This window comes from Faecalimonas umbilicata, from assembly GCF_042846195.1.
Lineage (GTDB): Bacteria > Bacillota > Clostridia > Lachnospirales > Lachnospiraceae > Faecalimonas > Faecalimonas umbilicata.
On sequence record NZ_AP031411.1, the window covers coordinates 2,710,563 to 2,768,233 of the forward strand.

The following is a 57,671-nucleotide window of genomic DNA, read 5'->3' on the forward strand; positions in this document are numbered from 1 at the left end:
CAATTCCTCATACCCAATGGGAATTTTTTCATATTTTGTTTTCATTGAAACTTTACAACTGATATCGTAATAGTACTGACTGTTCTCCCCGGCTCCTCTTCCACGTACCTCAAGCAGACCTGGAATTTTATTTTCCCTTAGCATATGCATTTGATAATCCTCTTCATAAATACCCTCCTCTTCGATAAGTAAGTATGTCTTGTCAAGATTTCTTTTAACCTCCGTCTTCATGGATTCCTGCCTTTCTCATATTTCTGATAAATTTCTCCGGCTCTGTCACAGCCGCACTCTGGCTCACAGAAATTTTCATTCTCCCTTTCCATGCAATCCCTTGTACAGTAATCTTTTGATCGGTCTCCTCAATCGTCAGATTCACTGCTGAAAATAACAGCATCCTTTTCCTTGCCGCAATTTCAAACGACTGCTCTGTCTCCGCAATAGTACAAGCTTCTGAACTTCTTTTTTTCTGGCTATGCACAACTGCCGCCTCATAGGCAGTTCCCATCAGAATATTTTTATCATGATAATAAAACACTCCTCTGATAACTAAAAAAAAGCTAAGAAAAAATACGGAACACGCAACCGCCGCCTCAATGGTCGCACTTGCTTTCATCCTCATAAAAAAACCACCCCCACATATGCTGCTGTAAGAAAAGGAACAAACGGAATCCTCGTATCCCTCCGGAATTTTTTCCAAACCAGACATCCCACTGCGGCAATACTGCTGAAAAAGAACGCAATGCATACCAAGGTGGCGGTATCCCAGATTCCGAGGTAAATTCCCAAAAGAGTGATGATCCATACATCTCCATAGCCGACAGCTTCTCTTGTGATCCAGCTTATTATCCCCAGAACTATTCCCGGAACAGCCCCCTGAAATAGCGGAAATAGATTCAGCCTGGTATTCCACAAACTGATCAAAAGAACTCCGAGACTTCCTGCCCACAGCAGCCACATCGGAAGACTCCTCTTTTTCAAATCTATCGCCGCACAGACTACTAAAAATAAAAAAATACTGATTGTTCCTACCGTCCGCATCTTGAACACGCTCCTCTTCCACCGACCTCTGACAGCTTCACTGCCCGGATATTTCTTTTTAGCCCACTGCACCCAAGGGAAGCATGATAACGATCCCCGGATGCTGTGTAATAAATCATCCCGGATGCAGACTTTGCCTTGCATTTTTCACATGGGTAATATTTCCCTTGATATTCGTTCCTGAGATCTGCAACATCGGATACGTTTCCTGCCCGAATTGCTAATTTCAAATGTGTACATTGATAACTTTTATGGTAGACTGTTCCTGTTTCTGTAATATACACATACCCTTGTTTTTCTATATAACTTCCCTGTTGATAACCATTCCATCCCTTGATCCTGACCCGTTCTGTCTGTGAAATCAAAGGAATCCCAAAAATTCTCACTGGTGGCTGAATTTTATATTCCACAACAATTTCGATGATTCCTGATCCCGGCCACACTCTTGACTTGTGACAGTCAATCCCTCCGGATTTACCAGCAATCATACTTTGGCTTAACCGTCTCTGCCCAATTGCTCCTACAATATCTGACTCTACTTTTGATGGAAGTAGCACTGGAGCAAGATAGATCCGCTCCGCCGCTTTTTTTGCCGCTGTATCGGCTCCCATTTTTACGCTGATCCTAGTCGCCTGCACTTCCAGTGAATAGATCAGCATCACTCCTGCCAAGAAAAATAAAGGAATCGTAAGTGTAGCTTCAACGGTAATCACCGCATGCAGTTTTCGTTCTTTTTTCTTGTACCTATCTCCTTTCTGAACAAAGAAGCTTTTCACCTTTTTGGAGATGAATGAAAATGCCCTTTCCAAGATTTGTAGTCTGTCCCGGTGAGCATGGGATATGAAAGAGTCTTTCTCCTTTCTTAATTTTATACTGTACTTTTGAATAAAAATTCGTTCTGAATTTGTGAGCCTTTTTGACGGAAAGGGCATTTGCATTCACCTCCTAGTATTATATTCTTTTCTTTTGTTACACAATCTGTTGCTTACTCATATCCGAAGTAGGTTGAAAACTGATAATTCACTCCTCTTCGAATCTTACACTTACTTTTTACCTGTAATTTTGTCACACAATGATCCACCTGAAAGGTCTCTTCGCCCGGCTTCTTTTTCATCTCCATCTCAATCAGATCAAGGGCGCGCATCGTACAGACTTGCTCTGATTTCAGGAAAAATAAAAACATCAGATATTCCTTATAGCGAAGTCCACCTTCGGCATCCATTCCTTCTTTTTGATCTTCTGCTGTCCCAAGCTTCAGAAGCCCTGAAAGCTGCAACTGCCACGTGTCATGAGTCTTGATCAGAGCAACTCGTTTTCCATCTAGAAGCGCTCGGATATCCATCACTGCTTCGCCAAATGCCCATGCAACGAGTATTGCCTGCTTGACAAGTCCGGTTAACACTGGAAGCGCGATCGCAGTAGACAATGATACTGCAAGTGTTTCTGCCTCTGCCTGTTTTCCCGCATCGGTCAGAAGATACAGATAATTGGCACCACTTCTCATCAACAGCAACTTCTTCACAACCACTTCTAAATTTTGCTGATCACTCTCTTTTCCTTCCAAAATATATTCCATTTCATAAGAAAGTGTATTTTCCTTCTTCTGATCCACTGCATTTCCAAAATGCTCCAGAAGATACTGACAGAAAAAGAGAGAAGAAATCTTACCTTGTGCATCACTTTTTGTCGGGAATCTTCCAATTCCTTTTTGTAAGTTACGATGAGACGGAAGTCCCCCTAACGATATTTGTTTCTGTGATAACTGTTCCGGATTTGAAACAACGATCTGTAAAAGATTTGATTTTTTGATATTAGAAATGTTTTCCAGCGGATTATTTTCCGAAGGAAGTTCACTTTCTCCTTCCTGAAGTTTTGAATCCAACTCTTGTGAGATATCACTCCCCTGTTCTTCATAAGATCCACTTTGCTGACTCTGCTCTTCCCATACCGCACAGTTTCCAGTCAGTTCCTCTACAAGATCAACACCCATTCTACTTTTCATATATCTGACTGCCTGCTCCTTGAAAGGTTGTCCATGATCATCTGTCAGAAGCTGTAGCTTTTCTGGTTCCTGCGTCATTCCCGCTGCCTCATAAAATTCCAGCCGGTTTACAATATTTTCAAAAGAAAATGTCCCGGTCTCATAGCCGGCCGCTATGCCAAAAATATCATATTCTGACAGAAGCTCTCTGTGATACTCTGCAAATACTGACTGCAGCGCTCGATCCATATCTGCTCTGCGATAGTTCTTTGCAGTCTGTACCGATGCACTCTCGATCACCGCCCCGATCAATCCAACCAACAACACAAAGACCAGACTGATAAAAGCTGTCATTTCTCCTCTCTTCATCTTCTCTGTCACTCCTTAAATCCCTGAGCTTTCACTCGTGATCTTCTGAAAGATTGAGTTTACCAGACTTGTCAGCTGTGACTTAAAAATAATTACAAGTCCGATCAACACGACAAGGATCAGTATCACTTCCACAACACCAATTCCTTTTTCATCTTTCAAACATGCAAAAAATTGTCGGATCCGCCACATAATTTCACCCCCTTTCCCGCAAAATGTTTCTCGAAATATCTCTGCTCCATCCCGTCCACTCTCCTCTTTTCTTTCTCTTTTTTAAAACTGCATAGACAAAAATGCCGGCACGATTACAATGACCAGAACCACTGTCAACATGAAAAACATCGGTGCCAGAAGCTTTGTCCCCACTTCTTCCCCTGCTTTTTTTGCCGCACGCTTTCGCTCCTCAAATGCATTGACTGCTTCCAGCCTAAGAAGATCTGCTAACCCTTTTGATCCTCTTTTCAGATTTTGGGAAAGCAAAGCTCCAAAGCGCATGTAACACACAGCCTCACACCGTTTTCCAAAATGCTCATAACATTCTTTCTCTGAACCCCCTGCCTGCATTTCTCTAAGCGTATATGCCATTTCCTCATATGCAAACCGCTCCTTTCCCATTATTTTCCCTTTTTCATAATCAGAAGAGATTTTCTGCCATGCAGCTTTTACTGTCATTCCGGCTCCAAGAAACAACACAAATTTGTTTAGAATTTCCGGATAATCTATCATCATCTGCTTTTTCTTCTTTTTCATTTCTTCCTTCTGCGTTTCTTTCTCCAGCAGAATCAGAAGAATACTTCCAACCAATCCAAGTCCTAAAATGACATATCCTCTGTTTTCCTCCGGACGTCGCCAGCTGACCGGTTTTCCCTCTAAAATCTCTGGTAATTCTACCTGTTTTTGTTCCGGATGTTCCTTTTCTTTCTCTGCAACCTGCCCTGCAAGCTGAGCTACGATCTTCTCATCGCCTTTTAATTTAGGTGGAAACAGGTTGGCGCTTCTCATATAGATCCGCTCCTCTTCTCCATATTTCAGTTTCCCTGTAATCTGAACGATTGTCCCCTCTTCTTTGAGCGCCTCTGTCTGCAACTCTCCGAGAACATTGATCACCTCATAGTTGTCTACTTCCCAGGAAACGGTAATCGGCATATCCAGAATCCTGGATGGGAAATGCAAATCTTTCCGCACCTCATCAAATGTCTTATTTTTGTCCAAAATAATGCCATCCAACTTTTTCATCGCTGTTTCAAATGCTTTCTCCAACTCCTTTCCATTGTACTGCCTCTCAGGAAGTTCTATCGTAATCGGAATCTCTCTTCCACCTGTCTTTGCGATCAACTTCTCTGTTCGCACTCCTTCCCCACAGTTATTTCGCTCCAGTCTTGCATGTTCTCCCATAAATTCCGCCTGTTGATCCACATAAAGCAGATACGCGGCAAGTGAATTCACACCGAGCAGCATCAGAAAAATATTTCTGCTGTTCTTTCTCATACACCATTCCGGAAGCTTTCTCTTTTGATACAAAATAACGGCGATTGCCAATGCTATAAATATTCCTATCGAAACAATCATCTCACACCTCGATTTCAATCATCCTTTTTCCCATATAAAATGCCCCTGCATAAACAGCCAGACAGACAGTCATAACAAAAATCCCAAGAAAATTTCTATAAAGTACCTCTACAAAATCCGGAAATGCTATCCTCATATAGAAAATAATTCCAAAGGGAACCACCGACATTACTTGAAATTCTAACTTTTTTGCTGACATTGTCATCTCAATCTCGCGTTTCACCTCAATTTTCTCACAGATTTGCTTTACCGCATTTCGGATCATCTCAATGCTGTCCCCTCCTGCTCTCTTTGCTGCCACAAAGACAGATACAAAATTCGAGACATCCTCCTGTCCTACCCTGTCTGCAAACTCTTTCCAGATCTGCTCCAAAGGTACATTCATATTGAGCTGATGAATCATATAAGTATATTCTCTCATGATCCGTGTATCTTTTTTATAGATCAATGACAGATCCTTTGCCGTCTCCTTCAGTGCATTTTCTGCCGAATATCCGACATTGAGCGCCGAGGACATCGACTGCAGACTCATTTTAAACTGAGCACAAAATTCCTGCTGCTGTTTCTTTATATATTGTTTTTCCCAAATACGAAGATAGATCACCAGAAATGGTGAGAACATCAGACCCCCTAAAAAGAAGTCATAAAATAGATATGCAATCCCTGATAACAACGCTAATCCTTTGAACGCTGCCTTTCCATAATCTGCCTTTTTAATATCCTGCTGCCAGTAGCTTTTCTTTCTTTTGTAATTCATGAACCCATTTTAGCCTCCCTTGCACCTTCCCATCTTTTCTTCCAGTCTCTTCAAATCGATACAGACTCTGTACCTTTATCTCCCCCTCTTCATAAGCAAGCACCTCTGAGATTTCCAACACCTTCCTGCTCTTATCGCGCAGTCTTCCCAGATGGACGACAAGATCAATTGCGGAAGCAATCTGTCTCTGTACTGCGCTCAATGGAAGATCCACACCCATAAGCACCATTGTTTCCAGTCTACTGAACATATCCTTTGTACTGTTGGCATGTCCCGTGCTGAGTGAGCCGTCGTGCCCGGTGTTCATCGCCTGCAGCATGTCAATCGCCTCACTTCCCCGGACCTCCCCGACAACAATCCGGTCAGGTCGCATGCGAAGCGCTGACTTGATCAGATCCCGGATTGAGATTTCACCAGTTCCCTCCACATTTGCATTACGAGCCTCAAGCCTTACAAGATTTTCAATTCCCCGAATCTGAAGTTCGGCATTATCCTCAATTGTGATGACACGCTCCCCAGCAGGTATATGCTGTGCAAGCGCATTTAGCATGGACGTCTTTCCTGATCCGGTCCCTCCACTGATAAAGATGTTATATCTTGCTTTCACTGCCTGCTCCAGAAAATCAGCCGCCTCCTCTGAGATTGCCTCAAACTTCCTCAAACGTTCCATCGTCATTGCCTCTTTCGGAAACTTTCTGATCGTCACAATCGGTCCGTTCAGCGCAATCGGAGCAAGTACGACATTGACACGGGAACCATCTGGAAGCCTTGCATCCACAATCGGATTTGCCTCATTCACAATTCGATTGGATCCTGCAACAATCTGCTGCACAACATCTTCCAACTTTTGTCTCGATGCAAACCGCTTCTCCAGTCTTGTCACAACTCCTGCTTTTTCCATAAAGATATGCTGCGCACCATTGATCATAATCTCCGTGATCTCCTCATCCTCGATCAAATCCTGAAGGATGTCCAGCTTTCGGAATGCATTAAACAACTCCTTCCCAAGCATATTCATCTCCTGAAGTGACATATAGTGTTCTCTTCGTTCTTCCGATAATACGGTATAGATCAACTCCATCAGCGCTTCGTCTTCTATCTCTCTGGACAGATCCAACTCCTCCATGATTTTCTGATATAAATGCTCTGTATCTCTCATAACAATTCCCTCACCTCCACAAAAATTGTTCTCTCAAGCACACAATCCAAACCCATTACAGTCAGATTGTGCCGATATTGCTCCAGTTTTCTCTGTGCCGTTTCCTCTTGCACAACTGGTGTATAAATGCATGAACACAATTCTAATATTCCATACGTTCCCCGAATTGCATCCCCGATATCAAGCACTACTGTCTCATAAATACTTTTCTCAGCAATCTCGGTCAAAAGTTGCTTCCACTCTTCTTCTGTGACCGATTTCAGATCCTGATACATTTCTATCGGTACCAGATAGTCAACTGCCTCCTCATGCTTCACCAATGTCTCCAGCCGGATCCCCATATTTTTACAGCCCTGCCTGAGATAATACAAAATTTCTGTAAGTCCTCCTGTCTCCTCTTCTCCCTCCTGTCTGCCGGCATATGCCTCCAAGTTCAGATAAAGTGTATTCCCTTTCTTTGCAAATTCTTTTGCAAGCTGCAGTGCATACTGTGTCTTTCCGATTCGATGTATCGGCGAGTAAACACCGATCACCTCCACATCTGCCTTCTGTATCCTCAGAATTGTCTCACTTCCCTCCTCCTCTGCACAGCAGCTTAGAATTTCTGCAATAATCTTCTCTCCACTTTGATATTTATAAATTGGATGATAGCAATCTGTTTCTTTACAATTCCGATCATCACACAACATAAATACCTGTTTAACATCCATCGTTTCTGTATCAGCATAAATATCATCCAGAAGCAGTAGGTCTACTCTATGTTCATTTATAAACTGTCTTAATTTCTCCAGATCTAAAAAGACCATCACTTGAAACAACAGTTCTCTTCTTCCCAAAATGTACTCCGACAGACCTCTTGCATACTCTGGCTCTTGTGTACAGATTGCAAGTATTTTTCCTTTCAATGCATCACTTCCATTTCTGTTTATGTATTTTAAAGTTTCCTTTTTGAATTTTTGTGTTTTGGATTTTTCCTTTTGAATTTGTAATGGAATCTGGCTGTACTTACTGCCAGCCTCTTTTGATATGTAATGGTCCCTTAACCATAGAATGATATTTCATTTAGAAATGTTCTGTTTGTATGTTGTATTATATCGACATCTTTTCCTTTTGTCTATATGCATTTTTAGATTTGACGCTTTTTGTGAAATACTCACAAGTTTTGGTAGAAAAGAATCCCGTAAAGTAAGCAGACCCCCGGCAATCCAAGGGTTCCCGATGTCAAAAGGGAAAGTCCATTCAGCCCCACCGCCACTGAAATTCCTCTGGATGCGAGGATTTCATTTGTAAAGAAAATAACTCCCAGACCAATGACTGCCCGGACAATAAAATTTACAACGATGCTTGAACGATTTTCATCCATCTTTTCCTTCTCCAGTTGTTCTTATCTCATATATATGGACTTGTCTGGGAGTTTATGCTCTCTTTATTTTTTGCTCTCGTTCCTATTTTGTTCCGAAAATACGATCTCCCGCATCCCCGAGTCCCGGAACGATATATCCATGATCATTTAATTTCTCATCTAAAGCCCCAATATAGACATCCACGTCCGGATGTGCTTCCTGAAGCTTCTTCACACCTTCCGGTGCCGCAATGATACACATAAAACGAATATTTTTCACACCTTTATCCTTCAGCATCTGAATCGCTGCAACGCAGGATCCTCCTGTCGCAAGCATCGGATCTACGACAAATACTTCTCTCTCCCCGCAGTCTGCCGGAAGCTTACAGTAATATTCTACCGGTTCCAATGTGTCCGGATCACGATAAAGTCCGATATGACCTACCTTTGCCGCCGGAATCATCGTAAGCATACCTTCTACCATTCCAAGACCAGCTCTTAAGATTGGCACAACAGCCAGTTTCTTTCCTGCCAGTTCCTTAACAGTTGTCCTACAGATTGGTGTCTCAATCTCGACATCCTGTAATTTCAGATCTCTTGTCGCCTCATAGCACATATACATTGCAATCTCGCTGATGATCTCTCTGAAATCTTTTGATCCGACTTCTTTTCTTCGGATAATTCCTACTTTATGCTGGATCAGCGGATGTTCCATTACCAGTACTTTTCCCATTGTTTTTCTCCTATTCTTCAATTAATGCAATACGTCTCTTATGTCTTTCATCTTCGGAAAACGGTGTGTTTAAAAATGTATCAACAATCTTCACACCAAGTCCCGGTCCTACCACACGTCCTCCTAAAGCGACAATATTCGTATCATTGTGTAATCTTGTCGCCTCTGCTGAAAAGCAGTCTGAACAGAGCGCACAGCGGATCCCTTTCATTTTGTTTGCTGCGATGGAAATTCCAATTCCTGTTCCGCAGATCAGAATCCCCTTCTCACATTCTCCGTCTATAATTGCCTGTCCTACTTTTTTGGCATAAATTGGATAATCCACAGATTCCCCGTCACATCCAAAATCTTTGTACTCCAGACCTTTTTCCTCTAAATATTTGATAATCTCCAGTTTCAATTCATATCCACCGTGATCACATCCGATTGCTATCATGCTTTTGTTACCTCCTCGTTCAGCTTTTGTGCCAGTTTCTCGATAAATTCTTTCATCATCTCGTATACACTACCATACTCCGTCAATGGCTGTCCATATGCAGATGGGATTTTCCTGTCATCATCTATATATTCTCCCAGTGTATATACATTTTTGATATTCTCATAATCTGCCACTGCACTCCATTTATGCCTGTCATCAATGGCAAGCACCAGTGTCTCCTCGTCAAGATCTTCCTCCGTAAACTGCCTTGACTTATAATCTGCGATCGACATGCCCTGACTCTTCATGATCGCTTCTGCCTTCTGATTGACCGGCTCCGGAAGTGGTACGACAAGTCCTCTTGACTCAATATCATACTCCTGCAAAAGTTCCTGATTTCTTAGAAGCTCTGCTGCCATCGGTCCTCTGCTGCTGTCTGTATTGCTCAGGAAAAGGATCCGTCTGTATTTTTGTAGTCTCGTGATCTCCTCTGCCCGAAGCATATGATGCCCCGCAGCTTTTTTGAGACGGTTCATAACCGCCGAGCCAATCCCATCCATCGCAAAAGCTTCACTGTAAATATAATCGACATCTTCCTCGTCAAACTCTCTGAGGACACGATACAGATTCTGAGCGATCGTATATTCATTTTCCCGTGTCCCGATATTTTTTACAATACCTCTTTTATACTTTTCTGCCGTCTCGTCTGTAGCAATGATTCCGACTTTATAACCAAGTCTTTCCTGCTCAAACGCAACCTGCCGGATTGCCTTGACCGCCTCTTTTGTTTCTCCTTCAATAATCATCAACTTTGCCTTCGGTGCATAATGTCGATACTTCATGCCCGGTGCCTTCGGAGCTTCCTTGCTCTTATCACTGACAATTGCCTGATCTTCTGTGACCTCACCGATCACCTCCTCAAGCATCTCCTTTGTGATCGCTCCCGGCCGAAGAATCATCGGAGGTGTCACAGTCATATCAAGGATCGTCGATTCCACTCCGATCTCCACACTTCCTCCATCGATGATCATATCAATCTTGCCATCCAGATCTTCCTTCACATGCATCGCAGTTGTCGGACTCGGGCGCCCGGATGTATTTGCACTCGGAGCAGACACATATCCCCCGCCTGCCAAAATGATCGCACGCGCGACCTCATCCGCCGGCATTCTGACTGCTACAGTATCCAGTCCTCCGGTTGTTCCATATGGTACCAATGCACTTTTTTCAAAAATCATCGTAAGCGGTCCTGGCCAGAAATGATTCGCCAGCAGTGCAGTCTTATCTGGTATATTCACCGCAATCTCTTCCAATGCCCGGTATTCCGCAATGTGAACGATCAATGGATTATCAGAAGGTCTTCCCTTCGCCGCATATGTTTTTTTTGCCGCCTCTTCCTTCAGCGCATGTGCTCCGAGTCCATATACAGTCTCTGTCGGGAAAGCTACCAGCCCTCCCTCCTTCAGGATGACTCCTGCCATTCCGATCACATTTTCGTCAATATTTGTTCTTTGTATTTCTTTTATTATCGTTTCCATGCCCCCTATTATAGCATTCTTTTGTTAAAAAATAAACCTCTTTACAAGTTTAAATATTCCTTCAAGCCTTCCCAGACTGCCTGTGCGATTTTCTCCTGATATGCCTCATCTTGAAGTTTTGCAGCTTCCTCTGGACTTGTCAAAAATCCCGCTTCTACAATCACAGTTGGTATTTCTGTCTTTTTCAATATGTAATAAGTATCATTAGGTTTTGCCTCTCTCCTGTTTGTCTCATCTACCGTTTTTAAATGCTTCTGCAAAATTTCTGCTGCCTTCTTTCCCTCTACGGAATGTGTAAAATAAAATACCTGCGCCCCTTTCACATCACTTGTTTGGTAACTGTTCTGGTGAATACTGACAGCGATAGACGCTTTGCTATGATTGATCAATTCTGTTCTTTTTTTCATATCGCGAATCTTTTTATTCGGAGCTGTTTCCTCACAAAGTGCAGTGTCTTCTTCACGACTCATCACAACATGCACACCATTCTTTGTCAAAATCTTCTGAAGCTTCTTGGCAACCGCCAGATTCAAATCCTTTTCAGCCAAACCATCTACCCCGACTTTTCCAGGATCAAAACCTCCGTGCCCTGGATCGATCATCACAATCGCCTGTTCTTTTTGTTCTGAAATTTTCCCGGAAACTGCGTTCGTCAATGTCTTCCCCCCGATCAAGGCTGCCATGATCAGCAGAATTCCCATCATCAGCTCTATCTTTTTCTGCAAAAAAATCCCCCCTCTTCCTATATCATTACAATATATGAGAGGGGGAAATAAAATATCATTTCTCTTTCTCTATGAAATTTTCTGTAATCTGACGCTATTTTATATATTTTTCAATCACGGACCAGATTTCAGGCTTTTCAAATCCCAGCTTCCATGCAGCAACACCACCAAGCTGATACTTCTCCATCAATTTTAATTTTGCCTCAATAGAAGAACTATCTTCCAGCCATATTTTATATGTGGCACCGTCCGACTCCCATTGCGCATAATTCTGCTGTGTCTCTTCATCCCATGTGACGGCTGCTCCAGCCTGTGCCACACACGCTTCGGCTTCCTGCATTCCAAGAGCCTCACTTGTAACATTCATCTTATACTGCGCCTGCTCTGTTCCAGCCTGCGCGGCAAGTTCCTGCTCTGTCTTTGGCACTTCTTCCCACAATCTTGTATAAAATGGGACTGCATTGATTACTTTCTCTGCTGACACATCCTTTGTCGCCTGCCGGATTCCATTTTCCACATAGTCAATAGAAGCCACTGAACCGCTCTCCCACGAGCCGGCATAATGTTCATCATATCCCATAATGATGACATAATCTGCAACCTTCCCCTGTTCCTCCAGTTCATAATGACTATTAAATCCCATCGGCACATAGTTATCTACCGACAGAACTTTTTGATTTCTTCGACATTCTATAGAAAGTTCGCGGATAAACTCAATAAAATGTTCTCCACATTCCTCAGAAACTTTCTCAAAATCCACGTTGATTCCATCAATATTATACTGCTGTACCTGCATCATCAGATTATCGATCAGAGTCTTTCTGGCCAAAGAAGAACTTAACAACTGGTATGTCTCTTCCGGCGAGTCGATGCCACCGTCAAAATCCCTCACAAGTGCCCATACCTCCAGATTCGCTGCATGAGCCGTATCCACATAAGCTGAACTTGCGATAGAATTCAGATTTCCCTCTGTATCGGCAACTGTAAACCATGTAGGTGAAATTGTTGTCAATCCTTGTGTCGATGCAATCGTTTCGCTTAACGTTTCATTTGCTATTTCATTCGTAACCTGATGCCAGGCAAGATTGATCTTATAATCTTTTGTCATACTTGTATATTCCGGTGCTTTGGAAGAAGAGGTGATTGTTTCTGTCTTCACAGACTTTAATGCACTACTCTTTATATATCCGATGATCCCATCCTCTGTGCGGACTTTCTTCCAGTCACCTTCCTCTTCTATAAAATATACACGGTCACCCTTCTTAACTTCCGTCAGAATATCACTCTTAACACCTGCAAGCCAGCGCATCTGCGTATCCTTCTTTGCCGTTGTCGTCTTCACCTTGCCCCAATCATCAAAGAGAACTACTCTGTTCGGACTCTTATAAGTCTTTGCAGTGACATTCCCAAACTCCAGAATAAAATCCACTGCGATATAAGTCTGGTCCCCGATATTTTTTACGATTACATAGTCCTTGGATTCCCTCTGACCTGCGTTCGTATATTCCTTGCTTTCTGCCGGTACTTCCACAAGATCTAACGGCAACGTATAGCGCAGTGTGCCTTCGGCTGCGTTCCAGTAAAATCCACCGTCAATCTCTTGACGTACCGCCTCATATGGTAAATAAAACTGTCCGTCAGACACAATCCCTTTCTGTTCCAGAATCGTATTGTTCACAATAACTGCAGCTTGCTCTGCGGCATCTACACCATAATATTCATTCAAATCAGCTTTCACCTTCGATGGACCATATTTTTTCCATACAAATATACCTGCCACAGCGACAACTACAATGATAAAAAATAATACGATCAAAAGCTCAATCAGGCATGTCCGCTTTCTTCTTCGTCTTCGGTCACGCAGCATTTCCGCCCGGCTTCTATATCTTCGATCATTTTCTCTTCTATCCATAGCCTACCTCCTACCTGACCTATTATACCATATGCATTTTCTTTTTTCGACAGATTACTACATACTTTCCTCGTTTTCAAAAAATAATAAGAATTTCTTAATACTCTGCATTGAGGGGATTCGTATTATTTTGCTGCTATTTTTTGAAAATGAAGTTCTTTTAGGCTTCCAGTCTCATCATCCATCACATAGTCCCGCATATATGCATTACTTTCTTTTGCCATATGTGCATTGACAATCTGTAACGGACTTGCCGGTTCTCCATCCATAGACATTGGAATCCCGCATTTTTCATATGCTTCCAGCTCTATGAAAAATTGTCTGTATTTTTCTTCTGTACTATTCACTTCGTTCCTTCCCGTCCAAACGGTAATTATGGCTTCCTCCGCTTTTTGCTAAGACCTGGGTGCATGTGATATATTCTTCGCAAAACAGATTTCTGCTGAAAAAAGAAGACAGCAAATGGACATTTTAATTATTATGTGCATTTTATAAAATGATTATTTGTAATTGTAACTGCTTTAGTTTTGAAATTTAGCTGAATCACTTAGAAAATCGAATTAATTTAGAATAAATAGAATTGTTGAAAGATTTTCCTGAGAATGTTTTCACCAACACAAGATATTGCTTTTGTATCCCTCCTTTTCTCTTATACATAATTACCGGGACACTGTCTTCTCATACCCGCATTATAAATAATTTCTCCTGACTTTGCAAGTATTTTCTTTACATATTTTTTTTTTTTGTTTATACTATTATAAAGTAAGTATTCAGGTTTACGAAAAGGAAGTGATTATGTATGAAGATCGAAAAAATAAATGACAACCAGATTCGGTGTACTCTGACACGTGCAGATCTTGCTGCCAGACATTTGAAATTAAGCGAACTTGCCTATGGTACCGAGAAAGCAAAGATGCTGTTTCATGACATGATGCAACAAGCTTCCAGTGAATTTGGATTTGAAGCAGATGATATTCCACTCATGATTGAAGCAATTCCTGCTTCTCCAGATTCTATCGTTCTGATCATTACAAAGGTGGATAATCCGGAAGAGCTCGACACGCGCTTCTCCAAATTTGCACCACTGGAAGATTCCGATACAAAACAGGCTATGCTTGAGAAATTAGAAGGCGCTGACGAGTTTCTCGATTTACTTGATAAAGTAAAATCTGCAGTTGCAGAACCAGCTCCTGAAAAAGAAACTGCGGGAAAAGAAGATACAAAAAAAGACGTCCCTGCAAAACCAGCGATCCGTCTGTTTTCTTTTTCAAATTTAGACAGTGTGATCCATGCAGCCAGATTGCTGCACCCAATGTACCACGGAGCGAATACACTCTACAAAAATGAAACAAACGGTATTTTCATTTTAGCCTTAGCACAATCTGCTCACACCAACAGTGAGTTTAGTAAAATCTGTAATATGTTATCCGAATACGGTTCTTTTGAAAAAGCCTCCGGTGCTGTTCTTGCTTACTTGGAAGAGCACTGTCAGACTGTTATTTCTGCAGATGCAGTCAGACATCTTGCAGAGATTTAAGGTGATATCTCATCCCCTTTCATCATGGAATGGCATCGTTGATCATCGGCCGCAGATTGGATAAAAAATAAAAAGCGTCCTGAGCCAGACTTTCTCAAGTATACTGTCTGCTTGCTCAAGACGCTTTTTCTATTTGCAAAATCTTTGATTAGTTGTTTGCTGCTAAGAAAGCATTAATCTTTTCTTCTAACAGATCTGCATCCAGTCCATGTACCATAGCTGCCTCTGCAAGAGTTTCAGCCTGTGAAGCAGGACATCCAAGACAGTGCATTCCTACTTCCATAAGGATTGGTGCTACTTCTGGATTTGTTCTGATCAGTTCACCGATTGTCATATCTTTTGTCACTTTCGCTGCCATATTTATTTCCTCCTTTATTTCTCTAATCGCGAAACATATTTGAACGTTTATCCTTCCTTTTTTCAAATATGTCATACTCTCTCTTCGATTATAATACTACTCCTTGAAATTATCAACTCTTACTTAATTGTTTATACATTTTAATACAATTTTAGAATTTTCAAAAGTCAACAAGTTTTTTATTTTTTTTCGACAAATGAAGATTTTTATTATAACTGACCAAAACATTCGTTCTTTTCTTAACAATAATAATCCACACAATTCACATTCATTCATGTGGATAATGTGGATAACTTGGTGTAAAACTTTTATTTTTAACCATTTTAGCCAGTTTCCTGTGTGGAAAACTTGTGGACAGTATTTTGATAGTATTTTTCATAATTCTCTTGTCCTCGACAACTTTGTGCACTTTGCATATGATTATTTTTCCACTATTTTCCTATGTCTATACAATTTAAAGTTTTGCATAGGAAAATAGGGCACAGTATGCTGAATCGCTTCACACATACTGCACCCATTTTTCCTCATTTCATCATCATTTTCCTTATTCCAGCACTCTTCGTATTGTAATAATATCTGTGAAAAATGCCGGACTGATCCCAATCCCGTTCTCCTCATCAATTGCATTAATAATCTGATTCTCTTCTATATAAATACCAACATGTCCCTCATATAAAATTAAATCTCCCGGAAGAATTTCATCATAAGTAACTTCTATTCCCGCATTTTCCATATCCCACGTTGTCCGCGGAAGTTTCACTCCGAATTTTCTATACACGGACTGAACAAACCCCGAACAATCTGCTCCCTCGGTCAGACTTGTGCCTCCCCAGACATATGGATTCCCAAGAAACTGCTTTGCATAGGCGACTACCCTTTTTCCTCTTTCTTCTACTGTCCCTTTCTTTTCTTCTGATTCTACAGTATCATATTTTTCTTTTATCGTAACATAATCATCGGATATATATGCTCTTCCCCCATAATATTCGATTGGAATCCACCCATTTTGAGGCTTCTCTTCTATTTTCTTTTTGTCACCTTGTTCCAACTGTCCGATAATCTGTGTGTCTGTCCCCTGACCTTTCCGCACGTTGAGACAATCTGCTGTAACTTCAGCAATCTGTATGGCAGTTTTCTCTGTTTTTTTTAACTCTTTCTCATAATACTGCTCCTTTAATAATCCAGCCCCCACACTTGGTAAGTGTTCTGCCGCCATAGATATACAGGGAATACTTTGCGACAAAATCTCTACTGCGATCAGACCTGCCATTATTTTCTTTCTACTTCTATCCCTCATAGTTTCCTCCCCTTTTCACTTTTTAGTATTCCCGCTTTCCCTGAAATCATGCTTTTGTTACCAACTTGTTAAATCTCCCTTTCAAAATTCTAAATATAAAATTTTTATGATTCCTTCCAAACATATTGTGTCAGACATTTTATCGTGTTATACTTCAAGAGTAAGTGATTTTTATTATTTTTATAATTAAAATTAGATAATATATCTTTGCTTACCTAAAATTTTTACTTGACAAATCCCCTTTGAATAATTTATATTATAATCATAATAACTATTACTATTATTGAAAGGGGGATTCCCATTGGCAACACTAAAATATAGTAGACAACGAGAATCCATCAAAAATTATCTGTTACACACAGAAGAACATCCCACCGCTGACACCGTCTATATGCATGTGCGGGAAGAATTCCCGAACATCAGTCTTGGGACAGTATATAGAAATCTGAACTTACTTGCAGAGACCGGAGATGCTCTGAAGATTCCCACCCCTTCCGGTGGTGACAGATTTGATGGTAAAACGACTCCACACTATCATTTTATATGTACTTGTTGTGGAAAAGTAATGGATCTGGATATGGAAAGCATTGATCATATCAATGAGATTGCCGGTAAAAACTTTGCCGGGCAGATTGAGTCTCATACGACAATGTTTTATGGAAAATGTGAAGATTGTATTTTAAAGTCTTAGCAAAAGAATTTTTCAAATATCCATTGACAAAAGAAACTAATTATGCTAAATTAATATCAGTAACTATTACTGATATTGAAAAATAAAAAGTAAAAGAAAAGGAGATCTTAACTATGAAAAAATTTGTATGTACAGTATGCGGATATGTTTATGAAGGAGAAGCTGCACCAGCTGAATGTCCACAGTGCCATGTAGGAGCTGATAAATTCAAAGAAATGACAGGAGAAAGAGAATGGGCTGCTGAGCACGTTGTAGGTGTTGCTCAGGGTGTAAGCGAAGACATTCTTGCAGATTTAAGAGCAAACTTTGAAGGAGAATGTTCAGAAGTTGGTATGTACCTTGCTATGTCAAGAGTAGCTCACAGAGAAGGATACCCAGAGATCGGTTTATACTGGGAAAAAGCTGCATGGGAAGAAGCAGAACACGCTGCTAAATTCGCTGAATTATTAGGTGAAGTTGTTACAGACAGCACAAAGAAAAACCTTGAAATGAGAGTAGAAGCTGAAAACGGAGCTACTGCTGGAAAATTTGATCTTGCAAAACGTGCAAAAGCTGCTAACCTTGATGCTATTCATGATACAGTTCATGAAATGGCAAGAGACGAAGCTCGTCACGGAAAAGCATTCGAAGGATTATTAAAGAGATACTTCGCATAATCATCCCTATCTTATATAATATAGAAAGAGGCCAGAAAGTTTCTGGTCTTTTTCTTTTGTTTTCATCTGGACTGGTCGTTTTTTGCAAAACTGGCTATTTTTACATGACCACTCTTGTGCTAGGATAGATTTACAAAGAAATAAAAACGCCATATCGATATCGAATATGGCAAATACATGAGAGGATGAGACATATGAAAACAAAAAATCAAACTGTTATGAAATTAGCACAAACCGCATTACTGGCGGCTCTCTGCTTCGTATCATTTACTTTTTTACAGATTAAGATTCCAATGCCTGGCGGTGATGCAACATCCCTTCACATCGGAAATGCATTCTGTGTGCTTGGTGCACTGTTACTCGGAGGCTGGTATGGCGGGCTGGCTGGCGCGATTGGTATGACCATCGCCGATTTAATGGATCCAATCTATATCACTGGTGCACCAAAGACCTTTTTCCTGAAATTATGTATTGGGCTTATCGTTGGTCTTGTAGCTCACCATATTGCAAAGATCAACGACAGCACTGACAAGAAATACGTCTTTAAGTGGAGTCTGATCGCCTCGATTGCCGGTCTTAGCTTCAATGTCATCGCCGATCCGATCGTTGGATATTTTTATAAGCAATATATCCTCGGACAGCCTCAGAAAATGGCAGAAGTTCTTGCAAAGTGGAGCGCAGCAACTACATTTGTCAATGCTGTTGTATCTGTCATCCTTGTAGTATTTATCTACAACGCGGTCAGACCAATACTACTTCGCAGTGGACTTCTTGTATCCCAACCAAAAAGCTAAATAAAATATGCTCCCTCCCAAGGAATAAGTATTTATTATTACACTTGTCTTCCTCGAAGGGAGCATATCATTTGCAGATCTTCTGCAAGTTGATACCGCTATTTTATAATTCGTTCTTAATCTTTTCTACTAATTCTGCGTATTCTTGTTCTGTGAGATACTTTTCTCCCGGATTCATTGCGAATACACCGCCCCACTCATATCCATCTTTATATTTCGGAACCAGATGGAAGTGCAGATGATGTCCAGTATCTCCATATGCTCCATAGTTCACTTTCTCCGGCTGAAATAATTTGTGAAGCACATTGGCAACTTTAGCCACTTCATCAAAATATAAATGAAGTTCTTCCTGAGATAATTCTACCAGTTCACTTACATGTTTCTTATGAGCAACGATCACACGTCCTAAGTGGCTCTGTTCTTTAAATAAGTAAACTTTTGAGCTTTCCAATTCACAAATCTTAATTCCAAATGCATCTAATAATTCGCCTTCTACGCAGTATGCACAATTCTGATCTTTCATTCTTTTATCCTCCTGAATCTGTTCTATCTTCTTTTATACACTACCACATTTAAAAAATATTTACAATCGTATTCCTTACCTCTTAACAAAGGACTTGAAAGGGTAAGCCCCTTCCAAGTCCTCTTTCTTTTATCTTACATATTTTTCCAATGTGTTTCTCACTGCACCGGTTCCTGCAAGCATTTCTTTCAAGTAACCACATACAGTTTCTGCCATGTTTACTTCGTACAAGTTCACACCAAAAATTGCTTTGTTTTCTAAGATCGGTCTTACAGAAGCTTCCACATCTGTCTCTTCTCCGAGTTTAAATCCTGCTACGTATGGACAAACTGTCTCAAGAAGCGGATCTGGGCTTAAGTCAAATGTTTTTCCATTGTCATCCACACCCATCAGATAACGGAGCCATCCTGCAAATACAAGTGGAATCAGTTTCAGATCTGCTGTATTTAAGCTCTCACCTGCCTCATATGCTTTGATCGTCTCACCGAAACGGATCGCAAGCTTCTGAGAAGTATCTGTTGCGATTCTCTGTGGAGTATCCGGCATAAACGGATTTGGAATACGCACATTTAAAACCGTATCAATAAATTCTTTCGGGTCAAGGATCCCCGGATTTACTACAACCGGAAGTCCTTCCACATATCCGATTCCCTCTACAAGTTTCTTTAATACTTCATCTTTCATTTCTTTAGAAATCAAGTCATATCCGAGCAGACATCCAAACACTGCCAGTGTTGTGTGAAGCGGATTTAAGCAAGTGCAGACTTTCATCTTTTCTACCTTGTCTACAGTCTCGCGTGTTGTAAACATCAGTCCGCCTTTTTCCAGTTCCGGTCTTCCGTTCGGGAATCTGTCTTCAATGACAAGGTACTCACACTCTTCTGCATTGACAAACGGCGCCACATAAGAATTCTTTGAAGTGATCACCGGCTCAAGTTCTTCCACCCCATCATTTTTTAAGATTTCTTCCACAGAACTGTCCGGACGAGGAGTAATCTTATCAATCATAGTCCACGGGAAAGAAACTTTGTCAGGATTTTCGATGTAAGCTACAAATCCAGCCTCAGCAACTCCATTTTTTACCCATGTCTCTGCAAATGTGTGGACTGCATCGTATAACTTCGTTCCGTTGTGGGAACAGTTGTCCATACTTACCATTGCCACTGGCTTTTCTCCTGCCTGGTATCTTGCATATAAAAGTGCAGATACTTTTCCGATATAACTTCTTGCCTTCTCAGGTCCTGCCACAAAATCCTCTGCGACATCTGCAAGTGTTTCCCCTTTTCCATTTACAAGGCTGTATCCCTTCTCTGTAATTGTAAAACTTGCCATCTGAAGAGAATCTGTCGTGAAGATCTCTTTGAGTCTTCCAAAATCTGTCTCATTCTCAGAATCCAGTGCAAGAGATTCTGCAACACTTCCTACTACAGTTTTCTCTACACTGCCGTCTGCTTTTAATGTCACAAGAATGCTGTAATCATCGTGTGGGCGGTTCATTTTTTCTACGATTTCATAATCATATCCTTCCGCCACAACAATTCCTCTGTCAAGCACTCCTTCATTTAAGAGATTCTGTGCCACATTTGCCTGAAATGCACGGAAAAGATTCCCTGCTCCAAAGTGTACCCAATATGGTGCTTCTTTTGTGGCAGCCACCATTTGCTCACGGTCAAACTGCGGAAGTCGGTATCCTTTTTCCTCCCACTGTTTTCTATCTGCCAATCCAGCTTTGCTTAACTGCATCCTATTTTGCCCCTTTCTCAATTGCTTCCCAAAGTCCGTTTAAGTAAGTTGCTCCAAGTGCTCTGTCATACAGTCCGTATCCAGGCATTGCCACTTCTCCCCAGATCATACGACCGTGATCTGGTCTGATCGGTCCTGTAAATCCGATTTCATAGAGTGCTTTCATAATTTCATACATATCAAATGTTCCGTCAGAAGAAAGGTGTGCAGCCTCCTCAAAATCTGTCGGAGAGTTGAATTTTAAGTTACGCACATGTGCAAAATGGATTCTTCCTTTCAGAGAGCGGATCATATCCGGAAGATCATTTTTTAAGTTTGTTCCATAAGATCCTGAGCAGAATGTCACACCATTGTGCGGGTTGTCTACCATACTCATCAATCTTAAGATATTTGTCTTATTGATGATAATTCTAGGAAGTCCAAATACGCTCCATGCAGGATCGTCCGGATGAATTGCCATGTTAATGTCGTATTTGTCACATACCGGCATAATTCTCTCCAGGAAATATTTGAGATTTTCAAATAATTTTTCATCATCAATATCTTTGTACATCTCAAACAGTTCTTTTACTTTCTCCATACGTTCCGGTTCCCATCCCGGCATCACTGTTCCGTTCATATCCCCGGCAATTGACTCAAACATGTTTTCCGGATTGATTGCATCTACTGCTTCCTGTGTATATGCAAGTACTGTAGATCCATCTGGTCTCATTCTTGCAAGCTCTGTTCTTGTCCAGTCAAATACCGGCATGAAGTTATAACATACAAGATGAATATCTTCCTGTCCGAGATTTTCCAGTGTCTCAATGTAATTATCGATGTATTTATCTCTGTCTGCCGCACCTGTCTTGATTGCATCGTGTACGTTGACACTTTCAATACCTGCTACATGAAGACCTGCTGCTTCTACTTCTGCCTTCATCTCGCGGATTCTCTCTCTGCTCCACACTTCTCCCGGTGTTGTGTCATATAATGTTGTGATAACTCCTGTCACACCCGGAATCTGGCGGATCTGCTGTAATGTTACTGTATCAAATTTTGAACCATACCATCTTAATGTCATTTCCATGATTTTCTTGTTTCCTTTCATTACCTCTTTTATTTGCGTTTCTTCTCTTCATCTTACAAAAAAACAACAAAAAGCACCATTGGCGTATTTGTTGTATACATTGCATTTCTTGTTGTTTTATAGTATTATAGCAAAATAAAACCAAAAAATCTCACCAAAAAGCAGAAAGGACGCCCTATGAAGAAAGAACTCCGCACACAGTTTCTTACACGCCAGCATATGGTATCAAAAGATTTTGAGATTTACTATTACAGTGACACAACTCTCTTAAAAGTAGAAAATCATGCTCACAATTACTATGAATTCTATTTTTTTCTGGAAGGTGATGTCAGTATCCAGATTGGTTCTGATATTTATCCAGTTCAATTTGGTGACATTATGCTGATTCCCCCGCACATTTACCACCACTCGATCATCCACAGTTCTAAAGTTCCTTACCGGAGATTTATCTTCTGGATCAGTCAGGAATATTGTAATTATCTTGCCCAGATTTCGCCGGATTATGTATATCTTATGCACCATGTGCAGGCAACACACACTTATCTGTACCACAATGACCGGGTATCCTTCAATGCAGTGCAGTCCAAAGCACTTCGCCTCATTGAGGAAATGCAGTCGGATAAATTCGGAAAAGAAGCCCAGATTCCGCTCTCCGTCAACGATTTGATCCTTCATCTGAACCGAATGATCTACGAACGTCTGCATCCTGCAAGACAACACGAAGGACTTGCCCTGTACCAGAACATCTCGCAGTATATTGAAGAGCATCTCAATGAAGACCTGTCGCTGGATCGCCTTGCGAGAGAATTTTATGTGAGTAAGTATCATATCGCCCATATCTTTAAAGACAGTATCGGAATCTCCGTGCACCAGTACATCACCAAAAAACGGTTAGACCAGTGCCGGGAGGCAATTCTTGGAAATATGAGCATTACTGAAATCTACCAGCTGTTCGGATTTCGGGATTACTCCAGTTTTTACCGGGCATTTAAAAAAGAATACGGAATCTCCCCGAAAGATTACCGGGATATGAATTCATTAATTCTGAATCATTAGATTTCCGCATTCTTCTTAATTTTTTCCTATTACTTTTTGTTCTTATTTTTTACTTTTGATTTGCCGGCTCGATCGCAATGGATTTTCCTTTGATCTTCACATTCTGCATTGCGTGAAGAACATCTCTTGCATACTCTTTCGGCACTTCTACAAATGTATATTTATCAAACATATCAATCGTTCCGATCAGTTTTCCAGGCATTCCACTTTCTCCTGCAAGCGCTCCCAGAATGTCTCCCGGTCTTGCTTTCTGCTTCTTCCCAATATTGATGAACAGTCGGACCATTCCCGGCTCTTCCGCTCCGGTATCTCCGAAGTCAAATTCATCTTCCGATTCATTTTCATCTTTCATTCCGGTGTACAATTTCAAAAATGCGGCTGCCATATCCATTGCTGTATAGTCAGAATCATTGACTTTCTCCTCAATTGCATTGATCATCATGGTCAGATCTTCTTTTTCGATCATCTTCTCAATCTCTTCCAATACATTGTCAATCTTTGTATTTGCGACATCGTTCAATGACGGTACTTTCTGTGCGTAGATCTTTGTCTTGCAGTAACGCTGGATTTCTTTCAATTTATATACTTCTTTTCCGGAGACAAAAGAAAAAGAACGTCCAACTCTTCCTGCTCGTCCAGTTCTTCCGATCCGGTGTACATAATACTCTTCATCCTGTGGCAGATCATAGTTAAATACTGCCTCCACTTCATCGACATCAATTCCTCTTGCAGCCACATCTGTCGCTACAAGGATATCTGTCTTTCCACTTCTAAATCCCTGCATTACACGGTCTCTCTGTGCCTGCTTCATATCTCCGTGAAGTCCTGCTGCAAAGTATCCGCGCCCTAAAAGTGCAGTTACAAGCAGATCTACCTGCTTCTTCGTATTACAGAAGATCACAGAAAGTTTCGGTGTATAAATGTCAAGCAGACGTGTCAGCACTTCTTCCTTATTCTTCGGTTTCACCTCATAGTAGAACTGTTCAATATTCGGCACAGTCAGTTCCTTTTTCGTCACTTTGATCAGTTCTGCATTCTTCTGGAATTTCTTCGTAATCTCCATGATTGCCTTCGGCATCGTTGCGGAAAATAATACGGTCTGCCGCTCCTCTGGAACTCCTTCCAGAATCGTCTCGATATCCTCACGGAATCCCATATTCAGCATCTCATCCGCCTCATCTAAGATAACCGTATGCACCTGCTCCATTTTAATTGTCTTTCTTCTCATGTGGTCCATCACACGTCCCGGTGTTCCGATGATCAGCTGTGTTCCACTCTTCAAGGAACGAATCTGTTTTACAATTTCCTGCCCTCCATAAATTGGAAGTACTTTGATTCCATGCATATACTTTGCCAGATTCCGGATTTCCTCCGCCACCTGAATTGCAAGTTCTCTTGTCGGGCAGAGAACGATTCCCTGTAATTTCTTGTTCTTCGGATCAATTTTTTCCAGCATCGGAATTCCAAATGCGGCTGTCTTTCCTGTTCCTGTCTGTGCCTGTCCGATGATATCTTTTCCTGTCATCATAACCGGGATGGCTTTACTCTGAATCGGAGAAGCCTCCTCAAATCCCATATGTTTTACTGCTTTTTGAATCTCCGGGCAGATTCCAAGCTCTTCAAATCTTAATGTTTCCATTATTTGTTTCCTTTCCGTTCTTTCTGTATTTATCTATCCTGTCATTCATACTTTATTGAAAAGTAATTTATGACTAATATTTCCTACATGCTATTTCTGTCCATAAAAATGAGGCTGGTGCAAAATGAACTTTGCAGCAACCCCACTCATAAAGTACACGTCTTCCATCATAACAGATGCTCTGAATTTTGTCTATCTTTTTCTTTTCCTCTTGCATTTTTGTAATAGAAGTAGTAATATCAACATATACTTAATGTAGTATTTAAAACTACTTATCGTTTTATTCATCATTGATCAGGAGGCATTCTTATGAAACAAAGACATTTAAAAGATCCCGGAAGCGCGATTACTCATTTTATCGCAATGCTGATGGCTATCTTTTCCGCAACACCATTGTTGATAAAAGCAGCTCACAAAGGAGATCCCATCTATGTGATTTCCCTCGCAATCTTCATTGGAAGTATGATCTTATTATACACCGCAAGCACCTTATATCACTCCCTTGATATTTCCGAGAAAGTGAATAAGCGTCTGAAAAAATTTGACCATATGATGATCTCTGTGCTGATTGCAGGAAGCTACACACCCATCTGCCTGATCACCTTAAAAGGACCTGTCGGCTATACCATGCTTACAATCGTGTGGGGCATTGCAATTCTCGGAATCCTTGTGAAAGCGTTTTGGGTAAACTGTCCGAAATGGTTCTCCTCGGTTCTGTATATCGGAATGGGATGGACCTGCGTTTTGGCATTCACAAAACTTCTTGACACAATGTCCCCAGGTGGATTTGGATGGCTTTTAGCCGGCGGAATCGTCTATACCATCGGAGGAATTATTTACGCACTGAAACTTCCAATCTTCAACACCAAGCATAGGAACTTCGGAAGTCATGAGATCTTTCATCTATTTGTGATGGGCGGAAGTGTCTGCCACTTTATCGTGATGTATGTGTTCCTATTAAGATAATCCATAAAAAAGAAGACCGGAAACTTTCTTCCAAGCTTTCAGTCTTCTTTTCATCTTTTATTCTCCTTTGTTCAGCATATTCTCTACGACTTCTTTTCCCATCTGGTAAACCATCTTAGATCCATCTAGCTGCACATAATAATATGACCCGCTCTCATCCAACTTACCAATATTCAATGTAAGTGTCTGCTCTTTCTTATCATCGTCTTCATACACTGCCTCGATTTTGATCTTTTCATTTTCCTCTAATCCATACGATGCCAATTTTTGATCTTTCACCGCATATTCCACACAAGTTCCAAATGATGCTGCTCCGAATCCTCCGGCAATCGCTGCCAAATCTTCTTTCTGGCTCTCCTCTTTGGAATCGTATACGGTCTGATTGCCATTTTCTGTGATCGTCACTTGCTTCAAGTTTGCACTTCCAATACTTGGCAGTGTTTCTTTCTGAAGGAAGTCATTCCATTCATAAGAAATTGTGTCCAAACTCGTCCCAGAGACGGTGTACACTTTTTCTTTATCATTCAGAGTCATATAATAATTTTCCTCCACTGCATTTCCAAAGTAAAGTGTAGTCTCTGTCCCTTCACTATCTTTCAAATGGATTGTGTATTTCGGGTTTTCCAGACCGTAATCGGAAAGCTGATCTGTCTCTTTTAGTTCCCTCACTGCCGTAAGATTTCCAAAAGATGTTGCCATCGCATCAATATAGCTTTGGGCAACCGGAAACTCCTTGTCTTTTGTGTAATACCACACATCTTCATTCTTTGCAAATGCAAAATCATTTCCCTCATACTGATAAGAAATCTCCTGGAGATCCGAAATATCTGTCACGGTAACGGTATTCGCCTCAGCGGTCTCTGCTTCCTTCTGTTCCTGTTTTCGATTGTAACTTCCAAGTCCCAGATAAACAATGACAAGCACTGCCAGGGCGCCAGTCAAAATCAGTAGTGATCTATGTTTCTTCATATACGCCCTCCTGCTATGCCTTTCTTCGTTTCATCCATCTTGCAAATCCAGAGATCAGAATGATCGCCGGCACTCCAAAGATCATCAGCAGGCTGAATCCTCCGGCATACTGTACGGTATTATAGGTCACTGCAAGACTCTTTGGCTCGATCGCTGTATTTTCTACATCATCAAAATTACTTGTCACTGCATTCATAAACAATTTGAGGTTTTCTACCGTTGTAAAAGCATCTGTCAGCTGGCTATCGATCATCATCGGCGCTGAGATCACCGTCAGTCTTCCCTCATCCTCTGTCGCCACTGCACCAAGAATATATTCTCCCTGCTCCTGTTTATCCTCTGTTACTGCAAATCCATTCTCAGAAGTTGTCATAAATGGAGTAATACTGATCGTATCTCTTGCCGGATCTGTCTCAACCATTCCACGTGCATTCAAAAGCAGCACCATATTGCTTGACATTCCTTCCCCAAGTTCTCCAGAAGCATTGATTTCCGGGAAGAATGAATATGGATTCCCCTGGTATGCACGCTCCGTATCTGCAATATACCCATCTGCCATCTGAAGTCCGTATTCTTCCATAAATGCATCAAGATTTGGTGTCTCCTGATCTTCTGCACCAGAGATCAACATCATTTTTCCACCGTTTTTCAAATACTCAGAAAGTGTATTTTTTTCATCTTCTGTAATATCCGTGGTCGGTGCATACATAAACAAAAGATCACAGTCTTCCGGAATCTCACTGTTCATCAGCAGGTTTAGCTCTTCCATCGATAAATTTGCCTTCTCAAACAGTTCTGACAGGCTGGTAGATACTGTACTTTCTCCATGTCCACTCGTCCGGTAAATTTTCTTTGTCTCTTCACTTGTCACATAATTAACTGCGCTTGTGAGCTGTCCCTCCGCATCAAATTGTGACTCCTGCATCTGACCAGTCATATAGTAAGAAGACTGATCATAGACGATGATGTCTGTAAATGAAATCGTTGTTGTTTTTTCTGTATCCGGACAGGATACCACGATTGTATTTGAAGATGTATCATACTCAGTCAGTGCCGCAGGATGAATCACCGGATCGATCCACTCAACAGAAATTTTCCCCGACAATGCGACATATTTACTTAAAAATGTTTTGATTCTTTCATCTGTCGAAGATTTCTCCGCCAATACTTTTATTTCTACTTTTTTATCCAGTTTTTTCAGCATCTTTTTCGATGTATCTGTGATTTCATAGATTTGATTATCGCTGATGTCAATATTCCTCACAGACTCCGGGAGTCTTCCTGCGACGAGATTAATCACGATTACCACAGCAACTGCAACCGCTGTCAGCCCCAGACTGTACGCACCTCGTTTCGTATGAATCGTTCCAAATAGTTTTTTCAATTTCTCCACAATACTGCCCTCCTAACTCCAACGCCTTTTCTGAATTGTCTGCACGGTCAGAAAGACACATAGGAAAATCAAAGAAAAATAGAGTATCATTCCGCTGATGTCAACAATATGAGTAAATGCAATGTTTGTAAATGGCTCTGTCAGAATAAATTTTCCAAACAGATCTGGAAGCAGGTTATCAAACAGACTGGATTTTGCAAAATATGTTCCAATTGCTGCGGCAGCGCCTAACACTTCCACGCCTGCTGCAATCACCCAGTTTTTCGTCATCTGATAAATACCGATGACCAGAACTGTCAGAATCGCGAGAATCCCGATCAGACCTCCCATTGCCGACGTCGGCAGGAAGTTAACAAGTCCTTCCCACAAATACAGAATGAGAAGTACCCCAAATGTGCTGATTGCAGCAATGATCTGGCTCTCTGTGAGCGCAGATAAAAACATTCCAATTGCAATATAAACACATCCAAGAAGGAAAAATGCCAGAATTGCCATGTAATCAATGCCGATATGTGCTTCTCCCTGGCTTTCGATGATCAGTGGAAATACCGCATAGATTGCACATGGAACCGCAAAAACTGTAACCATTGCAAAATATTTTCCAAGCACGATCTGACTAAGACTTACCGGAGCTGTCAAAAGAAGTTGATCTGTTCTGCTTTTCTTCTCCTCCGCAAAGCATTTCATCGTAAGTACCGGGACTGCCACCAGCATAATAAAAAGTATAGAGTTTAGCGCATAAGAAAAATATGGATATCCCATATTCAGATTATACACCATGAAATAAATTCCGGTGATCGCTACAAGAAACGCTATAAATACATACCCGATCATAGAATCGAAATAGGATTTTAATTCTCTCTTATAAATCGCTTTCATCTTCTTCTCCTCCTTCCTCATCTGCCGAAACAGTCTGCTCGGAATCTCTTATCTCATCCTGCGTCAGTTTTAAGAAGACATCTTCCAATGTGATTCTTGACAGATTCAACTTCAGTAGTGCACAATGTTCCTCTGCAAATGTGTGGAAGATTTTCTCCCTAATATCCTTCTGATCTACGGTCTTGATAAAAATATCCGTCGTTCCATCCTGTTGTTCCTTATAGTCTACCGTTTCAATCTCCTCTATTTTGCTAAGAATCTCTCTTGCTCTTGTCTCTTCTGCTTTGGCTGTCAGTTCAATCGTTTCAGAACCATTTAAAAGCCACTCCAGATTCTCAGGAGTGTCACTTGCTACCAGCTTTCCATGCGCAATGATCATGACATAATCACAGACCGCCTGCACTTCCGCCAGAATGTGGGAACTCAAAATGATTGTATGATTTTTGGAAAGTTCCTTGATCAGCTCCCGTATCTCGATGATCTGTTTCGGATCCAGTCCGACCGTAGGTTCGTCTAAGATGATCACTTCCGGGAAGCCAAGAACTGCCTGTGCAAGCCCGACTCTCTGCTTGTATCCTTTTGACAGATTTTTAATCAGACGTCCTTCTACCTCCTCCAGCTTAACAAGCTTCAAGACGTGATCCACTTCTGATTTTCTATCTTTTTTCTTTACCTTTTTCAATTCTGCTGCAAAATCAAGATATTCTTTTACAGTCATATCCAGATACAGCGGCGGAATCTCAGGGAGATACCCGATGCTTTTCTTTGCTGCTTCCGGCTCCTCAAGAATGTTATGCCCGTTGATGAGCACTTCTCCTTCCGTGGCGCCTAGATATCCCGTCATAATATTCATGGTTGTAGATTTTCCTGCACCATTTGGTCCGAGAAATCCATAGATCTGACCACTCTCCACTGTAAAGTTGAGATGGTCTACCGCCAGATGACTGCCATAGCGTTTTACCAGATTTTTAACTTCTATCAACTTTTTACCCTCCCGACAAAATGTGTTTCTCTGGATCATGCTTTCGACTTTCCTGAATGATTTCCGCATCCATTACGGAATACTTTTTACACTGCTGCCAAAAACACGCTCTGATTTTTTTATTCTATAAAAGAAACTCGTTGATTCTGTGACAGTTATGTGTTCATTCTGTGAAAAGCTCCGACATCTTTCAGCATCTTTTGTCTTTTTCCATTGGAAAATAAGAAAGAACCAACCCTCTCATCGGATCAGTTCTTCTTTTTCCTTCCGGCTCAGCCGCTTTATCGCATATTCCCTTTTCATCGCTTCTTCTTTTGTTTCAAATGTCTCATAATAGATGAGTGTGACCGGTCGTCTCGCCTTTGTATACTTCGCACCCCTGCCCTGATTATGTGCCTCCATGCGGCGGGTAAGATCGTTTGTCCAGCCGGTATAAAAGGTTCCGTCACTGCATTTTACAATGTATGTATAATTCATGGATCCTCTGCTCATTTCCTTTATCTTTTCCTATTTCTACATTCTTCTTTAAAAACAGATTATTTTTTTATTTTAATCTGAGCGGAATCATTACAGATACTTTCGTATACTTTATCAGAAGAATTCCAAAATTTTTCAAATTGGAACTGATGTTTTTTTAACTTGTCTGCCAAATTACTTTGTCTGAGTAAATCACGTTTATAATCGCTGTTGGATTTACTTCCCGTCAGTTCTTTTATCTAGCTGATTGCACAACTTCTCAAAAATTCATCTTCTAAATTTTTCACCTGCATAATACACAATACCTGTTTTACATTAGAATCTTTTTGTAAAAAACGAATATTTTTTAACAAAGTATTCTTTTTACCAGTGTCTGTGTCAAATACCAGAACAACGATTGTTCCCGGTTTCAAAGTTCTTGTAATCAAACTTGTCAGTTCTTCTTCAATAACATTAAAAACTTGAACTTTACCGGGCTTGATCCATTGCAAATCTGTTTTGAGTGTATTAACAACTTTTCTGTCATCTTCTCCTTCAACAAAATAATGATATTGTTCCCTCTTCATATGTACTGATTACCCCTTTTAATTCATCTGACAAAGATTAGCAATTTCATATACAAATTCAACATTTGGTGCAGATGAAAACAAATCATTTTCTACTGCATTTCTCAGAGAATCTGTATTTCTTTTCAAATAGTCAGAAGCACTAATACATTTTATTGGCTCCTGCTCGTCATAGATATCTTTCTTCAAAAAGGCAAAGGTATGTTTTGGTAAATGTAAATCTAAAATATCTGTATTGTGTGTTGTAAAAAATAACTGATCGTTGTCTTTCAAACATTCAATCATCACAGATAAAAATGCCTTCTCAATATCACTGTGTATAAATGAAAATTTCTCATCACAATAGTAAAATCCATGATCTCCATTGATAATCGATGCCACTACCATTGCTAATGCAATCCCTGCTTTCGTGCCACTGGATAATATTTCCTGATCAACTACCTTTCCATCCTGCATAATCACATTTCTGTTTTTCATCCGAATCACAAATGCATTGTCAACACTTTGTATTCTTTCCACTTTTTTAATAGATGGATCAAGCGCTTTCAATGTTTTTTCTAAGATGTTCGTATATCTCTCAACGTGATTTTCTGGTATTTGATATCTTGTCAAAGAATCTGAAGGGTACTCAAACAGCCATGATAATCCTCTTATTTTCTCCAACTCTTCGACAAAATTATTCCCTTTTTGTAATTGTATCTCTTTAAATTTTTTACAACAACTCTCGTAACTGTCCTTTTTACTGATTTCTACTTTTTGCACATCCACTGCAATATCTGCCATCTCGTATCTTTCACTTATTCCAGGAGAAATTCTTGTGGCAATCCTATACATTGCATATTCATTTGTAATAAAATCCATTGTAAAAAAAGCATCTTGAGTTGTATCGTCAATGACTTTTGTGATTTTTTCGAACTGTTTTGTATCCATAAAATTAAACACAGCCATCAGGAATCGTCCAAAAGATGTCTTTCCTGTTGCATTTGCTCCCATCAAAATATTTACTTTTTTATAACGAAAATTTGAACGTCCCTGTAAAAACTCTCCTTTAATGGAAGAATCTACAATTTTCTTTGGATACGACATGTTCATCCTAAAATTCCTAAATGCAAAAAAATTATCCATTTCCACATTCATCACAATCATTTTTCTTCCCTCCCATACTATTTCTTCGTAATACACGAATTAATCCTCCTTTATTATACTCTTTTTCCCACCTCGATACAATCATATAGGATGTTTTTCTCTTCTGTTAACAAAAAAAGAAAAGATCCCAAAGCAGTTTTGCAAAACTTTCTCTTCAGGATCTTTTCTTTTTCTATTTTCTATTCGTATGCGATATGGTCCATTGGGTTGACTGGCTGTCCATCTTTTAACAGCTGGAAATATAAGTTTGGACCTTCTACACTGTAATACTTTGTTGGTTCGCTCACATAGCCGATCACACTGTTTTCTGTCACATACTCTCCTGGCTGTACCGGTACTTCTTTGAGTTGTCCGTAAATGGCTGCATAACCATTCCCCATATCAATACTTACGGTTGTTCCGGTCTGTGCATTTGTATCGACCGCTGAGACTGTTCCTGCGGCTGCCGCTTTTACTTCTGCACCGACTTGACCACTGATCACTACGGCTGGATTATACTTATACTGATCAAGTGTGGCAAAATAAATGCTCTGATCCATGCTGTAATTCATAATCACATTTCCGTCTACCGGCCACAGAAGGGTGTCTTCCTCACTGAAATAAGCTGCTGTTCCTGCAGCTGCCGTCTGCTCTGCCCCTGCATCCGTCTGTGCCGGAGTTTCCTTCGCATGTTCCGTAGCTTCTCCTTCTTCCTGTTGTTCTTCTCCGTCGGAATTTTGCGCTGCTTCTTCCTGCTCTGGAAGTACGATTCTATCTGTGTTGGCGGCTTCCGACTGCTCTTTTTCTTCTGCCTCTCGCTCTTTTTCTTTCTGTTCTTCTTCGGCCTTGGCAAGCTGCTCTTTCATCTCACGTTTGTAGCTGCTGAATGTATAAGCCCCTACCAGTGCGACAACTGCGATAAAACATATTGCGATTGCTGCTGCCATGCCTTTCCCCTTCATTTGGAATGGCTCTTCATTTTTCTTCATCTTCATCACCTCTGACTTTATTTTTGCCAGAAAGCGATGTGCTTATTCCAATTTTAAAAATATTTCCCCGCCATCTTTTAACTGCGCACCTTCATAAAAATATTGAAGGATTTCTTCGTATCCTTTTCCTTCTTTTGCCATCTGATTTGCCGTATACTGACTCATACCGACTCCGTGCCCGATTCCACCGGAAGTAATTTGCAGTTTTCCTTTCTGCTCCTGAAAAGAAAAATGACTGGAAGGTAATTCCAATGCTTCCCGAAATTCTTCTCCGGTGCAGGTTGCCTGACCAATCCGCACAGTTGTCACATATCCTGCCGCATCCGTTCCCTGTATTTCAAAATCATCAAATGTTGCTTTTTTGTCTTCTTTTGTCTCTTCGGGATTTTCTACTGCGGTTAAAAACTTGCGGCATTTTTCTTTTACTTTATGATATGGCAGCACACACTCCTGCAGCTGTTCTTTCGCCTCCAGATCCTTTGGACAATCTCTTGCCGGAAGATATGGATACGACTCGCCTCCAAATACTTCCTGCCCGCTTCTCGTCTTTCCTGCACTCAATTTGTGATATGGCAGCATTACATATTGATCCTGATACTGCAAAACCATTTGATCCGTTTCCTGCACTGCCCTTTTCAAATTCTCCTTGCAGGTTTCTGTCTCTTCCCCCCACTCCTGCTCCAACTCTTCCATGCTATAAAAATCATCGGTGAAAATAGTCTTTCTGTCATGGTCTAATTTCTCATAAAAACCAGATCGAAGAATCACCGCCTGCGCCTTCAGAGCTTCCAGTTCCGAATCGGCTGCCATCTCTTTTGCAAGAACTCCTGCGAGATATTTCTCCCACACGATCTCCTCGACTCTCGTCCCTACCTGCACCTTTACATAGTCTTCTTTTACGCGGCTGCTTGTTTTGATGTGGGCGCCATTCATAAAAAGTGTCACCACATATGGCAACAAAAATATAATGACCAACAGTGAAAATAATTCTCTGGCTTTTCTTCGCATCTCTTCGTCCCTCCTCTACAATGTATGGAGAGATTATGGAAACTATACCGTCATCTTTCATGAAATATAGAAAAAAGGAAGATGCCGCTTCACGATTTATTAATCGCCAAAGCAGCAGCACCAAAAAATTACTCTATTCTGATTTTCAATCCATTTTTACAGCCTTGGATCCGGCTTCACTGTCACTTTTTTCAATTTCCATATATCTGCAACGTACTCTTCGATCGTTCTGTCAGACGTAAACTTACCGCAGGATGCTGTGTTTAACAATGCCATCTTTGCCCACCTGTCCTGATCGCGGTATGCCGCTTCCACACGCTTCTGGGCTTCTGCATAAGAACGGAAGTCTTTGAGGATAAAGTAGGTATCTGCTCTGTCGCTGCTCTTTGTATTTAGTAATGAGTTGTACAGATCACGGTACAGTTCATGATCTCCATTTGCATAAGTTCCGTCCACAAGCTGGTCAACAACTCTTTTTAACTCCCAGTCACTGTTGTAAATATCCATTGGCTGATAACCGCCATTGTTCTCGTAATTAATGACTTCGTCTGAACTGAGACCAAAGATAAATGCATTTTCCATTCCAACTTCATCCACGATCTCTACATTGGCACCGTCCATGGTTCCAAGTGTCGGGGCACCATTTAACATAAATTTCATATTTCCGGTTCCCGATGCTTCTTTTGAGGCGGTAGAAATCTGCTCGCTGACATCCGCAGCTGCAAAGATCAGTTCCGCATTTGAGACACGGTAATCTTCGATAAAGACAACTTTAATCTTTCCATTGATACTTCTGTCATTGTTGATCACATCCGCCACAGAGTTGATCAGTTTGATCGTCTGTTTTGCACGCTTATATCCGGCTGCCGCCTTTGCCCCAAAAATAAAAGTTCTTGGATAGAAGGTGATCTCCGGATGCTCTTTCATCTGATTGTACAGATACATTACATGAAGAATATTTAACAGCTGACGTTTATACTCATGAAGTCTCTTAACCTGTACATCAAAGATTGATTCTGGGTCCACTTCAATCCCGTTATGCTCTTTGATATATTTTGCAAGACGGATTTTATTTTGATATTTGATCTCCATAAATTCTTTTCTTGCTTTCGGATCATCTGCCAGCGGTTTTAATTTTGCCATCTCGGAGAGATCTGTGATCCACTTGTCTCCGATATGCTCTGTCACCCAGTCTGCAAGCAGTGGGTTTCCATGAAGTAAGAATCGTCTCTGTGTGATTCCGTTTGTTTTATTATTAAATTTCTCAGGCATCATCTCGTAGAAATCTTTCAGCTCTTCGTGTTTTAAGATCTCTGTATGAAGCTTTGCAACACCATTGACAGAAAATCCTGCAACAATTGCAAGGTGTGCCATTTTTACCTGTCCATCGTAGAGAATTGCCATTTTTCTGACTTTCTCTTCATTTCCCGGATACATCTGGCGCACTTTTTCTACGAAACGGCGGTTGATCTCTTCTACAATCTGATATACTCGCGGAAGCAATCTGGAGAACAGATCGATCGGCCATTTCTCAAGCGCCTCAGACATGATCGTATGGTTTGTGTATGCACAACATTTTGTTGTAACATTCCATGCATCATCCCAGCTTAATCCTTCCTCGTCCATCAGAAGACGCATCAACTCTGCAACCGCTACAGTCGGGTGAGTGTCGTTCATCTGGAAGATCACCTTCTCATGCAGACGGCGAATATCATCATTGGAGCGTTTGTATTTATCAATGGCTTCCTGAAGACTTGCAGAGATGAAGAAATACTGCTGTTTCAAACGTAATTCTTTTCCCGCATAATGATTATCGTTTGGATAAAGCACCTCCACAATTGTTTTTGCAAGATTTTCCTGCTCCACAGCTTTGTGGTATTCCCCACGATCAAAAGAATCTAAACGGAAAGATGTGATTGCTTTCGCATCCCAGATCCGCAATGTATTTACCACATTATTTCCATAACCGACGATTGGCATGTCGTATGGAATTGCAAGCACGGACTCAAAATTCTCCTGGATAAATTCATCTCTTCCAGTCTCATAATTGTGCTGCATACGGATCGTACCGCCGAAGCGGACTTCCTTTGCATATTCGTCCCTGCGAATTTCAAATGGGTTCCCGTTTTGCAACCAATTATCCGGTGTCTCTACCTGATACCCATTTTTAATTTTTTGTTTGAACATTCCGTAATGATAACGGATCCCGCATCCATATGCAGGATAGCCAAGAGAAGTAAGAGAGTCCAGAAAGCAGGCTGCAAGACGTCCCAATCCACCATTTCCAAGGGCCGCATCCGGCTCCTGATCTTCCACTGCATTCAAATCGATTCCCATTTCTTCCAGAGCCTCTTTCACATCCTGATAAGCAGTTAAATTGATCAGGTTATTTCCGAGTGCCCTTCCCATCAAAAATTCCATCGACAGATAATACACTGTCTTTGGTGATTCTTTTTCGTATACTTCCTGAGTCGCAAGCCAGTTGTCAATAATATATTCTTTTACAGCATAAGACACCGCCTGAAATGTCTGCTGCGGTGTTGCCTCATCTATCGTTCTTCTATACAAAGTCTTCACATTGTTCTTGACTTCTTTTTTAAACGCTTCTTTATCAAACTTAAAATCCGACACTTTCTCTCTCCTCTCTCTTTTATCCCCGCACCTCTTTCTGACGTGCGGGGATCATGCTCGTGTACCGTCTCTTTAATCTGTGTAACTCTCTCTTAAATTAACGCTGTACACCCATATTTACTTTTTCACCATTGATGTTCCACTCTTTGACATATCCTGCCGGAGTCTCCTGCTTCATCTCTGTCGCAAGCACTTCGCCCATGATCTCTGTCTGATATTTTGCGAACACTTCATTGGCCTTCTCTGTTCCTTCGTAATATACTGTGATCTTGTCTGTCACTTCGAAGTCTGCTTCTTTTCTCATTGTCTGGATCTTACTGATGATCTCTCTGACAAATCCTTCTTCCAAAAGCTCTTCTGTCAGGTTTGTATCCAACACAACTGTCACACCGTTGTCGCTCTCAGAAACATATCCTTCCATCTGTGCCATATCGATCAGCAAGTCCTCTTTAAATAATGTCACTTCCTGTCCATTCACATCCAGTTTCAGGGATCCTGTCTCATTCAGCTCATCCATTGCCTTGTTTCCATCCAGATTTTCAAGGGCAGCTTTGATTCCACCTAACATTTTACCATATTTTGGTCCAACAGTCTTCAACTGCGGTTTAAATGTATATGAAGTAAATGCGCGAACATCATCTGTAAATTCCATTTCTTTTACATTTAACTCTTCTTCCACAATCTCCTGGTAAAATTCTGGTAAAGTTACAGAAGACTTCACGAACATTTTTCCGATTGGCTGACGGTTCTTAATGTTTGCAGTATTTCTGCATGCACGTCCCATCACAACTAATTTCAGAACTTCATCCATATTCTCTTCTAACTCACGGTCGATCAACGCTTCATCTGCAACCGGGAAGTCACATAAGTGGATACTTTCCGGAGCTTCTTTGTCGATGCTTCTGACAAGATTCTGATAGATATCTTCTGTCATAAACGGAATCATTGGCGCAGCTACTTTTGCCACAGTCACAAGTGCTGTGTAAAGTGTCATATACGCGTTGATCTTATCCTGCGGCATTCCTTTTGCCCAGAAACGCTCACGGCTTCTTCTGACATACCAGTTACTCATATCATCCACAAATTCCTGAAGTGCTCTTGCACTTTCCGGAATCCGGTAATTTTCCAGATTTGTATCTACAGTCTTGATCAATGTATTCAATTTGGACAACAGCCATTTATCCATAACCGGAAGTTTCTCGTATTCCAGCTGATATTTTGTCGCGTCAAACTGATCGATCTCCGCATATAATACGAAGAATGCGTAAGTGTTCCAAAGTGTTCCCATGAATTTACGCTGTCCTTCTGTCACGATCTTACCATGGAAACGGTTTGGAAGCCACGGTGCACTGTTGATATAGAAATACCAGCGGATCGCATCTGCTCCGTACTGCTCTAATGCTTCAAACGGATCGACTGCATTTCCTTTGGATTTACTCATCTTCTGTCCTTTTTCATCCTGCACATGTCCAAGCACGATAACATTCTTATATGGCGCTTTGTTAAATACAAGTGTCGAGATTGCAAGCAGAGAATAGAACCATCCTCTTGTCTGGTCTACCGCCTCGGAAATAAAGTCTGCCGGGAACTGCTGCTCAAATAAATCTTTATTTTCAAATGGATAATGGTGCTGTGCAAACGGCATTGCCCCACTGTCAAACCAGCAGTCGATAACTTCCGGCACACGGTGCATCTCTTTTCCACAGTGCGGACACTTGATCGTTACTGCATCGATAAATGGGCGGTGCAGTTCGATATCATCCGGACAGTTGTCTGACATTGATTTCAGTTCTTCAATGCTTCCGATGGAATGCATATGCCCACATTCACATTCCCAAACATTAAGAGGAGTTCCCCAGTATCTGTTACGGCTGATTCCCCAGTCCTGTACATTCTCAAGCCAGTCTCCGAAACGTCCTTTTCCGATGCTTTCCGGAATCCAGTTGATCGTATTGTTGTTTCTGATCAGATCTTCTTTTACTTCTGTCATCTTGATGAACCATGACTCACGCGCATAATAAATCAATGGAGTATCACATCTCCAGCAGTGTGGATAGCTGTGTTCAAAATTCGGAGCAGCAAAGAGAAGTCCTCTCTTCTCCAGATCTTCTAATACCATCGGATCTGCTTTCTTACAGAATGTTCCTGCCCATGGAGTTTCCTCTGTCATCTCACCCTTTTCATCTACTAACTGAAGGAATGGAAGGTCATATCTGCGTCCAACCTGCGCATCATCCTCACCAAATGCAGGTGCAATATGAACGACACCAGTACCATCTGTAAGTGTAACGTAATCAGCACATGTCACATAGTATGCCCGCTTATTTAACTCTACAAACGGGAATAACGGCTCATACTCTTTATTTTCCAAATCTTTTCCGACATAAGTCTCTACGACTTCCACATCACCTTCCAGCACGGTATCCACAAGTGCCTGTGCCATATAGTATGTGTAACCGTCATTTTTTACTTTTACATAAGTTTCATTCGGGTTGACACAAAGTGCAACGTTAGAAGGAAGTGTCCATGGCGTTGTTGTCCATGCAAGGAAGTAAGCATCTTCTCCCTTTACTTTAAATCTTACGATTGCGGAACGCTCTTTGACATCCTTGTATCCCTGTGCGACTTCGTGGCTGGAAAGCGGAGTTCCACAACGAGGGCAGTAAGGTACAATCTTATATCCTTTGTATAACAGTCCTTTCTCCCAGATCTGTTTTAATGCCCACCACTCAGACTCAATAAAGTTATTGTCGTAAGTAACATATGGGTTATCCATGTCTGCCCAGAATCCAACTGTCGCAGAGAAATCTTCCCACATTCCTTTATATTTCCATACACTGTCTTTACAATGTTTGATAAATGGCTCTAATCCATATTCCTCAATCTGCTCTTTTCCATCCAGTCCAAGCAATTTTTCCACTTCCAGTTCCACCGGAAGTCCGTGTGTATCCCACCCGGCTTTTCTTGGTACCATATATCCTTTCATGGTACGGTATCTTGGAATCATATCCTTGATGACACGAGTCAGCACATGTCCGATGTGCGGTTTTCCATTGGCAGTCGGAGGTCCATCGTAAAATGTATATGTCTCCCCTTCTTTTCGGTTTTCCATACTTTTCCGGAAGATATCATTCTCTTCCCAGAATTTTTCTGTTTTCTTCTCACGGTCAACAAATTTTAAGTCCGTAGATACTTTCTGATACATACTGATTCTCCTTTACTTTCTATATTTCATAAATGCGGTCCTGCCGGCCCGGTTGCAAAGTAATCTTAAAAATGGAACATAAGATTTTCCTATGTAATAAAAAAACTCCCGCCCTGTAAAAGGACGGAAGCATAATCTTTCGTTTTACCACCTGTTACAACATACCAGCATATGCGCTCCCGATAACGGCGGAATCCCGTCAGTGCTTACTTATTTTTCCAAAAAATGTTCAGCCCCTGCAACTCAGAAGTGATATTCAAATATACTTTACTCCTACCAGGCTTCCACCATCCCCGGCTCGCTTTGATTTTCCGGTATATTCTACTGTCTTCGTCAACGTCTTTATCTATACAAATTCCATTATAGAAACATTTCACGCCGCCGTCAAGAGTTGTTTGTGATGTTTTTCTCAACTTTTCTTTACCATTTTTTCATACTCTATTTATGGATTGTGTGACGTTTTCATGGTAGAATCAGAATAACTTAAAAACTTGCGGAAGTTAACTCCCCACAATCACATTCTTTGCTGCAGCAATCAGAATCCCAAAAGAATATTTGAAAGGTGGCTCACAATGCAAGCAGAAAATATACTCGCTAAAAATATTTCGGCAGCAGGCAGGAAGTCCTCTTACGATGCTGCCTGTAAGCGCCTTCTTGCCAATAAGATTATTCTGGCATGGATTATGAAAAGTTGTCTGGTTGAATATAAAGACTGTGATGTAAAGGAAATTGCAGAATGTTACATCGAAGGAGAACCTCAGATTTCCAGCATAACTGTCAATCCAGATGAATCTTCCAACACAGAACAGATTACCGGAATGGCAACAGAAGACGCTACGATTACAGAAGGAACAATTACTTATGATATCCGTTTCTTTGCCACAATCCTGTCTTCCACACATCAGATTCGTCTTTTTATCAACCTGGAAGCTCAAAATGATTTCTATCCGGGATATCCTATTATCAAAAGAGGATTATATTATTGCAGCCGGATGATTTCCTCCCAATACGGTACAGAATTCTCATCTTCCGAATATGATCAGATCAAAAAAGTTTACTCCATCTGGATCTGTATGAATCCTCCGGAAAACCGGAGAAATACAATCACCCGCTACTCCATCCATGAGGAAAATATAGTCAGCAATGTACACGAGATTCCCCAAAACTATGATCTTCTCTCTGCAATCATAATCTGCTTGAGTGATTCTGAGCAGGAGGCTGACAGCGGCGTGTTAAAATTATTAGAAGTACTGCTCTCCCCTACCCGGGAGGCAGCAGAAAAAAAGCAAATTTTGCAAGATGATTTTCATATTAAAATGACCAGGAAATTAGAAAAGGAGGTTTCCACTATGTGTAATTTGAGCAAAGGAATTGAAGAAATTGGACTGAGAGAAGGTAAGAAAGAAGGAATTCTGTTTTCTATTCAATCTCTCATGGAAACTATGAATTTTACAATGGAAGAAGCAATGAATGCCCTGAAAATTCCAAAAACAGAGCAGGAACAATATACAAAGAAATTGAAACAGAAATAGATCTCTATAAAAAATTCCTTATAGAACTATAACAAAAAAGGTGATGCCAAATGAAATACCGGTTATCATTCGATTGATTCTAATTTTCTCTTAAATCCGGTTTCATTTTCCATCACCTTTTTGTGAAACTGTCAAAAATATCTTTTAAATTTTTTCTATCAAAAATATCCGTTAAAATTTACAATTCTTCCCTCGTCACATTTTTCAGCCATTTGTAACTCTTATAACGATACCACGTGATCGGAATCTTAATAATCTCATCACTCATCAGGATCATATAGACCACCGGCACATTACAGTGAAATACAAATGCAGCAAGTGCTCCAAACAAGATCGAACAGCCCCACATGGTGGACATATCCAGTATCAATCCAAACTGTGTGTCACCACCGGAACGGAACGTCCCAACAACCAATGTCGTATTATATGCCTGTCCTACTACAAAATAAGACATAACAAAAAACATAAACCGCATGTACCATCTGGCAGTCTCTGACAATGTCATCGCCTCCGCCATAAACGGAGCAATCGCAAGGATTAAGATTCCACCGAGCACTCCCATCAGTACACTGAGCCATACGAACCTGCGCGCATAGGCTTTTGCATGTTCGTATTTTTTCTCCCCGATTGTCTTTCCAAGATAAATTGCCGTCGCACTTGCCAGACCGAATGCAACCACTGTTGCAAGCTGTCTTGCCACTTGCGCCACAGAGTTTGCCGCAACCGCTGCACTTCCCATATGCCCAAGCACCGCTGTGTTTGCCGCAGTTCCAAGCCCCCATAGTACTTCATTCAAAATAACCGGAAATGCATATTTCAAGAAATCCCTGTTAAGCACTTTCTCTGTATGAAGAAAGTATTTCGTATGAAACTTAATATCCTTATTCCAAAAGTGAGAGTATAGACAGACTAAGGCCATCTCCAACAATCTCGCAGTCAGTGTACCGATTGCGGCACCTTTGACTCCCAATGCCGGCATTCCAAACAATCCAAAGATCAACACCGCATTGATGCCCACATTACAGATCAGAGAGCATAAGTATACAACTGTCGCCACAACAACCCGCTCTACACTTCTCATAATATAAAGATAGGTCTGCGTAATCCCCATAAAAATATAAGACCAGCTGACAATCCGAAGATAGACCACTCCTTGTTCTATCACCTCTGGATCTGAAGTAAAGATCTTCATCAATGTATGGGGAATACACTGGGCTGCCACAAAAAATACAGCTGTCACAATTACGGCTGAACGCATTCCAAGTCCTAATATCTTCTCAATTGTGCAGATATCCTTCTTCCCCCAATACTGAGCAGTCAAAACGGTCGCCCCGGAAGTCAGCCCAAATAAAAACAGTGTCATAATATACTGTACCTGCCCTGCCAGAGAAGCACCAGAAAGCGCATGCTCCCCAACCTTCCCAAGCATCACAACATCGGCTGCCGTCACACCTACATTGATCAGATTCTGAAGCGCCATCGGAATGACAAGCGCTAACACACTGAGATAAAAATGCTTCCAGTTTATATTCAAATGTTGCTCTGATTCTTTTACTTTTCCAAACATCCTTTTCCTCCTTCGTTCCTCTTTTCTTTTTTCCTCAAAATCCTAACTGATTATAGTACGAAGCTTTCTCCTGTGCAAGTCAAAATTTTTTTCATCTCCTATTTCCCCCTTTTCATCTCTATGGTATGATACATGGGAAACAAACAACATCTTACTTTATGAGGGGTAACATTATGAACAATCAGAAAAAAGCCGCAGCTGCGGCAACAAACGCAATTACGGAAGGTATTATCTGGAGACAGCTTTTGATTTTCTTTTTTCCTATTGTTCTCGGTACATTCTTCCAGCAGCTTTACAATACTGCAGACGCGATGATCGTCGGACGGTTCGTTGGAAAGGAGGCACTCGCCGCTGTAGGAGGTTCTTCTAATCAGATCATCAACCTGATCATCGGATTCTTTGTCGGTGTTTCATCAGGAGCAACTGTGATCATCGCCCAGCACTATGGTTCGAGAAAAGAAACCGAACTGTCCCATGCACTGCACACTGCGATTGCTTTCTCGACCGTATCCAGTATTTTTCTCATGGGCGCTGGCTATTTCCTGGCACCCGCGCTTCTTAGCATGATGAATACTCCGGAAAGCATGATGGCAGATTCCGTAACTTATCTCCGGATTTTCTTCCTCGGAATTTTGTTTACATTCATCTACAATATCGGCTCCAGTATCCTCCGCTCTGTCGGAGATTCCAAGCGACCACTGTACTACCTGATCGTCTGCTGCTTTTTGAACATCGGACTGGATCTTCTATTTGTACTCGTGTTCCATATGGGAATTGCCGGTGCTGCCATTGCAACAGTACTGTCTCAGGCAGTCAGTGCCATCCTTGTACTGCTCGCCCTGATACGGACATCCGATATTTACAAACTACATCTGAGAAAAGTCCGATTCTTCGAAGGCTCTCTATCCTCGATCCTTCGTATCGGAATTCCTGCAGGACTTCAAGCAGCCATGTACAGCTTATCAAATATTATTATCCAGACTGCTCTAAATGCACTTGGAACTGATACCGTAGCAGCATGGACTTCTTTCGGAAAAATGGATGCCTTCTGCTGGATGGTCATTTCCGCCTTTGGTATTTCTGCCACAACTTTTGTCGGACAAAATTATGGCGCTGGGAAATATGACCGCGTAAAAAAAAGTGTGCGTGTCTGCCTTGGGATGACACTTGCTTCATCCATCGCAATGAGTATATTTCTAATGACTGCAGGAAAGTATCTGTTCCATCTGTTTACGAGTGATCCGGAAGTCATCCGCATCGGAATCCAGATCCTGAACTACATGGCACCGGCTTATGCTCTGTTTGTCTTTATCGAAATCTACTCCGGAGCATTGCGTGGAATCGGTGATGTCATCATCCCGACAATCATGACATGCTGCGGTGTTTGCGTATTCCGTACACTTTGGGTATTCCTTCTTGTCCCAAAATCACCTACGATCGAAACAATCACATTGAGTTATCCAATCTCCTGGGGAATTACAGCCGTACTGTTTATCATTTACTATTATAAAAAGCAGAAAAAACTTGGTATGGAAAACTTCGATCAGTAAATCTTTATACGAAAAATATCAAAGGGAAATTGTGGCTTATTCTGCACAATTTCCCTTTACATTTTACTTTTATCTAGGTTTCCTCTTTTATAAATTTTCTTAAAAACTGTTTAGCACGTTCTGTCTTCGGATTTGTAAAAAATTGCTCTGGCTCTCCCTCTTCAATAATTTTCCCTTGATCAAGAAAGATGACTTTATCTGCAATGTTTTTCGCAAAACTCATCTCATGCGTGGATATAATCATTGTCATATGATTTTGGGCAAGCTTATACAAAAGACTTAAAACTTCTCCAACAAGTTCTGGATCCAAAGATGATGTGGGTTCATCAATCAACATAACTTCCGGTTCAACAGCCATTGCTCTTCCTATTCCTATCCTCTGTTGCTGCCCTCCAGACAACTGTGACGGATAACTATCACTCTTTTCTGTCAAACCTATCATCTGCAATATTTCCATTGCTTTTTCTTTTGCCTTTTTCTTTTCCATTCCCTGAACAGAAATCATAGGTTCCATGATATTTTGCAAAGCTGTCTTATTTTTAAAAAGATTATAGTTTTGGAAAACCATAGCTGTTTTTCCCCTTAAACGATAAATCTCCTGCTTTTGAATCTTTTTTGAATCCGCTGATATATTCCCTATCGTTATTTTCCCTTCGGAAGGTTTTTCAAGATAATTCAAACAGCGTAGCAAAGTAGATTTTCCTGTCCCCGATGGGCCAACCACTGCCAAAACTTTCCCTTTTTCTAATTCAAAAGAAATTCCATCCAAAACCTGCAATGCTCCAAAATTTTTCTTTAAATTTTCTACCTTGATCACCGTGTCCCCCTGCCTTCTAATATCACTTTCTAACTCTTAATAAATTCTATTCAGATATCTTTCTGTTTTTTGCTGAATCATTGATAAAACAGAAATAATAATCCAATAAATCAGCATTGCCGCCGCATACCCTTCTAAAAATCGATATGTCCGCGAGGTTTCCATACTGACTACTGCCATCATATCCTTATATCCAATCATAAAGCCAATTGCTGTTGATTTAAATAGATTAATAAAATTATTAGACAATCCTGGAACTGCAATTCTCGCAGCCTGTGGCAGTACAATTTTTCTGATTACTGTAAATGGTCTTAACCCAATCGATAATCCTGCTTCATACTGCCCTTTGTCTACTGAATTTAATGCTGCTCTTATATCTTCTGACATAAAAGCACAGTAATTACAACTTAGAGCAATAATAACCGCAGTAAATGGGGACATTTCTTTAATCGAATCACTAAACTGGGCAAATCCATAATAAAACAGAAATAATTGTCCGATAAATGGAGTTCCCCTAAAAAAAGAAACATACACCGAGCTGATAAAATTTAACCCTTTAATTCGATATTGCCTGATAATTGCCAGTAGCAATCCAAATACAAGTGATAATGCAAGTGAAAACACTGCTACTTTTACCGTTTCAGGAAGTAATTTTAAAATTTTAGGAATCATACTCAGAAAATAATCTACTCTGAAAGCATCCATATCTACTTCCCTCTTTTATTCCATCGGATCAAATCCAAACCACTTAATCGCAGTTTCTTTCATGAAGCCTTCTTCTTTTAACTCTTTCAAAACTTCATTTACATCATCCCTCAGAGCTTTCCCTTCTTCTGTTTTTGCAAATGGATATCCTGCATTTTCTGTGTATACCGGCTCACCCACTCCTTTTATCTCTAATCCCGACTCTTTTTTCACTGATTCAATGTGAAGAGAAGACATCAATGTAGCATCCAAACGTCTCATTGCTACATCCGCCGGAACTGCTGTACTTTCTTCATAATTTACATATTCAATTTTTCCATCTGGATCTAGTTCATCAAAATATGAATAAGCAATATCATCACTTAAAAGTCCGAGTTTCTTCCCATATAAATCTTCTACTGTTTCAATTGTATTATTATCTTCTGCAACTACGATTCGATATGGAACATAAAAATATACATCACTAAAATAATATTTTTCTTCTCTTTCCTCTGTAATTCCAATCTGGTCTGCTACTGTATCTACTCTCCCTGATTCCAACAGTTCAATTACTCCCGGAAATCCTGCTGTCTCCCACTTAATTTCACGTCCAAGCCTTTTCCCTATTTCTTCCCACACTTCTATTTCAAATCCTTCTAACTCACCAGTTTCCTCATTTGTCTCGGAAAAAAATGCATGCTGTCCTGTTGTTGAAATCACAATAGGATCTTGGGAATTATTTTTTCCTTTTGAAACAGACTGTTCTTTCTTCTCTGTTTTTTCCTCTACGTCCCCCTTTGAGCAGCCCATCATCATTCCCGCTACTAATACTACCGATAATCCAACTAAAACACTTTTTTTCATTTCCCATTCCTCCTGAAAATTTTATAATTCTTTTTCAGTTCTATTATAAAAATATAGAAATTAAATGTAAAATTAGAAATAGACATGAGATTATCAGTTTTACTTATGGACTTTTTTTAATTATTGATATTACTGATATTGCACATTTTCCTAGTGTATTTTCTATGGCATTCTAATGTTTCCATACAAAAATCATAAAAGAGAATTCCAGCCTTTGTCGGCATAAGATGATTCCTTCTTCGAATCACTAGCAAAACACCCATCTCTTTTTCAATTGACTTAATCTGTTGACTCATAGCACACTGGGTAATCCCATTCTTTTTTGCTGCAGCTGTAATACTTTCCAATTGTACAACATCAATAAAATAATATAACTTTTGAAAATTCATAGACCACCCCTCTTATTGCTTACTCAAAGATACATATTTTAAAAAATTATACACTAAAGCATTCTGATTGTTCTTTAAATATGCAACTCCTAATGTACAGATAAAATGAATATCTGAGATACTACTTTTTTTGAAACATTGATGATTATATTCTTCAAAGGACTCTGCCGTAAAAGTAATCCCTTTGTTATTTCTCACCTGCATTTTTACTGCCTCAAAAGAATTTGCAAACCTGATATCCATTTTATATTTTGACTTCTTTCTTAACTGCATTCCCTTCTTATGACAGCTAGGAACCATATCAATTGTTGGTACAATCAGCGTCTCTGATTCCAAATCTTTCAGTGTTAATTGTTCCTTTTTTGCAAGCGGATGCTCCTTTGACAAAAAAACCATTTGCTTTTCTGTGAAAAGAATCTTCCATTCAATCCCAGGAATATTTTCTAACTCACATGCTGTTCCAAAAATGACATCAATTTCCTGATTTAACAATTTATTACACAGCACAGAATAGCTTCCCTCCACAAAATTCAAAAGAATGTCTGGCTCTTTTGAACTATAACCAGCAATACATGCTAAAAATTTTTCTTCCATCACTCCTGAAAATCCAATTGTAAGTTCTCTCTTTCTCTCCCCCTCATAAATATCCTTTAGCTTATTTCTTAGGACTGCATATTCAGATAAAATTTTTATACATTCTTCATAAAAGATTTCTCCCTCTAAAGTATTTTTGATTCCCCCATGTTCTCTTATAAATAGCTGAACTCCCAACTCCTTTTCCAACGCAGCAATCTGTTGTGTCACTGCACTTTGATATACGAAATTCTTATCTGCGGCTTTTGTAAAACTGTTTAGTTCAAAAACATCTTTAAAATACTGCATTTTTTGTAAATCCATTTACTGACCCTGCTTCCATTTTCTTACTATGAGCAATTATACCAAATATAAAATTAAATATATAATCACTATTTTCTATATCAATATTTAAAATTTCTATAACTTTTTAGGTAAGAATCTTCTATCATCTTTCTCTAAATTAAAGAAACAAGGATTACAGACTCCCTATCTTCTCGGAAGTCTGTAATCCTTGTTTCTTTTATCTGTATGGTCTTTTTGCTTTTGATACTGTTGATTTCTTCTTGTCTGTACCTGACTCTGCCGCATCTGTTTCTCTTTCCTCTGTCGGCGGCGTCTCTGCTCCATCAGCCTTCGCTGCCTTCTCCTCTGTCGTTTTCTATAGACAAGCGCACAAAAAATCAAGCCCATTGCAATAATAACTGACACAACTATGCCAATAATCATCTTAACTTTCGGTGAAACAGTAAAAAGAGGCTTTTGTTCCTTCTGATCTGTCTCGTTTTTTTCTGTCTTCGTTCCTGCTGTGTTTGTCTGAAAATATGAATCTTTCAAAACAACTTCTGAGACTCCGACCGTCTGTCCATCGTAAGTGTAAGTCAACGTACCTTTCTTTGATTTCCCGCTTTTATCTTCCGGGACAATCTCCGCTTTTACATCTTGAAATTCCACATTCTTCGGTACAACAATGTAAGCATCTTCCTCTGTCTCTTTCACACCTTTTGGAAGATCCTTTCCCTCTAAAGGAATCTTTTTAAAATTATTGAAAACATATTCTGCCATATTTTTCGTATCCGGATAGACGTGAACCCCATGTGTTTTCAAATTCACAGAGACAAGCTGAAATTCTCCGTTGTCCAGATAAGAAACAAGAGTAGACAGTGCCTGGTCTGTATATCCCGTCTTTCCCCCAACACATGGCTCATAAAAGGTATCTGTTCCATCATAAAGCATCTGGTGGTACTGCTGAAATACTCGTTCCTCATTAACAAGATTTGTAGGCGGAATCCGGTGTTCGTATGTGTTCGTGATCTTCCGGAATTCCTCATGCTGAAATGCTGCCGCTGCAATGAGCGCCATATCTCTGGCAGAAACATAATGCTCTTCATCGTGAAGTCCATGTGGGTTTGTAAAATGTGTATTCGTACATCCCAGCTCCTCTGCCTTCTCGTTCATCATACGGATAAAATTATCATACCCATTTCCCACTGTGTCTGCAATCGCATAGGAAACTTCATTCGCAGATGCCAACAGCATCCCATATAAAGCATCCTCCATTGTGATCTCTTCTCCCGGCTGCATACCAATGCTTGCATCTCCATATTCAAGAAATGCCACCGACTCTTCGGTAAAATGAACCTTATCTGTCAGCTCACTGTTTTCCAATGCTACGAGCGCTGTCATGATTTTCGTAATACTCGCCGGAAATTCCTTCTCATCAATATTCTTTGCATAGAGGATTGCTCCACTGTTCATATCCATGATGATTCCCGCCTCCGCAAAGATTCCCGGTCCCTCTGGCCAGTTCTTCAACGCATTTGATTCCACAGGCATCTCATACACTGCCTTCTCTTCATCTGTAACTGCTGCCGCTGCTCCTTCTACCTCTGCTGCACATACCTCATGCACTGCCGTATTTGAAAAAACAAGTCCTGCTGCCAGCAGGAACGCGGCTAATCTATATCTCAATTTCATCTGTATTTCCTCCAAAACATCATAAGCGGTATTATAACATATTCTTGTTCTTCTTCCAACAAAAAATACATTTCCCTTACAAATATGTTTTTCTGCTTTTATCGGAAACAAAATAGAATTCCTCTGTCTCTCTTTGGAGCATTGCCCGAAACGGCATCGACTTGTTATTGATCCCTGGAAATTTCACAAGAACAGTGAAATCTCCAGAGATTTGATCTAATCATTGATCTGAAATAGATTTTTATTATATCTTCTGTATAAATTCTTCCATTGTTTTTGACTGAAAGGAAACCTGCATCCGGGCTTTTAGCACTGCTATGTCCTGCTGCTTTTCCATATCTAAAGCAGTGGGTTTTACAACACATTAGATAAAATTATCCCAATTCCTTTTCGCACATTTCAAGCGCCGCCTCAATAACCTTATCCATATCGTAGTACTTATAATTTCCAAGACGTCCGCCAAAGATCACATTCGACTCTTTCTCTGCCAACTCGCGGTATTTCTCAAACAATGTATTGTTCTGCTCGTTGTTGACTGGATAATATGGCTCCATTCCTACGCTCCACTCAGAAGAATACTCTCTGGAAATAACCGTCTTCTCCTGTGTACCGAACTCAAAATGCTTGTGCTCGATGATACGTGTATATGGCACTTCTCTCTCTGTATAATTCACAACTGCATTTCCTTGATAATTATCAGTATTTAAAACTTCTGTTTCAAAACGTACAGAACGATATTCCAGCGCACCCAGTTTATAATCAAAATACTCGTCAATCATTCCTGTAAATACGGTCTTCTCTGCAATATCCGGATTTTCCTTGATAAATGAAAAATAATCCGTATTTGTTTTCACATCAATGCCATCCAACATCTTTTCCACAATCTTTGTATAACCGCCCATAGGGATTCCCTGAAAACGGTCATTGAAGTAGTTATTATCATAAGTAAATCGGACCGGAAGGCGCTTGATGATAAATGCCGGAAGATCCTTACAGTCTCTTCCCCACTGTTTCTCAGTGTAGCCCTTTACTAACTTCTCAAATACATCCTTACCAACCAAAGATAATCCTTGCTCTTCCAGATTCTTTGGCTCAGTAATACCTGTCTCTGCCACCTGCTCAGCAATCTTTTCCTTCGCTTCCTGCGGTGTGCGGATATTCCACATCTTACTGAAAGTATTCATATTAAACGGTAAGTTATAAAGTTCATCCTTATACACAGCAATCGGAGAGTTAATGTAATTATTAAACTCAGCAAACTGATTGATGTATTCCCATATTTTCTTATTGGATGTGTGGAAAATATGTGCACCATACTTGTGCACATTGATTCCTTCGATTTCCTCACAATAAATATTTCCCGCAATGTGATCACGCTTGTCAATTACAAGACAATTTTTGCCCTTTTTCTTTGCCTCGTGAGCAAACACTGCTCCATATAATCCCGCTCCTACTACAAGATAATCGTATTTCATATTCGTTCTCCTTCTTCTGTTATTTTATAACAGTTTTCAATATCCTTTTCAATTTCAATCATTTTTCTACACTACTTACTTCAAATAAAATCATTCTCAAAAATAATTTACTCTCTGATAAAACAAATACTCTTTAGTGAATGTTCTAATTTTACTGCCAATTTTTAACTCCACCGGGTATTAAACCAATTAACCAATATGCCCAATAATTAGTTTTTCGACACAAACGTATATGCAATCCCCATATGCCATGCATATGACCAATTTCCCGCGCAATATCTGAGCACTCAGCAATTATTTTAGAATCAAATTCTTTAAGTTTTTCCTGTATTCTATTTTCAATCGGAAAAAGTAATATTGTATGAAATCCCAACCATACATATTTCGATATTCTTTTATGAAAATATTTTAGGTTTTGATTATTAGATTTTTTCATCTCGTTATAAAATTCACACAACTCATAACAATTTGCCAGTGCATCATCTACATGTTTCATTCTAGATTCACGGCTTACACTCTGTCCGTCGCGTCCTATTCTATAACAATAAATCGAATAATCAAAATATATAATACTATTTACTAACCTAAATGGAATTGTACAATACAATTGATCAGTATACAGACGATGTTCGGGAAGACGCACACCTGATTTTCTTAAAATATCTGTCTTAAAGATCAATGCCCACATACCAAATCCACCCTCAACATTGCATGAAGACAATAAAATTTCTTTATTAGGCAAAAAATTGCATCCTAAACTTGTTTTGTACTCATCTATTCCCTCTTTACATATCTCATAATTAGTAACAACAACATCTGAATTTATTCTTTCCAAATCACTAATTAATCTTTTTAAATTTCTAGAAAGATACCAATCATCGCCATCTAATAATTTAAAATATTTTCCTGTAGCATGAGCAATACTATAATTTACAGTTGAACCATATCCACCATTTTCTTTGTGTACGGCATGAAATGTTTCGGGATATTTTGATTCATATTCTCGTGCTATTTGAAGAGTATTATCATTTCCGCCATCGTCTACAATAAATACTTCTAATTTATCCAAAATTTCAGGCACAATGAGAGAGTCCAATGTATTTCTAATATATCCTTCAACATTATATGCCGCTATTGATATTGTTAATAATTTTTCCATAATTACTCCTCTTCCTTAAAATCTGCATTGTTCTTTTTATACCAGTATCTATATCATACTTTGCTTTCCAACCCAAATTTTGTAACTTTTTACTTTCTAACCTTGCCTTTGTCGCTTTACTGTATCCAACTGCTTCAACTTCATCTGGAATTTCAAACACAACTTTTGTACCTGCATATTCAGCAATTATTGTTGCTAAATCTTTCAACATAATATCTGATGCATCATCGGCAATATTATAGGCTTCACCACATTTTCCCTTCAATAAAACAGTTAAAAGTCCAGACACAGCATCTACCATATAGGTGTATGAATAATATTGTGTTCCTTGACTCTTTAATACAATATCTTCCCCTTGAATACCTTTCTTTAGGAACTGTGAAAGAGCCTTCGTATCAGATTCCAATAATGTAGGACCATATGATCGAGTTAAACGTGGAATGACAACATCCAATTCCTTTTGTCTGATATAAGCTTGACACAACGCTTCTCCACAACGTTTACTTTCTGGATACCCTGCTCTCATAGTATTAGAATTAATGTAACCGCAATATTCTTCATCAAATTTTTCTGTATCTCCACGATTTTCTCCATAAATTTCATTTGACGATGCAAAAGCACATCTTGTAGTGTGATGTGCCACTGCGAACTCAAGCATATTTTGAGTTCCAATGATATTTGTCATAACTGTACCAATAGGATCCATAGAATATGCCATTGGATGAGTGTTGCTTGCCAAATGTAAGATATAATTAACAGTTCCTAAATCATTTCTATTTAATGGCTGATTTATATCATAAGGAATAAAACAAAATAATTCATCCAAATAATAAACTTCAAATCGTTCCTTGGCCCGTTTTTCATTTCTTCCTAATGCATAAATCATACAATTCAAATCATTTACTTTATTCTTATACATAAGAACATCTATAAGAAAGCTACCTATCAAACCTGTCGCACCGGAAATCATAATAGATTTATCTTTCAATTTTTCCCATGGTAATGCAAGTTGTGCTACATATGCAATATCTTCCCGATATAATTCATTTTCATATAACTTCATAATAGCGCCTTTGTCCCTTCCTACTTCAGCCATGCATCTTTATCAGATTTTAAATATGCTTTAAACATTTCCAAATCATCTTTTGTCGTTAATTTTATATTTTTATCCGATCCCGCAGCGAAATACAAACGTTCTCCTAATTCAACCATCATTGTATTGGTATACGAAGATCCATAGATACCTATTTCTTTTTCAAATGCTTCATGATACGCATGATCTAATTTTCCAAATTTATATGCCTGCGGTGTAGATACTCTACGTAATGTTTCTCGCGGTATGTATTTTGTTGTAGAAATTTCGTCATCTACAACAAAAATTTGTTCATTATATGGTAATGATGTTACTGCATTTCCATATTGCTCACATTTTCCGATTACATCGGAAAGGACAGAAGAATCTACTAAAGGACGAATACCATCATGAATAATAATAATATCATCATCTGACAATTTTCCTTCAAGATTGTAAACACCATTTCTTATGGACTCTTGCCCAGTATTTCCTCCAGAAACAACCCATTTTAGTTTATCAATATTAAATTGTTTTGCATACGCCCATAAAATATCATGCCACCCATCAATACAAACAACTTCTATCGCATCAATTTGAGGATGTTTTTGGAAACTTTCCAATGTATATATCAAAACTGGCTTATCATATACATTAATAAACTGTTTTGGAATATCCTGACCCATCCGATGACCAGAGCCTCCTGCTATAATGATTGCTACATTCATAATTTAATCCTCTACTTTCTTAATATCAACTGGCAAAACTTTTCAGTTGCAGTTCCTGTTTCATATGAACCATAATATTCATGCTTTTCTTTCATTTTTTGTTTAAAAACTCTTTCGTCAAATGAACTAATTGCATCACACAATTCAGAATTATTCAAACAAATCGGAAATCCCCAGTTGTGAATATCCGTGCAAAATCCGGGATCCGCTCCATATTTTTCTAAATCATTAACAAATAAAAAGCAGGGTCTATTTGTAAACGAATAATCCCAAATCGAAGAGGAATAGTCTGTAATTAGCATATCCGATGTACATAACAGATCTTGCATATCCATATACTCAGATACATCAACAGCACCGGAGTACTTATTATTTGAATAATTATGATTCCTCACAAATATAACCACCTCTCTATCAAATCGTTTCTTAATTGCATCTGTAATTATATTGAAATCTGGTTGCGGAATATTTCCATCAAAACGCCATGTTGGTGCATATAAGACAATAAATTTATCTGATGGGATTTTATAAAATGCTTTTACTTTTTCAGCCCGCTCATTCATATCTTTTTCAGAAAATAACACATCATTTCTTGGCATTCCAATTTTTAATATTTCTCCTTCAAAATTAAAAGTCTGTTGTATCATATACTTTGTAAATAGAGTTCCACTTGTCAACATATGTGACGTTTCCTTCGCTGTTTTTTTTCGGTTTGCATCTACAAAAATATCATTTTGTAATTTTTTATATGCCCCTCCTGCATGCCAGGTATTAATATGCATTTGCTTTTTTCGCAATGGAATCCAACTATAAGAACCACAATTATTTATACTTATTTGGGCAGTTGCTTCATAAAAGATTCTTTTTATAGAACGATATTTAACAATCTTTATTCCATCTTTTTCTAAAAATAAAAACTTGTTAGGTTCATTAAATGCCCAAATGATTTCATATTGGTTTGGATAGTGTTTGACAATATATTCTGAAATTGATCTCGGATTACATGAATATTGTTTTCCGTTAAAACTATGTAAAATAATTCTATTTTGTTTAATAGGAAAAACGTATAATAAACTTACTACCATACTCATGCAACGAATCCCTATATATTTAATAATTTCTTTAATAACCCACTTCAATCTTTTCACATTAATTTCCTCTCTAAAATTATATTTTCTATAAAACTGAATTACACCTTCATTTCTACCTTTTTTGCAAACCCATATTCTCTTCTGTTTTGAGTAATCTCAAACATAATCGGTATTGCCCATTTGAAATACTATTGATGCACAAATATGTCCAGTTCTAAAACGATGTAGAGCTTGATTCATTTTAGTGTTAGATTCCACTACCTCTCCTCTTCTTTTGTATGTTCTTTCCACATATCATTTCATGATACTAATTTAATTTTTTCATAATTACATATATGATAAAAATACATAACCGTTCTCAACACTATGTGTTGACAAAACCACTATAAAAGATTGATGTTTTATCGAAGTCAATCTGTGAAATCCTTCATATTATTTTAGATTCCTAAATCCTCAAACCATTTTATACTTTCCAGAATAGTCTGTATTAATATATTCATAAATGTACTTTGCGTTATCTGAATAACTTTTCTCAAAGAACTATCAAACATAATATTTCCCTTTAGAACAAAAAATATATACAATTCTCAAAAGTTTTAACCATTTTACATCCTCTTACCTTTTTTCTGCTTAGAAAATATCATGTGCTTTTATGATCATATTTTACAATATTTTTTTCATAAAAATACTTTGCTGCATTTCTTTCTTTTCCTCTCTAAAACCACATTTTCTATAAAACTGAATTGCACCTTTGTCCTGCTTAAGAACTTGAAGTCGAATTTGTTTCATTCCTGCTTTTTTAGCTATTTTAATACATTCTTCCATCATTTGTGATCCCAAATGTAATCCCTGATACTCATTTGAAATACAAATTAAGGTAATATATGCTATATAAGTTTCTGTGTCATTTACATACATAGCTGCATATCCCGCCAATTTTGATTCATATTTCAGACCTAAAAAAACAGCTTTTCCATCAATCTTTTCGAAAAGTTCAGAAAAATTTTTTCTTTTTAACACACTAATTGTATACGCACTATCACATTCAGAAATGTATTCTAATTTTTCTGTCTTCTCATAAACTTGTTTTATACAAAACTTACATGTCTCTCCACTAAAAAGATTCTTCTTTTCTTCCTTTTGAAAGTTATCCATTCTTAAATTCCTTTTCTACTCCACTATCACTTGATAATAATTTTCAATATTATCTGTAATCTCAATCATTTCTTGCACCGTATTTGCTTTAAACAAAATTGTACCCAAAGAATGAGTCGTATTTTGATATGCAAATACCTTTTCTCCTGTATTTGCTGTGCAGTACACATCTAACAGATTACTCTTTTTAAAGTTCTCATCAAAATGAAGTTCCTTAAAAATACCTGTCTGTTTACTTAGAATCATGTAATTGCTCCATACTCCTGTTGTTGGAGTCATTTTGAGTTCTTCACACGATTCTCCCAGTGCACCTTTAATGGTATAATCAATCAAATCTACACCTGTAGCATATTGAATTAACTGCGGAATATAACTTCCACCATTTCTCGGCCCAAGTTCTAAAATATATGGAACATCATCTTTATCTAAAATGACCTCTATATTGTAAGCGCTTGTTTTCATGCCAAGAGCTGTAATTAAACGTTGCAATTCATCATCTACTTTTCGTTTTTGTTCTACCGTCAATAAAGAAGGCCAAAATTCACCGAGAGCTACATATTCTCTTGTGCCTTTTCCGCTGTAAAGTTCATTTCCATAACTGGTAAATACTAATTTCCCATCAACAGAAAATCCATCTCCTGAAATTTGGTACCCCTTTTTCTCAATAAACTCCTCAATGATAAAACGTTTCCCTCGCGAATAGGATAACGCTTCTTCTACAGCAGCCTTAACACCATCTTTCTCATATACTTTAACAACACCTTTACTTCCAGAAGAATCAACAGGTTTTACCATGATTGGAAAATGAAAACGTTGAATATCAGAAATGGCTTCTTCATAAGTACAGTACCCACATGCTTCAGGTGTATTAAACCCATTTTCTTTTAAAAACTCTCTAAATAAATCCTTTTCTGTCAGTGATTTTACAGACTTATATGGATTTC

The 57,671-nt window shown here is 39.5% G+C and carries 56 protein-coding genes (2 of these 56 cut by a window edge); 8 read left to right on the plus strand and 48 right to left on the minus strand.

Annotated features, from left to right (window positions below):
* The 17 genes from ACGG81_RS13045 to ACGG81_RS13125 form a co-directional block, all read right to left on the minus strand.
* Window positions 1-231, minus strand: partial view of a DUF6382 domain-containing protein gene (locus ACGG81_RS13045; protein WP_016441314.1) — the 5' portion only. 525 nt of this gene lie to the left of the window's left edge; only the first 231 of its 756 coding nucleotides appear in the window; the start codon lies at window positions 229-231; its stop codon lies off the left edge, out of view.
* Complete coding sequence (locus ACGG81_RS13050; protein WP_390108732.1) at window positions 215-619, minus strand: TadE family protein; 405 nt, start codon at window positions 617-619, stop codon at window positions 215-217. The genes ACGG81_RS13045 and ACGG81_RS13050 overlap by 17 nt, the downstream gene beginning before the upstream one ends.
* Complete coding sequence (locus tag ACGG81_RS13055) at window positions 616-1,038, minus strand: prepilin peptidase (protein WP_009263411.1); 423 nt, start codon at window positions 1,036-1,038, stop codon at window positions 616-618. The genes ACGG81_RS13050 and ACGG81_RS13055 overlap by 4 nt, the downstream gene beginning before the upstream one ends.
* Window positions 1,026-1,751 carry a pilus assembly protein gene (locus ACGG81_RS13060; RefSeq protein ID WP_318271606.1) on the minus strand — a complete coding sequence of 242 codons (726 nt, stop codon included), beginning with the start codon at window positions 1,749-1,751 and terminating at the stop codon, window positions 1,026-1,028. The genes ACGG81_RS13055 and ACGG81_RS13060 overlap by 13 nt, the downstream gene beginning before the upstream one ends.
* Before the next feature lie 272 nt (window positions 1,752-2,023).
* On the minus strand, window positions 2,024-3,388 hold the full coding sequence (locus tag ACGG81_RS13065; RefSeq protein WP_270458390.1) for a DUF5702 domain-containing protein: 1,365 nt from the start codon (window positions 3,386-3,388) through the stop codon (window positions 2,024-2,026).
* A 15-nt stretch (window positions 3,389-3,403) separates the two neighbouring features.
* A complete protein-coding gene (locus tag ACGG81_RS13070) occupies window positions 3,404-3,580 on the minus strand; it encodes a Flp1 family type IVb pilin (RefSeq protein ID WP_008977156.1) in 177 nt (58 codons plus the stop codon).
* An 81-nt stretch (window positions 3,581-3,661) separates the two neighbouring features.
* Window positions 3,662-4,957 carry a type II secretion system F family protein gene (locus ACGG81_RS13075; protein ID WP_009263414.1) on the minus strand — a complete coding sequence of 432 codons (1,296 nt, stop codon included), beginning with the start codon at window positions 4,955-4,957 and terminating at the stop codon, window positions 3,662-3,664.
* Between the two features lies 1 nt (window position 4,958).
* Window positions 4,959-5,714, minus strand: a complete 756-nt coding sequence (locus ACGG81_RS13080; protein ID WP_009263415.1) for a type II secretion system F family protein — start codon at window positions 5,712-5,714, stop codon at window positions 4,959-4,961.
* Window positions 5,671-6,873 (minus strand): CpaF family protein, encoded by a 1,203-nt coding sequence (locus ACGG81_RS13085; protein WP_009263416.1) that lies wholly within the window; start codon window positions 6,871-6,873, stop codon window positions 5,671-5,673. Before ACGG81_RS13085 ends, ACGG81_RS13080 begins: the two co-directional genes overlap by 44 nt.
* Complete coding sequence (locus ACGG81_RS13090; RefSeq protein WP_009263417.1) at window positions 6,870-7,778, minus strand: hypothetical protein; 909 nt, start codon at window positions 7,776-7,778, stop codon at window positions 6,870-6,872. Before ACGG81_RS13090 ends, ACGG81_RS13085 begins: the two co-directional genes overlap by 4 nt.
* Window positions 7,779-8,026: 248 nt before the next feature.
* Entirely contained in the window at window positions 8,027-8,236 is a 210-nt protein-coding gene (locus ACGG81_RS13095; RefSeq protein ID WP_008977161.1) for a pro-sigmaK processing inhibitor BofA family protein, read from the minus strand.
* Window positions 8,237-8,318: 82 nt separating this feature from the next.
* Window positions 8,319-8,948 carry a uracil phosphoribosyltransferase gene (upp, locus tag ACGG81_RS13100; protein ID WP_009263418.1) on the minus strand — a complete coding sequence of 210 codons (630 nt, stop codon included), beginning with the start codon at window positions 8,946-8,948 and terminating at the stop codon, window positions 8,319-8,321.
* Between the two features lie 10 nt (window positions 8,949-8,958).
* Window positions 8,959-9,384, minus strand: a complete 426-nt coding sequence (gene rpiB, locus ACGG81_RS13105; protein ID WP_008977163.1) for a ribose 5-phosphate isomerase B — start codon at window positions 9,382-9,384, stop codon at window positions 8,959-8,961.
* Window positions 9,381-10,904 (minus strand): L-threonylcarbamoyladenylate synthase, encoded by a 1,524-nt coding sequence (locus ACGG81_RS13110; protein WP_009263419.1) that lies wholly within the window; start codon window positions 10,902-10,904, stop codon window positions 9,381-9,383. The genes rpiB and ACGG81_RS13110 overlap by 4 nt, the downstream gene beginning before the upstream one ends.
* Window positions 10,905-10,945: 41 nt before the next feature.
* The gene (locus tag ACGG81_RS13115; RefSeq protein WP_009263420.1) at window positions 10,946-11,629 is read right to left on the minus strand and encodes an N-acetylmuramoyl-L-alanine amidase; all 684 of its coding nucleotides are present in this window, start codon (window positions 11,627-11,629) and stop codon (window positions 10,946-10,948) included.
* Between the two features lie 94 nt (window positions 11,630-11,723).
* On the minus strand, window positions 11,724-13,541 hold the full coding sequence (locus ACGG81_RS13120) for a glycosyl hydrolase family 18 protein (RefSeq protein WP_009263421.1): 1,818 nt from the start codon (window positions 13,539-13,541) through the stop codon (window positions 11,724-11,726).
* 125 nt (window positions 13,542-13,666) lie between these two features.
* Window positions 13,667-13,888 carry a hypothetical protein gene (locus ACGG81_RS13125; RefSeq protein ID WP_008977190.1) on the minus strand — a complete coding sequence of 74 codons (222 nt, stop codon included), beginning with the start codon at window positions 13,886-13,888 and terminating at the stop codon, window positions 13,667-13,669.
* A gap of 452 nt (window positions 13,889-14,340) precedes the next feature.
* On the opposite strand from ACGG81_RS13125, the gene ACGG81_RS13130 reads away from it, so the two are divergent.
* Window positions 14,341-15,078, plus strand: coding sequence for an adaptor protein MecA (locus ACGG81_RS13130; protein ID WP_009263422.1), 738 nt, complete (start codon window positions 14,341-14,343; stop codon window positions 15,076-15,078).
* Between the two features lie 148 nt (window positions 15,079-15,226).
* On the opposite strand, the gene ACGG81_RS13135 is transcribed toward ACGG81_RS13130, so the two are convergent.
* Window positions 15,227-15,436 carry a DUF1858 domain-containing protein gene (locus tag ACGG81_RS13135; RefSeq protein WP_008977192.1) on the minus strand — a complete coding sequence of 70 codons (210 nt, stop codon included), beginning with the start codon at window positions 15,434-15,436 and terminating at the stop codon, window positions 15,227-15,229.
* 544 nt (window positions 15,437-15,980) lie between these two features.
* Window positions 15,981-16,733, minus strand: a complete 753-nt coding sequence (locus tag ACGG81_RS13140; protein WP_390108742.1) for a C40 family peptidase — start codon at window positions 16,731-16,733, stop codon at window positions 15,981-15,983.
* Between the two features lie 301 nt (window positions 16,734-17,034).
* Between ACGG81_RS13140 and ACGG81_RS13145 the strand changes: the two genes are divergently transcribed.
* The 3 genes from ACGG81_RS13145 to ACGG81_RS13155 all read left to right on the plus strand — a co-directional run bounded on the left by ACGG81_RS13145 (window position 17,035) and on the right by ACGG81_RS13155 (window position 18,874).
* A complete protein-coding gene (locus ACGG81_RS13145) occupies window positions 17,035-17,424 on the plus strand; it encodes a transcriptional repressor (protein WP_009263424.1) in 390 nt (129 codons plus the stop codon).
* A 113-nt stretch (window positions 17,425-17,537) separates the two neighbouring features.
* Complete coding sequence (locus tag ACGG81_RS13150; protein ID WP_008977195.1) at window positions 17,538-18,080, plus strand: rubredoxin-like domain-containing protein; 543 nt, start codon at window positions 17,538-17,540, stop codon at window positions 18,078-18,080.
* Between the two features lie 194 nt (window positions 18,081-18,274).
* Complete coding sequence (locus ACGG81_RS13155; RefSeq protein WP_390108747.1) at window positions 18,275-18,874, plus strand: ECF transporter S component; 600 nt, start codon at window positions 18,275-18,277, stop codon at window positions 18,872-18,874.
* 103 nt (window positions 18,875-18,977) lie between these two features.
* Here ACGG81_RS13155 and ACGG81_RS13160 read toward each other — a convergent pair whose 3' ends face one another.
* From ACGG81_RS13160 to uxuA, 3 genes are all read right to left on the minus strand, one after another.
* Window positions 18,978-19,397, minus strand: coding sequence for an HIT family protein (locus ACGG81_RS13160; RefSeq protein WP_008977197.1), 420 nt, complete (start codon window positions 19,395-19,397; stop codon window positions 18,978-18,980).
* A 129-nt stretch (window positions 19,398-19,526) separates the two neighbouring features.
* On the minus strand, window positions 19,527-21,140 hold the full coding sequence (locus tag ACGG81_RS13165) for a mannitol dehydrogenase family protein (protein WP_009263428.1): 1,614 nt from the start codon (window positions 21,138-21,140) through the stop codon (window positions 19,527-19,529).
* Window position 21,141: 1 nt separating this feature from the next.
* Entirely contained in the window at window positions 21,142-22,209 is a 1,068-nt protein-coding gene (gene uxuA, locus ACGG81_RS13170; protein WP_009263429.1) for a mannonate dehydratase, read from the minus strand.
* Window positions 22,210-22,386: 177 nt separating this feature from the next.
* On the opposite strand from uxuA, the gene ACGG81_RS13175 reads away from it, so the two are divergent.
* Window positions 22,387-23,265 (plus strand): helix-turn-helix transcriptional regulator, encoded by an 879-nt coding sequence (locus ACGG81_RS13175; protein WP_008977200.1) that lies wholly within the window; start codon window positions 22,387-22,389, stop codon window positions 23,263-23,265.
* Window positions 23,266-23,314: 49 nt separating this feature from the next.
* On the opposite strand, the gene ACGG81_RS13180 is transcribed toward ACGG81_RS13175, so the two are convergent.
* The gene (locus tag ACGG81_RS13180) at window positions 23,315-24,904 is read right to left on the minus strand and encodes a DEAD/DEAH box helicase (RefSeq protein WP_009263430.1); all 1,590 of its coding nucleotides are present in this window, start codon (window positions 24,902-24,904) and stop codon (window positions 23,315-23,317) included.
* A gap of 309 nt (window positions 24,905-25,213) precedes the next feature.
* Between ACGG81_RS13180 and trhA the strand changes: the two genes are divergently transcribed.
* Window positions 25,214-25,870, plus strand: coding sequence for a PAQR family membrane homeostasis protein TrhA (gene trhA / locus ACGG81_RS13185; RefSeq protein ID WP_009263431.1), 657 nt, complete (start codon window positions 25,214-25,216; stop codon window positions 25,868-25,870).
* A gap of 57 nt (window positions 25,871-25,927) precedes the next feature.
* On the opposite strand, the gene ACGG81_RS13190 is transcribed toward trhA, so the two are convergent.
* From ACGG81_RS13190 to ileS, 11 genes are all read right to left on the minus strand, one after another.
* Entirely contained in the window at window positions 25,928-26,839 is a 912-nt protein-coding gene (locus tag ACGG81_RS13190; RefSeq protein ID WP_117577459.1) for a DUF4340 domain-containing protein, read from the minus strand.
* A 13-nt stretch (window positions 26,840-26,852) separates the two neighbouring features.
* Window positions 26,853-28,232 carry a Gldg family protein gene (locus ACGG81_RS13195; RefSeq protein WP_117577461.1) on the minus strand — a complete coding sequence of 460 codons (1,380 nt, stop codon included), beginning with the start codon at window positions 28,230-28,232 and terminating at the stop codon, window positions 26,853-26,855.
* Window positions 28,233-28,244: 12 nt separating this feature from the next.
* Window positions 28,245-29,111: an ABC transporter permease gene (locus ACGG81_RS13200; RefSeq protein ID WP_117577463.1), complete on the minus strand. Its 867-nt coding sequence runs from the start codon at window positions 29,109-29,111 to the stop codon at window positions 28,245-28,247.
* Window positions 29,095-30,132, minus strand: coding sequence for an ABC transporter ATP-binding protein (locus ACGG81_RS13205; RefSeq protein ID WP_117577465.1), 1,038 nt, complete (start codon window positions 30,130-30,132; stop codon window positions 29,095-29,097). Before ACGG81_RS13205 ends, ACGG81_RS13200 begins: the two co-directional genes overlap by 17 nt.
* A gap of 201 nt (window positions 30,133-30,333) precedes the next feature.
* Window positions 30,334-30,570 (minus strand): GIY-YIG nuclease family protein, encoded by a 237-nt coding sequence (locus ACGG81_RS13210; RefSeq protein ID WP_009263444.1) that lies wholly within the window; start codon window positions 30,568-30,570, stop codon window positions 30,334-30,336.
* Between the two features lie 239 nt (window positions 30,571-30,809).
* Window positions 30,810-31,136: a hypothetical protein gene (locus tag ACGG81_RS13215; RefSeq protein ID WP_390108755.1), complete on the minus strand. Its 327-nt coding sequence runs from the start codon at window positions 31,134-31,136 to the stop codon at window positions 30,810-30,812.
* 18 nt (window positions 31,137-31,154) lie between these two features.
* Window positions 31,155-32,318, minus strand: a complete 1,164-nt coding sequence (locus ACGG81_RS13220) for an ATP/GTP-binding protein (RefSeq protein WP_242990046.1) — start codon at window positions 32,316-32,318, stop codon at window positions 31,155-31,157.
* A 143-nt stretch (window positions 32,319-32,461) separates the two neighbouring features.
* Window positions 32,462-33,250 (minus strand): M23 family metallopeptidase, encoded by a 789-nt coding sequence (locus tag ACGG81_RS13225; RefSeq protein WP_270602152.1) that lies wholly within the window; start codon window positions 33,248-33,250, stop codon window positions 32,462-32,464.
* Window positions 33,251-33,292: 42 nt separating this feature from the next.
* Window positions 33,293-34,258, minus strand: a complete 966-nt coding sequence (locus ACGG81_RS13230) for a SpoIID/LytB domain-containing protein (protein ID WP_390108758.1) — start codon at window positions 34,256-34,258, stop codon at window positions 33,293-33,295.
* 156 nt (window positions 34,259-34,414) lie between these two features.
* A complete protein-coding gene (locus tag ACGG81_RS13235; protein ID WP_120105773.1) occupies window positions 34,415-36,889 on the minus strand; it encodes a glycogen/starch/alpha-glucan phosphorylase in 2,475 nt (824 codons plus the stop codon).
* Between the two features lie 97 nt (window positions 36,890-36,986).
* Entirely contained in the window at window positions 36,987-40,094 is a 3,108-nt protein-coding gene (gene ileS / locus ACGG81_RS13240; protein ID WP_008977214.1) for an isoleucine--tRNA ligase, read from the minus strand.
* Window positions 40,095-40,666: 572 nt separating this feature from the next.
* Here ileS and ACGG81_RS13245 point away from each other — a divergent pair.
* On the plus strand, window positions 40,667-41,626 hold the full coding sequence (locus ACGG81_RS13245) for a hypothetical protein (protein ID WP_390108761.1): 960 nt from the start codon (window positions 40,667-40,669) through the stop codon (window positions 41,624-41,626).
* A gap of 178 nt (window positions 41,627-41,804) precedes the next feature.
* On the opposite strand, the gene ACGG81_RS13250 is transcribed toward ACGG81_RS13245, so the two are convergent.
* Entirely contained in the window at window positions 41,805-43,193 is a 1,389-nt protein-coding gene (locus ACGG81_RS13250) for an MATE family efflux transporter (RefSeq protein WP_008977216.1), read from the minus strand.
* A gap of 173 nt (window positions 43,194-43,366) precedes the next feature.
* Here ACGG81_RS13250 and ACGG81_RS13255 point away from each other — a divergent pair, with 173 nt between their 5' ends.
* Window positions 43,367-44,743 (plus strand): MATE family efflux transporter, encoded by a 1,377-nt coding sequence (locus ACGG81_RS13255; protein ID WP_120105772.1) that lies wholly within the window; start codon window positions 43,367-43,369, stop codon window positions 44,741-44,743.
* A gap of 73 nt (window positions 44,744-44,816) precedes the next feature.
* Here the strand turns inward: ACGG81_RS13255 and ACGG81_RS13260 are convergent, their stop codons facing one another.
* The 13 genes from ACGG81_RS13260 to ACGG81_RS13320 form a co-directional block, all read right to left on the minus strand.
* Window positions 44,817-45,560 carry an amino acid ABC transporter ATP-binding protein gene (locus tag ACGG81_RS13260; protein ID WP_016439488.1) on the minus strand — a complete coding sequence of 248 codons (744 nt, stop codon included), beginning with the start codon at window positions 45,558-45,560 and terminating at the stop codon, window positions 44,817-44,819.
* A 36-nt stretch (window positions 45,561-45,596) separates the two neighbouring features.
* Window positions 45,597-46,265, minus strand: coding sequence for an amino acid ABC transporter permease (locus ACGG81_RS13265; RefSeq protein WP_016439487.1), 669 nt, complete (start codon window positions 46,263-46,265; stop codon window positions 45,597-45,599).
* 15 nt (window positions 46,266-46,280) lie between these two features.
* A complete protein-coding gene (locus tag ACGG81_RS13270; RefSeq protein WP_120105771.1) occupies window positions 46,281-47,108 on the minus strand; it encodes a transporter substrate-binding domain-containing protein in 828 nt (275 codons plus the stop codon).
* 116 nt (window positions 47,109-47,224) lie between these two features.
* Window positions 47,225-47,497, minus strand: coding sequence for a LysR family transcriptional regulator (locus tag ACGG81_RS13275; protein WP_016439485.1), 273 nt, complete (start codon window positions 47,495-47,497; stop codon window positions 47,225-47,227).
* Between the two features lie 12 nt (window positions 47,498-47,509).
* Window positions 47,510-48,394: a LysR family transcriptional regulator gene (locus tag ACGG81_RS13280; RefSeq protein WP_270602147.1), complete on the minus strand. Its 885-nt coding sequence runs from the start codon at window positions 48,392-48,394 to the stop codon at window positions 47,510-47,512.
* Window positions 48,395-48,559: 165 nt separating this feature from the next.
* Window positions 48,560-50,047: a D-alanyl-D-alanine carboxypeptidase family protein gene (locus tag ACGG81_RS13285; RefSeq protein ID WP_390108768.1), complete on the minus strand. Its 1,488-nt coding sequence runs from the start codon at window positions 50,045-50,047 to the stop codon at window positions 48,560-48,562.
* Between the two features lie 374 nt (window positions 50,048-50,421).
* The gene (glf, locus tag ACGG81_RS13290) at window positions 50,422-51,522 is read right to left on the minus strand and encodes a UDP-galactopyranose mutase (RefSeq protein WP_390108770.1); all 1,101 of its coding nucleotides are present in this window, start codon (window positions 51,520-51,522) and stop codon (window positions 50,422-50,424) included.
* 151 nt (window positions 51,523-51,673) lie between these two features.
* Window positions 51,674-52,681, minus strand: coding sequence for a glycosyltransferase (locus ACGG81_RS13295; RefSeq protein ID WP_278887790.1), 1,008 nt, complete (start codon window positions 52,679-52,681; stop codon window positions 51,674-51,676).
* Complete coding sequence (locus ACGG81_RS13300; RefSeq protein ID WP_390108773.1) at window positions 52,644-53,777, minus strand: NAD-dependent epimerase/dehydratase family protein; 1,134 nt, start codon at window positions 53,775-53,777, stop codon at window positions 52,644-52,646. The genes ACGG81_RS13295 and ACGG81_RS13300 overlap by 38 nt, the downstream gene beginning before the upstream one ends.
* Window positions 53,765-54,481 carry a 2-C-methyl-D-erythritol 4-phosphate cytidylyltransferase gene (locus ACGG81_RS13305; RefSeq protein WP_390108776.1) on the minus strand — a complete coding sequence of 239 codons (717 nt, stop codon included), beginning with the start codon at window positions 54,479-54,481 and terminating at the stop codon, window positions 53,765-53,767. Before ACGG81_RS13305 ends, ACGG81_RS13300 begins: the two co-directional genes overlap by 13 nt.
* Window positions 54,482-54,492: 11 nt before the next feature.
* Window positions 54,493-55,629: a CDP-glycerol glycerophosphotransferase family protein gene (locus ACGG81_RS13310; protein ID WP_390108782.1), complete on the minus strand. Its 1,137-nt coding sequence runs from the start codon at window positions 55,627-55,629 to the stop codon at window positions 54,493-54,495.
* Between the two features lie 606 nt (window positions 55,630-56,235).
* Entirely contained in the window at window positions 56,236-56,727 is a 492-nt protein-coding gene (locus ACGG81_RS13315; protein WP_390108785.1) for a GNAT family N-acetyltransferase, read from the minus strand.
* Window positions 56,728-56,742: 15 nt separating this feature from the next.
* A protein-coding gene (locus ACGG81_RS13320; RefSeq protein WP_390108788.1) for an acetyl-CoA carboxylase biotin carboxylase subunit family protein crosses the window boundary here: on the minus strand, window positions 56,743-57,671 show its 3' portion. Its footprint extends 241 nt past the window's final position; only the last 929 of its 1,170 coding nucleotides appear in the window; its start codon lies beyond the right edge, outside the window — the gene reads right to left on this strand; its stop codon occupies window positions 56,743-56,745.

Excerpts from the sequence above, each read along its gene's own strand:
- ACGG81_RS13050 (WP_390108732.1), bottom strand. The coding sequence starts at position 619 with ATGAGGATGAAAGCAAGTGCGACCATTGAGGCGGCGGTTGCGTGTTCC.
- ACGG81_RS13055 (WP_009263411.1), bottom strand. The coding sequence starts at position 1,038 with ATGCGGACGGTAGGAACAATCAGTATTTTTTTATTTTTAGTAGTCTGT.
- ACGG81_RS13065 (WP_270458390.1), bottom strand. The coding sequence starts at position 3,388 with ATGAAGAGAGGAGAAATGACAGCTTTTATCAGTCTGGTCTTTGTGTTG.
- ACGG81_RS13070 (WP_008977156.1), bottom strand. The coding sequence starts at position 3,580 with ATGTGGCGGATCCGACAATTTTTTGCATGTTTGAAAGATGAAAAAGGA.
- ACGG81_RS13075 (WP_009263414.1), bottom strand. The coding sequence starts at position 4,957 with ATGATTGTTTCGATAGGAATATTTATAGCATTGGCAATCGCCGTTATT.
- ACGG81_RS13080 (WP_009263415.1), bottom strand. The coding sequence starts at position 5,714 with ATGAATTACAAAAGAAAGAAAAGCTACTGGCAGCAGGATATTAAAAAG.
- ACGG81_RS13085 (WP_009263416.1), bottom strand. The coding sequence starts at position 6,873 with ATGAGAGATACAGAGCATTTATATCAGAAAATCATGGAGGAGTTGGAT.
- ACGG81_RS13095 (WP_008977161.1), bottom strand. The coding sequence starts at position 8,236 with ATGGATGAAAATCGTTCAAGCATCGTTGTAAATTTTATTGTCCGGGCA.
- upp (WP_009263418.1), bottom strand. The coding sequence starts at position 8,948 with ATGGGAAAAGTACTGGTAATGGAACATCCGCTGATCCAGCATAAAGTA.
- rpiB (WP_008977163.1), bottom strand. The coding sequence starts at position 9,384 with ATGATAGCAATCGGATGTGATCACGGTGGATATGAATTGAAACTGGAG.
- ACGG81_RS13110 (WP_009263419.1), bottom strand. The coding sequence starts at position 10,904 with ATGGAAACGATAATAAAAGAAATACAAAGAACAAATATTGACGAAAAT.
- ACGG81_RS13120 (WP_009263421.1), bottom strand. The coding sequence starts at position 13,541 with ATGGATAGAAGAGAAAATGATCGAAGATATAGAAGCCGGGCGGAAATG.
- ACGG81_RS13130 (WP_009263422.1), top strand. The coding sequence starts at position 14,341 with ATGAAGATCGAAAAAATAAATGACAACCAGATTCGGTGTACTCTGACA.
- ACGG81_RS13135 (WP_008977192.1), bottom strand. The coding sequence starts at position 15,436 with ATGGCAGCGAAAGTGACAAAAGATATGACAATCGGTGAACTGATCAGA.
- ACGG81_RS13140 (WP_390108742.1), bottom strand. The coding sequence starts at position 16,733 with ATGAGGGATAGAAGTAGAAAGAAAATAATGGCAGGTCTGATCGCAGTA.
- ACGG81_RS13150 (WP_008977195.1), top strand. The coding sequence starts at position 17,538 with ATGAAAAAATTTGTATGTACAGTATGCGGATATGTTTATGAAGGAGAA.
- ACGG81_RS13155 (WP_390108747.1), top strand. The coding sequence starts at position 18,275 with ATGAAAACAAAAAATCAAACTGTTATGAAATTAGCACAAACCGCATTA.
- ACGG81_RS13160 (WP_008977197.1), bottom strand. The coding sequence starts at position 19,397 with ATGAAAGATCAGAATTGTGCATACTGCGTAGAAGGCGAATTATTAGAT.
- ACGG81_RS13165 (WP_009263428.1), bottom strand. The coding sequence starts at position 21,140 with ATGCAGTTAAGCAAAGCTGGATTGGCAGATAGAAAACAGTGGGAGGAA.
- uxuA (WP_009263429.1), bottom strand. The coding sequence starts at position 22,209 with ATGGAAATGACATTAAGATGGTATGGTTCAAAATTTGATACAGTAACA.
- ACGG81_RS13175 (WP_008977200.1), top strand. The coding sequence starts at position 22,387 with ATGAAGAAAGAACTCCGCACACAGTTTCTTACACGCCAGCATATGGTA.
- ACGG81_RS13180 (WP_009263430.1), bottom strand. The coding sequence starts at position 24,904 with ATGGAAACATTAAGATTTGAAGAGCTTGGAATCTGCCCGGAGATTCAA.
- trhA (WP_009263431.1), top strand. The coding sequence starts at position 25,214 with ATGAAACAAAGACATTTAAAAGATCCCGGAAGCGCGATTACTCATTTT.
- ACGG81_RS13190 (WP_117577459.1), bottom strand. The coding sequence starts at position 26,839 with ATGAAGAAACATAGATCACTACTGATTTTGACTGGCGCCCTGGCAGTG.
- ACGG81_RS13200 (WP_117577463.1), bottom strand. The coding sequence starts at position 29,111 with ATGAAAGCGATTTATAAGAGAGAATTAAAATCCTATTTCGATTCTATG.
- ACGG81_RS13205 (WP_117577465.1), bottom strand. The coding sequence starts at position 30,132 with ATGATCCAGAGAAACACATTTTGTCGGGAGGGTAAAAAGTTGATAGAA.
- ACGG81_RS13210 (WP_009263444.1), bottom strand. The coding sequence starts at position 30,570 with ATGAATTATACATACATTGTAAAATGCAGTGACGGAACCTTTTATACC.
- ACGG81_RS13215 (WP_390108755.1), bottom strand. The coding sequence starts at position 31,136 with ATGAAGAGGGAACAATATCATTATTTTGTTGAAGGAGAAGATGACAGA.
- ACGG81_RS13225 (WP_270602152.1), bottom strand. The coding sequence starts at position 33,250 with ATGAAGAAAAATGAAGAGCCATTCCAAATGAAGGGGAAAGGCATGGCA.
- ACGG81_RS13230 (WP_390108758.1), bottom strand. The coding sequence starts at position 34,258 with ATGCGAAGAAAAGCCAGAGAATTATTTTCACTGTTGGTCATTATATTT.
- ileS (WP_008977214.1), bottom strand. The coding sequence starts at position 40,094 with ATGTATCAGAAAGTATCTACGGACTTAAAATTTGTTGACCGTGAGAAG.
- ACGG81_RS13245 (WP_390108761.1), top strand. The coding sequence starts at position 40,667 with ATGCAAGCAGAAAATATACTCGCTAAAAATATTTCGGCAGCAGGCAGG.
- ACGG81_RS13250 (WP_008977216.1), bottom strand. The coding sequence starts at position 43,193 with ATGTTTGGAAAAGTAAAAGAATCAGAGCAACATTTGAATATAAACTGG.
- ACGG81_RS13255 (WP_120105772.1), top strand. The coding sequence starts at position 43,367 with ATGAACAATCAGAAAAAAGCCGCAGCTGCGGCAACAAACGCAATTACG.
- ACGG81_RS13265 (WP_016439487.1), bottom strand. The coding sequence starts at position 46,265 with ATGGATGCTTTCAGAGTAGATTATTTTCTGAGTATGATTCCTAAAATT.
- ACGG81_RS13270 (WP_120105771.1), bottom strand. The coding sequence starts at position 47,108 with ATGAAAAAAAGTGTTTTAGTTGGATTATCGGTAGTATTAGTAGCGGGA.
- ACGG81_RS13275 (WP_016439485.1), bottom strand. The coding sequence starts at position 47,497 with ATGAATTTTCAAAAGTTATATTATTTTATTGATGTTGTACAATTGGAA.
- ACGG81_RS13280 (WP_270602147.1), bottom strand. The coding sequence starts at position 48,394 with ATGGATTTACAAAAAATGCAGTATTTTAAAGATGTTTTTGAACTAAAC.
- ACGG81_RS13285 (WP_390108768.1), bottom strand. The coding sequence starts at position 50,047 with ATGAAATTGAGATATAGATTAGCCGCGTTCCTGCTGGCAGCAGGACTT.
- glf (WP_390108770.1), bottom strand. The coding sequence starts at position 51,522 with ATGAAATACGATTATCTTGTAGTAGGAGCGGGATTATATGGAGCAGTG.
- ACGG81_RS13295 (WP_278887790.1), bottom strand. The coding sequence starts at position 52,681 with ATGGAAAAATTATTAACAATATCAATAGCGGCATATAATGTTGAAGGA.
- ACGG81_RS13300 (WP_390108773.1), bottom strand. The coding sequence starts at position 53,777 with ATGGCTGAAGTAGGAAGGGACAAAGGCGCTATTATGAAGTTATATGAA.
- ACGG81_RS13305 (WP_390108776.1), bottom strand. The coding sequence starts at position 54,481 with ATGAATGTAGCAATCATTATAGCAGGAGGCTCTGGTCATCGGATGGGT.
- ACGG81_RS13315 (WP_390108785.1), bottom strand. The coding sequence starts at position 56,727 with ATGGATAACTTTCAAAAGGAAGAAAAGAAGAATCTTTTTAGTGGAGAG.